This window comes from Vibrio sp. Vb0888 (assembly GCF_033338835.1).
Classification (GTDB): Bacteria; Pseudomonadota; Gammaproteobacteria; order Enterobacterales; family Vibrionaceae; genus Vibrio; species Vibrio alginolyticus.
Genome location: NZ_JAWOTL010000006.1, coordinates 82,623 through 140,293, shown reverse-complemented (window position 1 = coordinate 140,293; position 57,671 = coordinate 82,623). Strand labels below are relative to the sequence as shown.

At 45.0% G+C, this 57,671-nt stretch carries 48 protein-coding genes; 19 read left to right on the top strand and 29 right to left on the bottom strand.

What is annotated here, in order from left to right; all coding sequences use genetic code 11:
- Nucleotides 1-63: 63 nt before the first annotated feature.
- The 5 genes from R7P72_RS11100 to hrpB all read right to left on the bottom strand — a co-directional run bounded on the left by R7P72_RS11100 (nucleotide 64) and on the right by hrpB (nucleotide 10,684).
- A complete protein-coding gene (locus tag R7P72_RS11100; RefSeq protein ID WP_054579081.1) occupies nucleotides 64-432 on the bottom strand; it encodes a YacL family protein in 369 nt (122 codons plus the stop codon).
- Between the two features lie 99 nt (nucleotides 433-531).
- Entirely contained in the window at nucleotides 532-3,129 is a 2,598-nt protein-coding gene (gene acnB, locus R7P72_RS11095; protein WP_047102649.1) for a bifunctional aconitate hydratase 2/2-methylisocitrate dehydratase, read from the bottom strand.
- Between the two features lie 268 nt (nucleotides 3,130-3,397).
- Nucleotides 3,398-5,728, bottom strand: a complete 2,331-nt coding sequence (locus R7P72_RS11090) for a patatin-like phospholipase family protein (RefSeq protein ID WP_213907280.1) — start codon at nucleotides 5,726-5,728, stop codon at nucleotides 3,398-3,400.
- A 122-nt stretch (nucleotides 5,729-5,850) separates the two neighbouring features.
- On the bottom strand, nucleotides 5,851-8,223 hold the full coding sequence (mrcB, locus tag R7P72_RS11085) for a penicillin-binding protein 1B (RefSeq protein WP_005380020.1): 2,373 nt from the start codon (nucleotides 8,221-8,223) through the stop codon (nucleotides 5,851-5,853).
- Nucleotides 8,216-10,684 carry an ATP-dependent helicase HrpB gene (gene hrpB / locus R7P72_RS11080; protein ID WP_005380021.1) on the bottom strand — a complete coding sequence of 823 codons (2,469 nt, stop codon included), beginning with the start codon at nucleotides 10,682-10,684 and terminating at the stop codon, nucleotides 8,216-8,218. The genes mrcB and hrpB overlap by 8 nt, the downstream gene beginning before the upstream one ends.
- A gap of 66 nt (nucleotides 10,685-10,750) precedes the next feature.
- Between hrpB and sfsA the strand changes: the two genes are divergently transcribed.
- The 7 genes from sfsA (at nucleotide 10,751) to panC (ending at nucleotide 16,697) form a co-directional block, all read left to right on the top strand.
- Nucleotides 10,751-11,467, top strand: a complete 717-nt coding sequence (sfsA, locus tag R7P72_RS11075; protein WP_005380023.1) for a DNA/RNA nuclease SfsA — start codon at nucleotides 10,751-10,753, stop codon at nucleotides 11,465-11,467.
- 136 nt (nucleotides 11,468-11,603) lie between these two features.
- Complete coding sequence (dksA, locus tag R7P72_RS11070; protein ID WP_005386584.1) at nucleotides 11,604-12,050, top strand: RNA polymerase-binding protein DksA; 447 nt, start codon at nucleotides 11,604-11,606, stop codon at nucleotides 12,048-12,050.
- A 95-nt stretch (nucleotides 12,051-12,145) separates the two neighbouring features.
- Nucleotides 12,146-13,009 carry a tRNA glutamyl-Q(34) synthetase GluQRS gene (gene gluQRS, locus R7P72_RS11065; protein ID WP_005386586.1) on the top strand — a complete coding sequence of 288 codons (864 nt, stop codon included), beginning with the start codon at nucleotides 12,146-12,148 and terminating at the stop codon, nucleotides 13,007-13,009.
- A 102-nt stretch (nucleotides 13,010-13,111) separates the two neighbouring features.
- The gene (pcnB, locus tag R7P72_RS11060) at nucleotides 13,112-14,479 is read left to right on the top strand and encodes a polynucleotide adenylyltransferase PcnB (RefSeq protein WP_005386589.1); all 1,368 of its coding nucleotides are present in this window, start codon (nucleotides 13,112-13,114) and stop codon (nucleotides 14,477-14,479) included.
- Complete coding sequence (gene folK, locus R7P72_RS11055) at nucleotides 14,476-14,961, top strand: 2-amino-4-hydroxy-6-hydroxymethyldihydropteridine diphosphokinase (RefSeq protein WP_005380007.1); 486 nt, start codon at nucleotides 14,476-14,478, stop codon at nucleotides 14,959-14,961. The genes pcnB and folK overlap by 4 nt, the downstream gene beginning before the upstream one ends.
- Nucleotides 14,962-14,985: 24 nt before the next feature.
- Nucleotides 14,986-15,780: a 3-methyl-2-oxobutanoate hydroxymethyltransferase gene (gene panB / locus R7P72_RS11050; protein WP_005386592.1), complete on the top strand. Its 795-nt coding sequence runs from the start codon at nucleotides 14,986-14,988 to the stop codon at nucleotides 15,778-15,780.
- 11 nt (nucleotides 15,781-15,791) lie between these two features.
- Entirely contained in the window at nucleotides 15,792-16,697 is a 906-nt protein-coding gene (panC, locus tag R7P72_RS11045; RefSeq protein WP_005380005.1) for a pantoate--beta-alanine ligase, read from the top strand.
- Nucleotides 16,698-16,750: 53 nt separating this feature from the next.
- Here the strand turns inward: panC and R7P72_RS11040 are convergent, their stop codons facing one another.
- The 4 genes from R7P72_RS11040 to R7P72_RS11025 all read right to left on the bottom strand — a co-directional run bounded on the left by R7P72_RS11040 (nucleotide 16,751) and on the right by R7P72_RS11025 (nucleotide 21,417).
- Nucleotides 16,751-17,680, bottom strand: a complete 930-nt coding sequence (locus R7P72_RS11040) for a Kdo(2)-lipid IV(A) acyltransferase (protein ID WP_005380004.1) — start codon at nucleotides 17,678-17,680, stop codon at nucleotides 16,751-16,753.
- Nucleotides 17,681-17,807: 127 nt separating this feature from the next.
- The gene (locus R7P72_RS11035) at nucleotides 17,808-18,578 is read right to left on the bottom strand and encodes an ABC transporter permease (RefSeq protein ID WP_005380002.1); all 771 of its coding nucleotides are present in this window, start codon (nucleotides 18,576-18,578) and stop codon (nucleotides 17,808-17,810) included.
- Complete coding sequence (locus R7P72_RS11030) at nucleotides 18,579-19,496, bottom strand: ABC transporter ATP-binding protein (RefSeq protein WP_005380000.1); 918 nt, start codon at nucleotides 19,494-19,496, stop codon at nucleotides 18,579-18,581.
- Between the two features lie 250 nt (nucleotides 19,497-19,746).
- Nucleotides 19,747-21,417: a SulP family inorganic anion transporter gene (locus R7P72_RS11025; protein WP_005379997.1), complete on the bottom strand. Its 1,671-nt coding sequence runs from the start codon at nucleotides 21,415-21,417 to the stop codon at nucleotides 19,747-19,749.
- Between the two features lie 281 nt (nucleotides 21,418-21,698).
- Between R7P72_RS11025 and can the strand changes: the two genes are divergently transcribed.
- Nucleotides 21,699-22,367, top strand: a complete 669-nt coding sequence (gene can, locus R7P72_RS11020) for a carbonate dehydratase (protein WP_213907281.1) — start codon at nucleotides 21,699-21,701, stop codon at nucleotides 22,365-22,367.
- 76 nt (nucleotides 22,368-22,443) lie between these two features.
- On the opposite strand, the gene hpt is transcribed toward can, so the two are convergent.
- Nucleotides 22,444-22,974 (bottom strand): hypoxanthine phosphoribosyltransferase, encoded by a 531-nt coding sequence (gene hpt, locus R7P72_RS11015; protein WP_005379995.1) that lies wholly within the window; start codon nucleotides 22,972-22,974, stop codon nucleotides 22,444-22,446.
- 319 nt (nucleotides 22,975-23,293) lie between these two features.
- On the opposite strand from hpt, the gene opaR reads away from it, so the two are divergent.
- Nucleotides 23,294-23,908, top strand: coding sequence for a transcriptional regulator OpaR (gene opaR, locus R7P72_RS11010; protein ID WP_005379994.1), 615 nt, complete (start codon nucleotides 23,294-23,296; stop codon nucleotides 23,906-23,908).
- A 145-nt stretch (nucleotides 23,909-24,053) separates the two neighbouring features.
- On the opposite strand, the gene lpdA is transcribed toward opaR, so the two are convergent.
- The 5 genes from lpdA to ampD all read right to left on the bottom strand — a co-directional run bounded on the left by lpdA (nucleotide 24,054) and on the right by ampD (nucleotide 32,097).
- On the bottom strand, nucleotides 24,054-25,481 hold the full coding sequence (gene lpdA, locus R7P72_RS11005; protein ID WP_005379993.1) for a dihydrolipoyl dehydrogenase: 1,428 nt from the start codon (nucleotides 25,479-25,481) through the stop codon (nucleotides 24,054-24,056).
- 267 nt (nucleotides 25,482-25,748) lie between these two features.
- Nucleotides 25,749-27,641 carry a pyruvate dehydrogenase complex dihydrolipoyllysine-residue acetyltransferase gene (gene aceF / locus R7P72_RS11000; RefSeq protein ID WP_033905589.1) on the bottom strand — a complete coding sequence of 631 codons (1,893 nt, stop codon included), beginning with the start codon at nucleotides 27,639-27,641 and terminating at the stop codon, nucleotides 25,749-25,751.
- Nucleotides 27,642-27,660: 19 nt separating this feature from the next.
- Nucleotides 27,661-30,324 (bottom strand): pyruvate dehydrogenase (acetyl-transferring), homodimeric type, encoded by a 2,664-nt coding sequence (aceE, locus tag R7P72_RS10995; RefSeq protein ID WP_005386612.1) that lies wholly within the window; start codon nucleotides 30,322-30,324, stop codon nucleotides 27,661-27,663.
- 48 nt (nucleotides 30,325-30,372) lie between these two features.
- The gene (pdhR, locus tag R7P72_RS10990; RefSeq protein ID WP_005379989.1) at nucleotides 30,373-31,140 is read right to left on the bottom strand and encodes a pyruvate dehydrogenase complex transcriptional repressor PdhR; all 768 of its coding nucleotides are present in this window, start codon (nucleotides 31,138-31,140) and stop codon (nucleotides 30,373-30,375) included.
- Between the two features lie 405 nt (nucleotides 31,141-31,545).
- Complete coding sequence (gene ampD, locus R7P72_RS10985) at nucleotides 31,546-32,097, bottom strand: 1,6-anhydro-N-acetylmuramyl-L-alanine amidase AmpD (RefSeq protein WP_005386614.1); 552 nt, start codon at nucleotides 32,095-32,097, stop codon at nucleotides 31,546-31,548.
- Between the two features lie 92 nt (nucleotides 32,098-32,189).
- Here ampD and nadC point away from each other — a divergent pair, with 92 nt between their 5' ends.
- The 8 genes from nadC (at nucleotide 32,190) to yacG (ending at nucleotide 39,399) form a co-directional block, all read left to right on the top strand.
- Entirely contained in the window at nucleotides 32,190-33,077 is an 888-nt protein-coding gene (gene nadC / locus R7P72_RS10980) for a carboxylating nicotinate-nucleotide diphosphorylase (protein ID WP_017820396.1), read from the top strand.
- A 261-nt stretch (nucleotides 33,078-33,338) separates the two neighbouring features.
- Nucleotides 33,339-33,797, top strand: a complete 459-nt coding sequence (locus R7P72_RS10975; protein ID WP_064368760.1) for a prepilin-type N-terminal cleavage/methylation domain-containing protein — start codon at nucleotides 33,339-33,341, stop codon at nucleotides 33,795-33,797.
- Nucleotides 33,797-35,482 carry a type IV-A pilus assembly ATPase PilB gene (pilB, locus tag R7P72_RS10970; protein ID WP_213880946.1) on the top strand — a complete coding sequence of 562 codons (1,686 nt, stop codon included), beginning with the start codon at nucleotides 33,797-33,799 and terminating at the stop codon, nucleotides 35,480-35,482. Before R7P72_RS10975 ends, pilB begins: the two co-directional genes overlap by 1 nt.
- Nucleotides 35,483-35,505: 23 nt before the next feature.
- A complete protein-coding gene (locus R7P72_RS10965; protein ID WP_017635918.1) occupies nucleotides 35,506-36,729 on the top strand; it encodes a type II secretion system F family protein in 1,224 nt (407 codons plus the stop codon).
- A gap of 64 nt (nucleotides 36,730-36,793) precedes the next feature.
- The gene (locus R7P72_RS10960) at nucleotides 36,794-37,663 is read left to right on the top strand and encodes a prepilin peptidase (protein WP_213880944.1); all 870 of its coding nucleotides are present in this window, start codon (nucleotides 36,794-36,796) and stop codon (nucleotides 37,661-37,663) included.
- Complete coding sequence (coaE, locus tag R7P72_RS10955) at nucleotides 37,664-38,278, top strand: dephospho-CoA kinase (protein ID WP_213880942.1); 615 nt, start codon at nucleotides 37,664-37,666, stop codon at nucleotides 38,276-38,278.
- A 27-nt stretch (nucleotides 38,279-38,305) separates the two neighbouring features.
- Complete coding sequence (gene zapD, locus R7P72_RS10950) at nucleotides 38,306-39,046, top strand: cell division protein ZapD (protein WP_005373086.1); 741 nt, start codon at nucleotides 38,306-38,308, stop codon at nucleotides 39,044-39,046.
- Between the two features lie 158 nt (nucleotides 39,047-39,204).
- Entirely contained in the window at nucleotides 39,205-39,399 is a 195-nt protein-coding gene (gene yacG / locus R7P72_RS10945) for a DNA gyrase inhibitor YacG (RefSeq protein ID WP_017635922.1), read from the top strand.
- A 994-nt stretch (nucleotides 39,400-40,393) separates the two neighbouring features.
- Here the strand turns inward: yacG and rplS are convergent.
- The 5 genes from rplS to ffh form a co-directional block, all read right to left on the bottom strand.
- On the bottom strand, nucleotides 40,394-40,747 hold the full coding sequence (gene rplS / locus R7P72_RS10940; RefSeq protein ID WP_005379971.1) for a 50S ribosomal protein L19: 354 nt from the start codon (nucleotides 40,745-40,747) through the stop codon (nucleotides 40,394-40,396).
- Between the two features lie 41 nt (nucleotides 40,748-40,788).
- The gene (gene trmD, locus R7P72_RS10935; RefSeq protein ID WP_033905595.1) at nucleotides 40,789-41,550 is read right to left on the bottom strand and encodes a tRNA (guanosine(37)-N1)-methyltransferase TrmD; all 762 of its coding nucleotides are present in this window, start codon (nucleotides 41,548-41,550) and stop codon (nucleotides 40,789-40,791) included.
- A gap of 27 nt (nucleotides 41,551-41,577) precedes the next feature.
- Nucleotides 41,578-42,126, bottom strand: a complete 549-nt coding sequence (gene rimM / locus R7P72_RS10930; RefSeq protein WP_005379964.1) for a ribosome maturation factor RimM — start codon at nucleotides 42,124-42,126, stop codon at nucleotides 41,578-41,580.
- A gap of 29 nt (nucleotides 42,127-42,155) precedes the next feature.
- Entirely contained in the window at nucleotides 42,156-42,404 is a 249-nt protein-coding gene (gene rpsP / locus R7P72_RS10925) for a 30S ribosomal protein S16 (RefSeq protein WP_005379962.1), read from the bottom strand.
- A 209-nt stretch (nucleotides 42,405-42,613) separates the two neighbouring features.
- A complete protein-coding gene (ffh, locus tag R7P72_RS10920) occupies nucleotides 42,614-43,996 on the bottom strand; it encodes a signal recognition particle protein (RefSeq protein WP_005385423.1) in 1,383 nt (460 codons plus the stop codon).
- Between the two features lie 224 nt (nucleotides 43,997-44,220).
- On the opposite strand from ffh, the gene R7P72_RS10915 reads away from it, so the two are divergent.
- Both R7P72_RS10915 and R7P72_RS10910 read left to right on the top strand, forming a co-directional pair.
- Complete coding sequence (locus R7P72_RS10915) at nucleotides 44,221-45,015, top strand: inner membrane protein YpjD (RefSeq protein WP_005379950.1); 795 nt, start codon at nucleotides 44,221-44,223, stop codon at nucleotides 45,013-45,015.
- A 124-nt stretch (nucleotides 45,016-45,139) separates the two neighbouring features.
- Nucleotides 45,140-46,420: an HlyC/CorC family transporter gene (locus R7P72_RS10910; RefSeq protein WP_005379948.1), complete on the top strand. Its 1,281-nt coding sequence runs from the start codon at nucleotides 45,140-45,142 to the stop codon at nucleotides 46,418-46,420.
- A gap of 70 nt (nucleotides 46,421-46,490) precedes the next feature.
- Here the strand turns inward: R7P72_RS10910 and luxS are convergent, their stop codons facing one another.
- From luxS to R7P72_RS10865, 9 genes are all read right to left on the bottom strand, one after another.
- Nucleotides 46,491-47,009 (bottom strand): S-ribosylhomocysteine lyase, encoded by a 519-nt coding sequence (gene luxS / locus R7P72_RS10905; protein WP_005379945.1) that lies wholly within the window; start codon nucleotides 47,007-47,009, stop codon nucleotides 46,491-46,493.
- Nucleotides 47,010-47,093: 84 nt separating this feature from the next.
- Nucleotides 47,094-47,699 (bottom strand): hypothetical protein, encoded by a 606-nt coding sequence (locus R7P72_RS10900; RefSeq protein ID WP_005379943.1) that lies wholly within the window; start codon nucleotides 47,697-47,699, stop codon nucleotides 47,094-47,096.
- 23 nt (nucleotides 47,700-47,722) lie between these two features.
- Nucleotides 47,723-49,291, bottom strand: coding sequence for a glutamate--cysteine ligase (gene gshA / locus R7P72_RS10895; protein ID WP_025768181.1), 1,569 nt, complete (start codon nucleotides 49,289-49,291; stop codon nucleotides 47,723-47,725).
- Nucleotides 49,292-49,447: 156 nt separating this feature from the next.
- Nucleotides 49,448-52,291, bottom strand: coding sequence for a M16 family metallopeptidase (locus R7P72_RS10890; RefSeq protein WP_054579071.1), 2,844 nt, complete (start codon nucleotides 52,289-52,291; stop codon nucleotides 49,448-49,450).
- 9 nt (nucleotides 52,292-52,300) lie between these two features.
- Nucleotides 52,301-52,762: a YqaA family protein gene (locus R7P72_RS10885; RefSeq protein ID WP_005379938.1), complete on the bottom strand. Its 462-nt coding sequence runs from the start codon at nucleotides 52,760-52,762 to the stop codon at nucleotides 52,301-52,303.
- Complete coding sequence (locus R7P72_RS10880) at nucleotides 52,756-53,706, bottom strand: NADP-dependent oxidoreductase (RefSeq protein WP_005385434.1); 951 nt, start codon at nucleotides 53,704-53,706, stop codon at nucleotides 52,756-52,758. The genes R7P72_RS10885 and R7P72_RS10880 overlap by 7 nt, the downstream gene beginning before the upstream one ends.
- 123 nt (nucleotides 53,707-53,829) lie before the next feature.
- Entirely contained in the window at nucleotides 53,830-54,960 is a 1,131-nt protein-coding gene (locus R7P72_RS10875) for a sodium ion-translocating decarboxylase subunit beta (protein WP_005379935.1), read from the bottom strand.
- Nucleotides 54,961-54,969: 9 nt separating this feature from the next.
- A complete protein-coding gene (gene oadA / locus R7P72_RS10870) occupies nucleotides 54,970-56,754 on the bottom strand; it encodes a sodium-extruding oxaloacetate decarboxylase subunit alpha (RefSeq protein WP_213907282.1) in 1,785 nt (594 codons plus the stop codon).
- Between the two features lie 31 nt (nucleotides 56,755-56,785).
- Nucleotides 56,786-57,043: an oxaloacetate decarboxylase subunit gamma gene (locus R7P72_RS10865; protein WP_005379932.1), complete on the bottom strand. Its 258-nt coding sequence runs from the start codon at nucleotides 57,041-57,043 to the stop codon at nucleotides 56,786-56,788.
- Between the last annotated feature and the right edge of the window lie 628 nt (nucleotides 57,044-57,671).

Sequence of the window (57,671 nt, the reverse complement as noted above, 5' to 3'; positions counted from 1 at the left end):
CATATCGGTGCGCCCTTTTCACAAATTTAAAGCAACGGCAGAGAAGTTACCCAAAACTGTGCATTAAATGTTCAAAAAGTCTTTCCACTGTTCGATAAGTGCCATGAAATCCTCTATCCCACAACTTGCTGTACTTTCTGCATTGTAGAAGTCGAACTCACTTTCCATCTCGACATCATATTCATGGGCTAATGCGTTTTCTTGTACAAGAACTTCGTCGCCCTGAATCATCAAGCTAATTTCCGTGCCTGTTAGGTTATGCTCCTGAGAAGGCGCTAAAAATGACCGCTCAATTAGCTTTTCAACTTGTGCAATCTTCATCGGATCTTTGCCAATTTCTTCTTGCAACCAGCGCCCTACAATCTCATGTCCCATGCTACATTTTACGTAGTACTCGCCCATCAACGTGTTACGAATGAATTCAAATTCCACCGAGATTGCCTATTTCGTATCAATTTGGTGCGAGTATAGCGAATTGCTCCCATAAAAAAAGCACCTCATGTGAGGTGCTTTTGAATTGTGCATTTCTGATTATGCTGGTTCTTGGAAGATCACTTCGTCCGCTTTCTTGGTGTATTGATCCATTTTATGGAAGTTCAAGTAGCGGTACGTATCCGTTGCCGTAGCGTCGATTTGCTTCGCGTATTCTAGGTATTCTTCTTTGGTTGGAATCTTACCTAGGATTGCACCTACTGCAGCTAGCTCAGCTGACGATAGGTAAACATTCGCACCAGTACCCAGACGGTTCGGGAAGTTACGCGTTGAAGTCGACATTACTGTTGATTTATCTGCAACACGTGCTTGGTTACCCATACAAAGTGAACACCCTGGCGTTTCAATACGAACCCCTGCACGTCCGAAGATACCGTAGTAGCCTTCTTCAATCAGTTGGTCTTTATCCATCTTTGTTGGTGGCGCTACCCAAAGGCGCGTTGCTAACTGGCCATTGAACTTATCAAGCAATTTACCTGCTGCGCGGAAGTGACCGATGTTCGTCATACAAGAACCGATGAACACTTCATCAATCGCTGTGCCTTGTACTTCAGACAACAAACGAGCGTCATCTGGGTCATTCGGTGCACATAGTACTGGCTCATTGATTTCAGCCATATCGATTTCAATCACATGTGCGTATTCAGCGTCTTTATCTGCTTGCATCAGCTCAGGGTTTGCTAGCCACTCTTGCATTGCTGTAATGCGGCGCTCGATAGTACGGCGATCACCGTAGCCTTCAGAGATCATCCACTTCAGCATCACGATGTTAGAGTTTAAGTACTCTTCGATCGACTCTTGAGACAATTTCACAGTACAACCTGCCGCCGAACGCTCTGCAGATGCATCAGAAAGCTCAAATGCTTGCTCAACCGTTAGCGTTTCTAAGCCTTCAATCTCAAGGATACGGCCAGAAAATTCGTTGATCTTGCCCGCTTTCTCTACCGTTAGTAGACCTTGCTGAATCGCGTAGTAAGGGATGGCATGAACAAGATCACGCAGTGTAATACCCGGTTGCATTTCACCTTTAAAACGAACCAAGATTGACTCTGGCATGTCTAGCGGCATAACGCCTGTCGCAGCTGCAAAGGCAACCAAGCCCGAGCCTGCTGGGAATGAAATACCCAGAGGGAAACGAGTATGTGAGTCCCCACCCGTACCGACAGTATCCGGTAGTAGCATACGGTTTAGCCATGAGTGGATAATACCGTCACCAGGACGAAGAGATACACCACCGCGGTTCATAATAAAGTCCGGAAGTGTATGGTGAGTGTTAACGTCTACTGGTTTTGGATAAGCCGATGTGTGACAGAAAGACTGCATGACAAGATCAGCAGAGAAGCCGAGACACGCCAAGTCTTTAAGTTCATCACGAGTCATAGGGCCAGTAGTATCTTGCGAACCTACTGTCGTCATTTTCGGCTCACAGTAGGTTCCAGGACGGATGCCTTCTACGCCACATGCTTTACCAACCATTTTCTGTGCAAGCGTGTAGCCTTTACCAGAATCTGCGATTTCACCAGGTTTGCGGAATACGTCCGAAGGCTCAAGACCTAGCGATTGACGCGCTTTGTCTGTCAAACCACGACCGATGATCAATGGGATACGACCACCAGCACGAACTTCATCAATCAGTACTTCTGTTTTTAGCGAGAACTCAGCTAGAACCTCACCAGTTTCGTGGTTGCAAACTTTACCTTCATATGGGTAAACATCGATAACATCGCCCATGTTGAGCTTAGTTACGTCAACTTCGATTGGTAGTGCGCCAGCATCTTCCATTGTGTTAAAGAAGATAGGGGCAATTTTGCCACCAAGCACATACCCACCAGCTCGTTTGTTTGGAACGTAAGGGATATCATCACCCATAAACCAAAGCACTGAGTTGGTTGCAGATTTACGTGAAGAGCCAGTACCAACAACATCACCAACGTAAACCAATTGATGACCTTTGTCTTTTAACTCTTCAATTTGCTTGATCGGACCAATAGTACCCGGTTGATCAGGGTTTATTCCTTCACGCTCGTTTTTAAGCATCGCCAGTGCGTGTACTGGGATATCAGGACGAGACCAAGCGTCAGGTGCAGGTGAAAGGTCATCCGTGTTCGTTTCACCTGTTACTTTAAATACGGTTAGAGTGACTTTTTCTTCAAGCTTAGGCTTAGAAAGGAACCACTCAGCATCAGCCCATGATTGAAGTACTTTCTGTGCATGCGCATTGCCTGCTTTTGCTTTCTCTTCTACGTCATAGAAAGCATCAAACATTAGCAGCGTATGAGACAGCGCTTTTACTGCGATCTCTGCCAGTGCTTCATCATCCAATAGCTCAACTAGCGGTTCGATGTTGTAACCACCTTGCATAGTGCCTAGCAGTTCAGCCGCTTTTTCACGACTCACTAATGGTGATTTAACTTCACCTTTTGCTACTGCTGTTAGGAAACCCGCTTTTACATAAGCAGCTTCATCAACACCTGGAGGGATACGGTTTTCAAGTAGGTCAAGAATGACTTTTTCTTCACCTTGCGGGGGATTTTTCAGAAGTTCTACAAGTCCAGCAACTTGTTCTGCGTCTAGCGGTTTAGGAACAACTCCTTCAGCAGCACGCTCTTCGACGTGTTTACGGTAGGCTTCAAGCACGACTTTTTCCTCTCATTGCGGTTCCTCCTCTATTATTACTATTGTTAAAGTAAAGGAGTGAACATCCTTGGAAACTTGGCTCTCCATTGCCCTTGTTTTCATTCAATTATGATTGAGAAACAGCGCCGTAGAGGCCAAACTGTGGGCAAAATAATAGCAAATTTAACCTTAAATTAAAATCTTATCATTTTGACCAACATAGCAACTTACGACTAAAGTTCTGCTAATTTTGACCAAATATGCCAAGTTTTTGCTTTCTCATACCCGATTAATTAAACGATGTTCCTACGATCAAATACACAGCATCCAAATCTTGCTCGGTACGACCGTATGCCAACATTATTGGTCCTATTGGTGAGTCAACACCAAAGAAGATGGAGCCAGCATTGTAAAGCGGCGCTTCGTTTAGTTTCAGATCATTATCAGACCAAACACCGCCATATTCGACCGATGCGCCCAGGTAGACTGGAGCTTCAAACAATCCGAAATCATTATCAAACCACTTATATCGGTACACCAAACTGCTGAAAAATAAGTTCTGTCCGATCAGGCTATTTCTTGGGATTCCCGATAGGCTTAAGAAGCCGCCCAACTCTCTGGGATCAAGCGGTAAAGATGAGTTTTTACTCTCTACAAAACTATATTCAGCATGTCCGACTAAAGTATGACGCTGATGACTCACTGCACCTTTAAATCGTGCAGAGATTTCATAAACGGTATCTTCAATAATTTTGTCAGTTTCTAAAAGGCTAACGCCTTGAGGACTTTGATCATGAGACACTAAATATTCGAGATCGACTAAAAGCCCACGAGTCGGAAATGCGAAATCATCAAGTGTATCTAGGCGATAATTGGCAAACAGGCCACGACGTTCAAAATCCAATTTACCAGCAGAAGCCAAAGTAGAAAGCTCAATATCTCCGGTTGAGTAGCGAGCGCCAAATCGAAGTTCTTGCCACAATGTGGGTTGGATACCTATCGCTAACTCTGTTGTAAAATCATCGTAAGTGACCGGAAAAAAGTCATTTACTGACTCTAAATCTGGTGCTTGAGGCTCTGTTAAAGGTAAGTTTCGGCTCTCACTACCATAGGAAATTCGCCCCGATACAAAAAGTTCTTGGCTAGATAAAACAGGGGAATACAACTCAGCTTCAATCAGCTTATCCGTGCCCATTTCTACGTTGAACGCCAACTCCGCGCCATGAGAGTTTAAATTGGTAAAGTTGGTCGATATTCCTATGCCGTACTGGCTATCTGTATCGAAGTCATCTTCAAGAAAAAATCGGAAGTTGAGATAATTAGGCCCCCACGACTTCTCGTTAACATCAAAAACCAACAATGTCTCACCATCAACCTCTTCAAAGTGATAAGTGATGAGCTCGAACCGATCTAACGCGTAGAGGTTTTCAACGGCTTTCTCAATTTCGGCCGTTGAAATACGACGTCCGGTTTCTAATTCAATACGATTCGTCAACAACACATCGCTGTAGTGCGTGTTATTAACAATCACTATGTCATCAACCACACGCTGATCGCCATAAATCAAAGTTTTACGAACTTCTTGTTTGCGATCGATGTATTTTTGATAGTCCGCATTGGACAAGCGCAACCCTTTCAGCTTGTCTTTTAACTGCTTGGTAATATTGTACCCAGCTTGAAAAGCCCAAGGCATTTTGTCGAACTCGACAGTTTCCATGGTGCCCACATTGGGACGAATATAGATATCTTGAGGTTCAAGCTCGTCCACTTGCTGTTGTGTACTACGACGAACGAGATAGTTAGAGAGTTGGTCCGCGACAGTAAACAGCCCCGTAAATTCATCTTCGGTTTTGTAGTCGGTGCTAATATCGACGGCAATAACGACATCAGCCCCCATGGCGCGAGCCACATCGACAGGCATGTTATTGACGACACCGCCATCGACAAGCATATGGCCATTGAGCTTATAGGGAGGAAGCGCTCCTGGTACAGACATGCTAGCCATCATGGCGTCCACAAGGTAACCATTGCCCAGTACGACTTCTTCTAGGGCAAGAATATCTGTCGCAACAGAACGATAGGGAATGGCAAGATCATCAAAAGAATCGAATCGCCCTAAGTTCCCTGTAGTCTCACGCAATACTCGCAACATGTTCTGGCCTTGCACCACACCCGTTGGTGCTCGTACCTCACCGAACCTTAAGCCGAGATCGGTATTAATTTGATAGCGGTCTTCATACTCTTTGTCACGAACTCGACGTTGGCTACGGTCAACACGATCTCGATAACCGCTGCCCCAATCGACGGTGTAGATAAAACTCTCAATTTCATCAGCACTCATCCCCGTGGCATAGAGCCCACCCACATAGGCGCCCATACTGGTACCGGTCACAATATCGACAGGGATCTGCATTTCTTCCAATGCTTTTAAAACCCCAATGTGTGCCGCCCCTTTCGCTCCGCCACCAGCGAGCACAACCGCCACCTTTGGTCGAGGTTCCAAGTCATCCGTTTTTGTTAGAGAGTTTGCGAGGGAAACAGAAGGAGTGATCATCAAAAAGGTACTAACCCAAAGCGCAAAGTTGCGAACCGATGGGCTTGATAACAGCTTTTTGAACATTCACTTCTTCCTTTATTGAATATCTGATCAAGTAGGGCGTGCTAGCAGTACTGTACTAACACGCCCTAATATGTACTAAGAATTAATCAGATAAACAAGCTAATGTTGTTGATTTGGCGATGCTACCAATCAAATATGCTATTTAACCAGTTTGATTTCTTCTCACACTGTTGCTTTATCTGACCGGTTTTATCCCAAACCGGCAGTTTGTAATCACTACGGCAGTTCATTTCTAAACCTCCATCAGATGTAGGCTTGAACCCTAATGTGGTGATTTCTCTTGGCCATGGGAGCTCTAAGCGCTCAGGAATACGCTGCTTCAAGTACTCTGCGTACACTCGTAATGCACCACTCGACCCCGTTAGATTCACGGGTTTATTATCGTCGCGGCCTAGCCAAATTGTCGTCACCTCACGACCATCAACACCGACAAACCAACTATCGCGGTTGTCATTACTGGTACCCGTTTTTCCTGCCAATGCAGCCCAACCAAACTGGCTTTGTAAGAAGCGGCCAGTGCCTTGAGCAACCCCTTGTTTCATCGCGTAGGTCGTTAGCCATGCAGCTTGTTCATCCACGGCTCTTGATGAACGAGGCAAGGATTGATACAGCACATTACCTTCCATATCCATGACTGAGCGCAGAGCGGTCAGTTTTGCACGCTTACCTGAATTCGTCAGAGTCTGATACATCTGTGCGACTTCGAATGGCGTCAAAGAAAACGAACCCAAAAACATCGAAGGCACTGGGCGAATTTCGTCTTTGTTCACGCCCAAACGCTCTAAAGTATTGGAGACTTCAGGAATGCCAAGTGCCATACCTAAGCGCACGGTTGGTACGTTAAGTGATTTCGCTAAAGCAATGTAAAGTGGCACATCACCACGATATTTTCTATCGTAGTTGCGCGGCGTCCATACGTTACCTTTACTGCTCTTCAGACTTAACGGCGTGTCGTGTAGCGTCGTGCCTAGGTTGTATTTATCCGGTTGTTCTAGAGCCGTTAAGTAAATCGCTGGTTTCACTAAAGAACCAATTGGACGACTGGCATTGAGCGCGCGGTTAAAGCCTTCATAACCGACACGTTTACCACCAACCATCGCACGGATTTCACCACTATGGCGATCAACGGCCACAGCAGCGGCTTCTAACTCTTTACCACCCCGTTTAGCTAGTTCTGGGATCTTTTTCGCGATAGCTTGTTCCATTTTGCTTTGCGATACTGGGTCCAGAGACGTAAACACGCGCAGTCCGGTCTCTGCTTTAAATCGCTCCCCAACTTTTTCTTTTAATTCAATGCTCAATTGTTGGAAATAAGCTGGCTGACGGCTCGCAATACGTGGCTTGCTTTGCGTATCGAGTGGACGACTTACAGCTTGTTCATACTGCTCTGAAGTCAACATGTTTTGCTGCATTAACAGGCGCAGAACGAGATCACGACGCTCTTTCGTTCTCTCAGGGTAACGAATTGGGTTGTAGTAAGACGGTCCTTTTACCATCCCAACTAACATCGCCAATTGATCGATTCGCAACTCCTGAATTGGCTGCCCAAAATAGTAACGCGACGCCAAGCCAAACCCGTGGATCGCTTCACCTCCACTTTGACCTAGGTACACTTCGTTTAGGTAGGCTTCTAAGATACGATCTTTGCTGTAACGGTAATCCAAAATTAGCGCGATATACGCTTCTCGAACTTTACGCCACAGTGTTTTATCACGAGTCAAAAACAGGTTTTTTGCCAATTGCTGAGTCAGCGTACTACCACCTTGAACAGTACGACCCGCCTTAATGTTCGCAACCAATGCACGTGCAATCGCGAGCGGTGACACCCCGTCATGTTGATAAAAATCCCGGTCTTCGGTCGCAAGCAGTGCATCCACCAAAATTTCAGGGAACTGATCACGACGTAAGAAAAGGCGCTGTTCATCACGGTCTTTCTCCAGCATGCCCAACATCTTCGGTTCTAGGCGCAAGTAACCAAGGTCTCCTCGAGATTCTAAAGACTGAATACGTTGCAAGCCGGAATCAGAGAAATGCAGCATAATGTGACGATCCGGCTCGGGACCATCGGCAAACTCGAATGGACGACGAATCAATTCAATCCGAGTGGAAGAAGAGGAATATTCGCCTGGGTAACGAGGTTGACTCACTTTACGGTAATTCAAAACATCTAGCTCGTTGCGCAGTTCTTGGATGGTGATATTCTCACCAGGGCTTAGATTCAAGATACGGGCATAAACCACCGTTGGCAGCTCAAACAGCTGACCTTCAAAGCGTTCTTTCACCACACTATCTAAGTAAATCCCAACAAACAGCAAAACAGCGGCAAGTGCAACGCCAGCTTTCCAGCTAAACGACCACAGAACTTTCAACCACGAACGTTTCTCGTTAGTCGGCTTTTTACTCGGCGTACGTCGAGTCTGTTTTGCGGTTCCTTTATTGGTTGTACTTTTCTTCGCTGGCGCTTTTTTCGCGCTAGGCTTCTTGCTGTCAGTCATTATTCAATTGTCTTTTTGTTTTCGTTGTTGCTACATGATTGGCAGGATCATCTGGCCAAACGTGTTTTGGGTAGCGCCCTTTCATCTCTTTTTGAACGTCTTTGTAGCTTCCGTTCCAGAAAGCCGCCAAGTCCGACGTTACTTGCAATGGACGTTGTGCCGGTGAAAGCAGTTCAAGCACCAAACGCTTGCGGCCAAGAGCCACCGTTGGGGAACCACTCTCCCCAAATACTTCTTGCATACGCACCGATAATATCGGCTCGTGGCCATATTGGTAACGGATACGCTTCTTTGAACCTGTGGGTAGTTGGTAATGCTCAGGTAACCATTCATCCAGTTGTTGATTGAGTGGCCAACCTAATAGAGCATTAAGCGCTTCGACCAAGTTTATCTTGCTCAGGTCTTTAACCGAGCTGACAGACGTCATGTATGGTTCTAACCACTCCTCTAATGAATCCAGCAAACTGGCTTCATCAAACACTGGCCATGACTGCTCAGGTAACCATTCCACCGCACAACGAATCCGAGCCAACAAGCTCTCCGCTGCCGGTGTCCAGTTTAGACTCTGTAAGCCCTGGCGGCGGACATACGTGAGTAAAGCTTGTGTCATTTTTTCTTTGCCCGGGCTTGGCAACGGCTCGCGTTCAACGACCAGCAGACCGAGTTTTGTTTGTCGCTCAGCTATTAGACGGCCTCTTTTTTCATCCCAGTCCACTACTTCTTCAGACGAAAATAGCGTATCAAAGGTCGTTCGCAATATATTGACATCCAATTCACATGCCGAATGAATTTGACTTGAGTTAGAATGAGAACGCATTAAGTCAACGGCAACCAAATACTCACAGCCACCTAGCATGTCTTCCTGACGACATTCTGCACCATGACCATTAGCCAAAGTAAATCGCCCAAATTGATTTGTGCGCTGCTGCGCAATGCGATCTGGAAATGCCAAACTTAACACCAGCGGTAATGCATCTTCATCCACGCCTTTCAGGTCAAATACCGTATCCAATTTGTACGCTAGAGATTGAGCACGCTTGAACAACATCGACTTTTTTGGATGAGTACCAACAAGCCAACGATGCAAGCTATGAGCGATATTGGTAACACTCCTCTCTGGCTCTTCAATCAGTGCGACCGCCGCCAAAGCAGCATTTAACATCTTATCACTGTAAGATTGCGCTTTAATTAGCATCGCAGCCGCACGAGGCTCAACGCCTAGTTCATGCGCCTGTTTTCCTTCGGACGTTAATTGCCCTTTTTCCGTCAGTAGTCCCAATGACACCAATAGCTGCTTCGCTTGTTCCAATGACGCATTAGCTGGAACATCAAGCCACTTTAGATCGTGGATATCACTCGCTCCCCAAAAGGCAAGCTCCATAACTAAACTAGCCAAATCGGAATGCAAAATTTCGGGTTGGGGAACCAGCGGTTGCTGCTTGAACTGGCTTTCAGAATAAAGACGAACACAAATGCCCTCTTCTATTCGTCCCGCTCGTCCTGCACGCTGAATCGCTGAAGACTGTGCAATGCGTGTTTGCTCTAAGCGTGTTAAACCGTTTTTCAAATCAAAGCGGGCAACACGCTCTAACCCAGAATCAACGACGAGGCGAATGCCTTCAATCGTTAGTGAAGTTTCTGCAATGTTGGTCGCTAGAACGACTTTACGCTTACCTTGTTCTGCTGGCGTAATCGCTTTTTGTTGATCTGCAAAACTCAGTTGACCATAAAGTGGGCATACGTCGATATCATCCGCTAAATGAGACAACCGCTCTTCAACTTGTTTTATGGCACCAACACCCGGTAGGAAAGCTAACAAAGATCCAGACTCTTTGTTCATAAGACTTTCTATTGTTTTTGCCATACTCGTAGGTAAATGCTCGTTCACACCTAACGGCTGGTAGCGCATTGCCACATCAAAGCTCCGCCCTTCAGATTCAATGTAACTGGCTTCCGGCAACAACGATTGTAATGCTTGTTGGTCAAGCGTTGCCGACATTACCACCAGCTTGAGATCGTCTCGCAATGCCTCTTGAACTTCTAAACTGAATGCCAAAGCGGTATCGGCATGAATGCTGCGTTCATGAAACTCATCAAAGATCAGTAGATCAACCCCATCCAGTTCAGGGTCAGTTTGGATCATCCTGGTCATGATCCCTTCGGTCACGATCTCCAGCTGCGTTGCAGAACTTACCTTTGCCTCGCCACGAACTCGATAACCCACGCGTTGACCAACTTGTTCTCCCAATTGCTCAGCAAGATAACGGGCAATGTTACGCGCCGCGAGTCGTCTTGGCTCAAGCATGATGATTTTTCCAGCAACCGAATGATTTAAGAGTAACTGCAAAGGGAAGTAAGTCGACTTACCGGCACCAGGCGCCGCTTTTAAGATCACTTGATGTTGATTTTTGACCGCCGTCAGCAACTCAGGCATCACGGCTTCAATCGGCAATTGTGACAAAGGAAATACCTTATGGTGTAATGGTGGCAACATTGTACATAAAAAATTTTTTGTCTAAATAAGCAAATGCATTTCACACCCGCTTTAGAGTCCGCCACTCTACTCAAACGTTATAAACGCTTTCTTGCCGATATCGAGCTCGATACTGGTGAAATCCGTACAATCCACTGCGCAAATACAGGTGCAATGACGGGTTGTGCAACGCCCGGAAACAAAGTTTGGTTTTCTACTTCCGACAACCCGAAACGAAAATACCCCAATAGTTGGGAGTTGAGTGAGACCGAACAAGGCCACCGTATTTGTATCAACACCGCGCGCGCCAATCAATTAGCCGTAGAGGCTATTGAAAATAATGTCATTTCAGAGCTTTATGGTTATGACACACTTCAAACTGAGGTGAAATACGGCAATGAAAATAGCCGAATTGATATCTTGCTCAGCGCAGACGACAAGCCAAAGTGCTATATAGAAGTGAAAAGCGTCACTCTTCTTGATGAGACCGACTCTACTGGACAAGGATACTTCCCAGATGCGGTCACGACTCGGGGACAAAAACACCTGAGAGAGCTCACAGAAATGGCACAAAATGGAAGTAGAGCCATACTTTTATTCACTGTTTTACATTCAGGTATTGAAAAAGTATCCGCGGCGCACCATATAGACGCGAAATATTCACTATTACTCAAACAAGCACAAGACGCTGGAGTGGAAGTTCTCTGCTACAAAGCTGAACTGAGCGATACTGGAATGAAGCTGATTTCCGCTATTGATTTTATCAATTAAGAGAAAAAATGATGTCGTCTTCACATTGACGATAACTTTGCGATTCAGTATTTGCTTGCACCGCCTCTTTTTGCTATAGATACCCGCCTTAAATTGACTGCGTAGCAGTTGACTAGGTGTAAGTAGGAGATGCTGTATGCCAGAATCAAAGAAGAAAACGATAGGCATCCTAGCCATTGCCGGCGTGGAGCCATATCAGGAAAAACCTGGTGAAGAGTACATGTCACCAGAGCAGGTTGAACACTTTACGAAAATCTTAACAGCTTGGCGCGACCAGCTAAGAGCTGAAGTGGATCGTACTGTTCACCACATGCAGGACGAAGCAGCAAACTTCCCAGATCCAGTTGACCGCGCCTCTCAAGAGGAAGAGTTCAGCCTAGAACTGCGTAACCGTGACCGCGAACGCCGTTTGATCAAGAAGATTGAAAAGACTTTGGATAAAATCAAAGAAGACGATTTTGGCTTCTGTGAGTCTTGTGGCGTAGAGATTGGCGTTCGCCGTCTTGAAGCACGTCCAACCGCTGACCTTTGTATTGACTGTAAAACACTTGCAGAAATCAAAGAGAAGCAAATGCAAGGTTAATCACCCAGCATTATGATTGTTGAAGGGAGCTCAGGCTCCCTTTTTGTTTTGGCTATCTTCGCACCCTATTTGTTTACTAAATTCGAGATACACGCATGACACGCTATGTAGGTCGATTCGCCCCATCTCCTTCTGGTCCACTGCATTTTGGTTCACTGATTGCCGCTCTTGGCAGTTATTTTCAAGCGAAAGCACAAAACGGAGCTTGGTTAGTACGTATTGAGGACTTAGACCCACCAAGAGAAATGCCAGGTGCAGCGCAACTTATCCTAGAGGCACTCAAGGCCTATCAGCTGCATTGGGATGGAGAAGTGGTATACCAGAGCGAACGTCACGACCTTTACCAAGCTCAAATAAACAAATGGCTCGAAAATGGGGAAGCCTATTATTGCCAATGTACTCGTAAGCAAATTAAAGAGCATGGCGGTTTTTATCCTGGCACTTGCCGCGATAAAAACTTGAAAGACGGCGCGATTCGCCTAAAAATGACCAAGCCTGTCGCTCATTTCCTCGACCAAAAGCGGGGAACCATTACTATTCCAGAGCAACTCGTTAATGAAGATTTCATTATTAAACGTCGAGATGGATTATTTGCTTATAATCTTGCGGTAGTATTGGACGACATCGACCAAGGCGTCACAGAAGTAGTGCGAGGTGCAGACTTAATCGAGCCGACAGGGCGTCAAATTAGCCTGTACCAAATACTTGGTCAGCCTGAAGTTAGCTACTTGCATTTACCATTGGCGATGGACAACAACGGCAATAAATTGTCGAAACAAAATCACGCGACGGCTATTGATATAGATACACCAAAACCTACTCTATTGCGCGCCATGACATTTTTAGGTTTCGAGATACCTGAAACCGTAAGGGCGGCCAACATAGAAGATATTCTTCGTTGGGGCTGCGAAAACTGGCGCTTGGAACAGCTTCCAGCAGAGATCGAGATCACACCGTGATTCTCAAATGGCATTGTGTAGGCTATCATTAGCCGCAAATTAGGCCCTAGAGGCGTATAAAACTAACCAAAGCAAGATTGGATTAAACCCAGTTATTGCCAGATGCACATGAATACAAACGACTATACACCAAGCGAACCTGCCACAATTCCAGAGCTCGCTCTCAATGTAATAACTCGTGAAGAGCACAACATTTCGCGTAAGCAGATCAGTGATAATGCGCTGAAGGTACTGTACCGCCTAAATGGTGCTGGTTTCGATGCTTTTCTTGTGGGTGGCGGGGTTCGAGACTTACTGCTTGGACAAAAACCAAAAGATTTTGACATTGCGACCAACGCAACGCCGGAACAGATCAAACAGCTATTTCGTAACTGCCGTTTGATTGGTCGCCGCTTCCGCTTGGCTCATATTATGTTTGGCCGAGACATCATTGAGGTTGCGACATTCCGTGGTCACCACCAAGAGCAAAAGAATAAGAGCATTTCTCAGCAATCAAAAGAGGGTATGCTGCTGCGTGACAACGTCTACGGCACCATCGATGAAGATGCTGAGCGCCGTGATTTCACGATTAACTCGATGTACTACAACATCGCAGATTACTCGATTCACGACTACGCACGTGGTATTGAAGATTTAGAAGATCGCCTAATTCGACTGATTGGTGATCCAGAAACACGCTACCGTGAAGACCCTGTGCGCATGCTGCGTGCGGTTCGTTTCGCGGTAAAACTAGACTTTGATATTGAAGAAGACACCGCAGCGCCAATCGAACACATGGCACCGTTGCTCGGTGACATTCCGTCAGCGCGTCTTTTTGAAGAGTCACTCAAATTATTGCAATCCGGTCATGGCTTAGAAACCTACCACCTACTGCGTGAGTACAACCTATTCCAGCAACTATTCCCGACGATTGCAGCGCACTTTACAGAAGATTACTCCTCTCACACTGAGCAGATGTTGGATCTTGTCCTAGATTCTACCGACATGCGCATCGAAGATGGGAAACGCATCAATCCAGCATTTATGTTTGCTGCAATGCTGTGGTACCCACTGTGTGCGAAAGCCGATGAACTGATGGAAGAGCGCAACTTAGGCCATTACGACGCCATTATGGAAGCGAGCAACATCATTCTTGACGAGCAAGTTCGCACAATTGCCATTCCAAGACGCCACACCGCAACCATTCGCGAGATTTGGCAGTTACAGCTTCGTCTTCCACGACGTAACGGTAAACGTGCATTCCGTCTTATGGAGCTCAATAAATTTAGAGCTGGCTTTGATTTTCTTGAAATGCGCGGTGAAATTGAAGGTGGTGACACTCAGAAGCTTGCCAAGTGGTGGGAAACTTTTCAAAATGCAGGCCGAGAAATGCGTCAAGCAATGGCTGCCGACTTAGACGGTCAATCACCGAAAACAGGCCAGCGCCGCCGTAAAACTTATCGCAAGAAAAAGAGTAAGCCCAAATCATGATTACAGCGTACATTGCGGTAGGCAGTAACTTGGCTGATCCTGTCAGCCAAGCGAAGCAAGCGATTGAAGCATTAAAAACGCTGCCTAAATCAGAGTTTGTTCAAGCTTCTTCGCTATACAGCAGCACGCCAATGGGGCCACAAAACCAACCGGATTACATCAATGCGGTTGTGTCTATTAACACCAGTTTGACGCCTATTGAATTGCTCAATTGCACACAAGCTATAGAGCAAGAACAAGGGCGTGTCCGTAAAGACGAACGCTGGGGACCAAGAACCTTGGACCTCGACATTGTGCTTTATGGCAATGAGGTGATTAATTCCGAGAGGCTGATCGTTCCTCATTATGGAATGAAAGAGCGTGAATTCGTACTCTACCCTCTTGCGGAAATTGCACCAAGTTTACAACTCCCTGATGGGACCGAGGTCTCTAAACTACTGGAACAAGTAGATAGAAACGGCCTCAGTATCTGGCAGTCATAGCCAACTCCTAGTAAGGATAAAACCATGAAAAAAATGACCATCAACGACCTAATCAAGTGGAAGCAAGAAGGTCGTAAATTTGCTACTTCAACCGCTTATGATGCGAGCTTTGCCCAACTGTTTGAAAGCCAAGAAATGCCAGTACTTCTTGTCGGTGATTCTCTAGGTATGGTTTTGCAAGGTCACAACGATACTCTACCAGTAACGGTCGATGATATCGCTTACCATACTCGTTGCGTACGCGCTGGTAGCCCAAATTGTTTGTTGATGGCAGACATGCCATTCATGAGCTACACCACCCCAGAGCAAGCTTGCGAAAATGCGGCTAAACTGATGCGTGCTGGTGCCAATATGGTAAAAATTGAAGGTGGTGACTGGCTTGTCGACACGGTGAAAATGCTCACTGAACGATCAGTTCCAGTTTGTGCTCATCTTGGTTTAACTCCTCAAGCTGTTAATATTTTTGGTGGTTACAAAATCCAAGGTCGCGATCAAGAAAAAGCAGACCGCATGGTAAAAGACGCATTAGCACTGCAAGAAGCAGGCGCTCAAATCGTCTTACTAGAATGCGTACCAGCTGAGCTTGCTGAACGTATTACGCAAGTGCTTGACGTTCCTGTTATCGGTATTGGTGCAGGTAACGTAACAGATGGTCAAATTCTCGTAATGCATGATATGTTTGGTATTTCTGCCAACTACATGCCGAAATTCTCCAAAAACTTTCTTGCTGAAACAGGTGATATGCGCAAAGCCGTTACTAAATACATTGAAGATGTAGCCAACGGTGTATTCCCAGACGACGCTCATACCATTGCCTAGAGGATAAATGCATGCAAACTTTTGCGGAAATCTCAGCAGTTCGTGAACACCTTAAAACCTTTAAACGTGAAGGTCGTAAAGTGGCGTTTGTCCCTACCATGGGCAACCTTCACGAAGGCCACTTAACTTTAGTGCGTAAAGCACGCGAATACGCTGATATCGTTGTCGTAAGCATCTTTGTTAATCCGATGCAGTTTGATCGTGCAGACGATTTAAATAATTACCCACGCACGCTAGAGGAAGACTTAAGCAAGTTAACCTCTGAAGGGGTCGATGTGGTATTTACGCCAACACCAGAAGTTATCTACCCTGAAGGTCTGGATAAGCAAACCTTCGTCGATGTCCCTGGCCTATCAACAATTCTTGAAGGCGCGTCTCGACCAGGTCATTTCCGTGGCGTGACGACGATAGTGAATAAGCTGTTTAACATCGTACAACCGGATGTCGCGTGCTTCGGCGAGAAGGACTTCCAACAACTTGCTGTTATCCGCAAGATGGTTGATGACCTAGCAATGGACATTGAAATCATCGGTGTACCAACCGTACGTGAAATGGACGGTTTAGCAATGAGTTCACGCAATGGCTTGCTTACGCTGGACGAGCGTCAACGTGCGCCTGTACTTGCTCGTACAATGCGTTGGATCAGCAGTGCCATTCGCGGTGGCCGCGATGACTACGCATCGATCATCGAAGATGCAAGCGACCAACTTCGAGCTGCAGGTCTGCACCCTGATGAGATCTTCATTCGTGATGCTCGTACATTACAAGTGATCACACCAGAAACGACACAAGCTGTCATTCTGATGTCTGCGTTCCTAGGCAAAGCTCGCCTTATCGATAACCAAACGGTAGATATGGTTGTCGAAGCGAAGGAAGAAGCTGAATCTAACAATACAAACTCAGAGAGCGCAGAGTAAGCTCTGAGTCATAAAAGTAAAAAGGTCGACTCTTAGTCGACCTTTTTTATACTCTACGTATAGACGCAATCTAACCCTTCAGGGCGAGTTTTAAACCGCTTGTGCAGCCACATCCACGCTGGAATATCACGTTTTATCATTTTCTCAAGCTCTTGGTTCAAGATGCTTGCCGCTTTAACCGCATTACGTCTCTCGAAACGCTCGCTAATATCTTTTCCAATGTACAGCGTGTAATGGTGATTTTTACTCACTGTAACGCCAGATATAACCGCGCACTTTGTTGCATCAATGAGAACACTAGACCCAACGGTACTCGCCGCTTGTTCAACAGCAAAAAACGGCGCAAAAACAGAATGGCTAACGCCATAATCATGGTCGGGCAAATACCAAAGTCGATGACCATTCTTCAGAACTTTGAGCATTGATTTCACGTCTTTTCGATCAATCATTTGATGTCCAAAACGAGTTCGACCTCGATGTTGAATAAACTCATAAGCAGGATTCGAATTTGGGCGATAAACGCCATAACCTTGGGCAAACTGGCTAAAAATACGAGCGGTTATCTCCAAGTTTAAATGGTGACTGCACACCACCAACACACCACGTCCATTCTTTTCCTCAGCGAGTAAACGATCTTTTCCAACAATAGAGGTTATCCGACGTATCCGCCAATCTGGCCAAAACCAAGCGATACCGGTTTCGATGATCGCCATTCCAGTATATTGAAAGTTTTTTCGTACTACGTCCTTACATTGCCAATCCGTAAAATCAGGGAAACACAGCTGGAGATTACGCAGAGCGATCTTGTATCGGCGCTTCATTACATGCATCGCAATACAGCCGATGCTTCTACCTAAGATTCGCAATACTACGTATGGCAGTACATTAACAAGAATCGCTAAAGATCCAAATGCCAGCCATACAGACCAATATTTGGGCTTAAGTAACTGATAGGAGAAAGGCGGCGGCGGGACAATATTCATAGGATCACTCATTTATTACAAATGATTGAAACCTACCATGATAAAAACCGAAAAATTGTATGGGTATGTATTGTTATGCATGCGAAAGAGCAGCGTGAATCGCCGCTCTTTGCTTTATGAGAATGGCTTAGCTTCTTAGCCCAATCCCTTTGGTTACTAGATAATGCGCAATGGCATACAGTGCAACAACAAACACTGCAAGTACACTAAATGAAGTGATAATGCCTACATCCGAGACACCTAAAAAGCCGTAACGGAACGCATTCACCATGTAGACGATTGGGTTGATCTTAGAAACGCCTTGCCAAAATTCAGGCAGAAGACTAATCGAATAAAAGACACCTCCCAAGTAAGTTAGAGGAGTCAATACAAACGTAGGGATGATCGAAATATCATCAAATGTTTTTGCGTAAACCGCATTGATCAAGCCACCGAGAGCAAATACCACCGACGTCATGAAGACAGTCGCGACAATAATGCCCCAGTGCTCCACTTGCAAATCAACGAACAAAAGTGACACACAAGTAACAATTGCACCGACCAACAAACCTCGAGTCACGCCGCCCATCACATAGCCAGCAATAATCACATAGTTTGGTACCGGTGCCACCAGCAGTTCTTCAATATTCTTCTGTAGCTTTGCACTAAAGAATGAAGACGCAACATTCGAGTATGAGTTGGTGATCACCGACATCATGATCAAACCTGGAACAATGTACTCCATGTAACTAAAGCCGCTCATCTCACCAATTCGAGAGCCAATAAGATTGCCGAAAATGATGAAGTACAACGTCATCGTAATGGCTGGCGGCACTAAGGTTTGCACCCAAATACGTGTAAAACGAGTGACTTCTTTGCTCAGCAAGCTGCGAAATGCCGTCCAATATAAACCGTACATTTAATTACTCCCCTCTCTTACAATGCTGACAAACAACTCTTCAAGTCGGTTGGCTTTGTTACGCATTGAGAGAACTTTAATGCCATGCTCTGTTAACTGACTGAATACCGAATTCAATCCTTGGCTTTTATCTAGTTCTATCTCTAAAGAGCCATCAACAATACTTTGTCGATTAACACCTTCAAGCTCAGGCACCTCGACTTCTGACTCAATATCCAAGATAAATGTCTCGACGCTTAGCTTACCTAGTAACGCCTTCATGGTGGTATTTTCAATCAGCTCACCACGATTAATAATGCCGATATTTCGACACAGCATCTCCGCTTCTTCTAGGTAGTGTGTCGTTAAAATAATCGTAATTCCTTGCTCTTGGTTGATCTCTTTCAGAAACCCCCACATTGAGCGGCGTAGTTCAATATCCACTCCAGCCGTTGGTTCATCTAAAATGAGTAATTGCGGCTCGTGCATCAAAGCTCTTGCGATCATTAAACGACGCTTCATCCCACCGGATAGGTTACGAGCACGCTCTTGGCGTTTTTCCCATAAATCCAATTTTTTCAGGTATTTTTCTGCTCTTTCTTTGGCTAACACTTTAGACACACCGTAATAGCCAGCTTGCTGCATCACAATTTGCTCAACGGTTTCAAACTGGTTGAAGTTGAACTCTTGTGGCACCAAGCCTAAATTCTGCTTGGCCAATTCGAGGTCGGTATCAATGTCATAACCGAAAACTTTCGTCGTTCCGGAGGTTTTATTCACTAAGGAGGAAATGATGCCAATCGTGGTCGATTTTCCTGCACCATTGGGACCCAGAAGCGCGTAGAAGTCACCCTTTTTCACTTGGAGACTTATACCTTTTAACGCCTCAAAGCCACCTGCATACGTCTTGCGCAGTTGTTCAATTTCTAATGCGTACATAAGGTCTTGATTGCCGTTTGTTTGTGATTACTAATACCGACTCATATTTAGCAGCGGTTTACTACAAAATCGCCTTGGGTATCGTATTGGAGGTCCATCAGTTTATCGTTGAATAACGATGATTACAAATAAACCTTTCGATAATATTGGAAATATACCCCTTACCTCGTAAAGGTTATCTCTAAGTAAGACAAAATAGAGCATAAAAAAACGCAACAGGAAACTGTTGCGTTTTTAACTGTCAGAATGATTACGCCGTTATGCGCTGATACTGGTCTGCCTCAACATGTGCCACCGCCGCATTCAATGCTTCGTAACGGAATTGGTACATATTTTCATCCGGGACAAGGTCAATCACATGGAATTTCTCTAGCTGTTCGCGTGTTCGCTCATTCGGGCATAATAAATACACGGCACAATTGGCATCGAGAGCATCCTTAATCGCATTCTCTAACGCCAAACCGACGGTTACATCAATCATTGGTACATCCGTAAGATCGAGAATCATCACGTCATAGTCCGAAATACTAGAGTGCTGACGTGAAATGGCTTTAGAAACACTAAAGATCATCGGACCGGAAAGATAAAAGAACAGCACTTTACCATTAGCACGATCCAACAAACCACGCTCGCTGTCAGTCAGCGGCACATCATCTTCATCCGCGTCGCTGATCGCTTTTACTTGTCGCGCCTGCTCTCGGCTCAAACGCTCGATGATGATAATGTTCGAGATAAAGACGCCTAAACCCACCGCAACGATAAGATCAACGAATACTGTAAGCAACATAACGCCATACATCACCGCCATTCCGGAAAAGCTTACCTTATGTGCCCTCTGAATAAAGCTCCAGTCTAGGATGTTAAAGCCAACATACACCGCAATGCCTGCTAACACAGCCATCGGGATTGGCTCTGTTAATCCGCCAGCAACCAGTACAACCAACGCCAACATTAGTGCACGAATCACACCAGATAATGGCGAACGAGCCCCAACTTGGATATTCGTTACCGTCCCCATGGTAGCCCCCGCCCCCGGCAGCGCACCAAACAAGCCTGAGATCATGTTAGCTAACCCTTGACCTCGCAGCTCTTTATCTGAGTCGTGTTCTTTACGAGTTAATGAGTCACCGATAACCGCCGTTAACAAAGTATCAATACAACCTAATGTGCCGAGCACTAATGCATCAATGACCATCTCGACAAACATATCTGTGTCAATATAAGGGGCGACGAGAGAAGGTAACCCAGCAGGAATTTCACCGATACGACGAATATCTTCTGTATCAAAGAGAATCACAGACAATAAAGTCACCGCGACCAATGCCACGAGCTGTGCAGGAACGTATTTACGATATTGCTTAGGGAAGAAAAAAAGAATCCCCAAAGTCAGTAGTCCCAAAAACAACTCACTGAACTTAAGGTTAGAAATGGTCTCCGGCAAAGCAGATAACGTTCCGAGTACTCCCCCTGAAGGCGCAGCATGCCCCATCAAAGGCGATAACTGCAGAATGATAAGAATCACACCTATGCCAGACATAAAACCGGAAATAACGCTGTAAGGCATCAAGGTAACGTATTTACCCAGTTTTAATGTCCCCAATAGGATTTGGAACGCGCCAGCCATCATGACAACCGTGAAAGTCATAGCCATGCCCGTTTCTGGGTATTTCGCCATCATACTGGTTAATACTGCGGTCATGATTACCGTCATTGGCCCTGTCGGTTCTGATATTAACGTATTAGAACCACCAAATAACGAGGCAAACAAACCGACCATTATTGCCCCCCAAAGGCCGGCCTCAGCCCCGGCTCCGGATGCAACACCAAACGCTAACGCCAGAGGGAGAGAGATAATCGCCGTGGTTACCCCGCCAAATACATCCCCTTTGAAATTGATATCTTCAAAACGACTACCGAACACTGCTGATTTTCCCTGCATTCAATTTTAAAAAGTAAAATATCACTACTTTAACGAGCTAGGCGAAAATTTAAACCATAAATAGATTAAGGCTAAATTCACACCACAAATAGTTTCACCAGATTTTACTTTTTTCTTAATGAAAACTAGTCAGATGAGTCCTATCTGACGAATATTTAACGAGATCGAAATTGTAACATTGTGTATAGTTACAACACTGATCGCTTGCATGTGCACACAAACAGCGGCAGCGATTTTGTCTTTTAAGGGAAGTAGTTTGCAAAATGCCGGAAATAAAACAGTTATTTGAAAACAATTCGAAATGGTCTCAAGAGATCAAATCTGATCGACCTGAATACTTCGCAAAACTCGCTGAGGGGCAAAAGCCTGATTTTCTTTGGATTGGCTGCTCTGATAGCCGCGTTCCTGCCGAGCGACTAACCGGGCTATACTCAGGTGAACTCTTTGTTCATCGGAATGTTGCAAACCAAGTTATCCATACTGATCTCAACTGTCTATCTGTCGTCCAGTACGCCGTAGACGTTCTTAAGGTTAAACACATCATTGTCTGTGGACACTATGGATGTGGTGGCGTAAATGCAGCCATTGATAACCCTAAGCTAGGTCTTATTAATAATTGGCTGTTACATATCAGAGATATCTATTTCAAATACCGCACATACCTAGATCAAATGCCGCAACAAGATCGAGCGGATAAACTAGGCGAGCTTAATGTTGCAGAGCAAGTGTACAACTTGGGTAACTCAACCATCCTGCAAAACGCTTGGGAGCGTGGGCAAGATGTTGAAATTCATGGTGTGGTATACGGAATTGAAGATGGTCGCTTAGAGTACTTAGGCATTCGTTCTAACTCTAAGGAAACCGTAGAAGCGTCTTACCAGAAAGCTCTTTCGACGATTCTAAATACAGACAACAAGCTCCTTTGTCGCTAAGTCATATCTAAAAGTTGAACGAAAAACGCCCATCTTAGATGGGCGTTTTTTATATTTTTAATGCTGAACTCAATGATTATTCTTGAGGTACAACTTTACCGATGTATGGTAAGTGGCGGTATTTCTGCGCGTAATCAATACCCACCCCAACGACAAATTCATCTGGAATTTCGAAACCAATCCAATCCACAGGAACATTCACTTCACGACGAGATGGCTTATCTAGGAGCGTACAAATAGCGATAGACTTCGGCTCACGTAGCGAAAGAATCTCACGGATTTTATTTAGTGTGTTACCAGTGTCAATGATGTCTTCAACAAGCAGAATGTCTTTACCTTTGATGTCATCATCCAAATCTTTCAAGATACGAACGTCACGTGAGCTTTCCATCGTATTGCCGTAGCTTGACGCAGTCATAAAATCAACTTGGTGAGTCAGTTCGATAGCACGTGCCAAGTCTGCCATAAATACAAATGAGCCACGCAATAAGCCTACCAACACAAGATCTTCACTACCTTGATAACGCTCTGTAATTTGTTTGCCTAATTCACGAACTCGCTCCTGAACTTCTTGCTCAGAAATCATGACTTCTATTGTATGTTTCATACTGTGCTCAATCTAAATTTGTGGGTTGAGGTAAGTCGCACGCAAACGATCACCTAATCTTACGGCGTGTAGTGTATCACCACGTTCATTGGGTTGAAAGTCGCATCCTGTTGCCAAAAAATCTTGGAAGAAGGTCTTAGTTTTATAAAGTTCATAGCTAAATTTATCAATAATAATGACATTACTGTATATAAATTGTTCTACAGATGTTGACCTTGTGCATATGCACCATTACACTCATCACTGCTTTAAGCAACTATTAAAATAATCAATTAGGGGGTTACCCCCAATATCAACTCAAATGGCAAGGAAAATGGATATGGACTCAATTGCAAAGAGACCTAGAACTAGGCTTTCTCCAATTAAGCGTAAGCAACAGTTAATGGAAATCGCATTGGAAGTATTTGCGCGCCGCGGCATCGGTCGTGGTGGTCACGCAGATATCGCAGAAATTGCTCAAGTTTCTGTAGCGACTGTTTTTAACTACTTCCCTACACGCGAAGACTTGGTGGATGAAGTTCTCAATCACGTCGTACGTCAGTTCTCAAACTTCCTATCGGATAACATAGACCTAGACTTACATGCACGTGAAAACATCGCCAATATTACTAATGCGATGATCGAGCTTGTCAGCCAAGATTGTCACTGGCTAAAAGTATGGTTCGAGTGGAGTGCTTCAACACGTGACGAAGTATGGCCATTGTTTGTTTCAACTAACCGTACTAACCAGTTGCTGGTACAAAACATGTTCATTAAAGCAATTGAACGTGGCGAAGTGTGTGACCAGCACGATTCAGAACACTTGGCAAACCTGTTCCACGGTATTTGTTACTCACTGTTTGTCCAAGCGAACCGCGCTAAAGGTGAAGCGGAGCTGAAACATCTAGTGAATTCATACTTAGATATGCTTTGCATTTACAACCGTGAACACTAAAGCTTAGCTCGTAATATATGTCAGCCCACCGTTTGGTGGGCTTTTTATTGTCTGCTGTCAGCTAAGCACACATTTATATTTCTATATAACAAGCATAAAAAAACCGCTGCAATGCAGCGGCTTCTATCATTCAGTCAGAAAAAGCTTACTTCTTCTTAACTGCTTTTTTGTTTGGCAGGTCAGTGATTGAACCTTCAAATACTTCAGCAGCCAGACCTACAGACTCGTGTAGAGTTGGGTGAGCGTGGATAGTCAGAGCGATATCTTCTGCATCACAGCCCATCTCAATTGCAAGGCCGATTTCACCAAGTAGTTCACCACCGTTAGTACCAACGATAGCACCACCGATTACGCGGTGAGTTTCTTTGTCGAAGATTAGCTTAGTCATACCGTCTGCACAGTCAGATGCGATTGCACGACCTGATGCTGCCCATGGGAATGTTGCTACTTCGTACTTGATGCCTTCTTCTTTCGCTTCTTTTTCAGTCTTACCAACCCAAGCCACTTCTGGCTCAGTGTACGCAATTGAAGGGATAACTTTAGGGTCGAAGTAGTGCTTCTTACCAGAGATAACTTCAGCAGCTACGTGACCTTCATGCACACCTTTGTGAGCAAGCATTGGTTGACCAACGATATCACCGATCGCGAAGATGTGAGGAACGTTAGTACGCATTTGCTTATCAACGTTGATGAAGCCGCGCTCGTCAATTTCTAGACCCGCTTTTTCACCGTCGATTAGCTTACCATTTGGTACACGACCGATAGCAACTAGAACCGCATCGTAACGCTCAGCTTCAGCTGGCGCTTTCTTGCCTTCCATTGAAACGTAGATACCGTCTTCTTTTGCTTCAACTGCTGTTACTTTCGTTTCTAGCATTAGCTTGAACTTGTCTTTGATACGCTTAGTAAATACTTTCACGATATCTTTGTCTGCTGCAGGAATTACCTGGTCAAACATTTCAACAACTTCAACTTTAGAACCTAGAGAGTGGTAAACCGTACCCATTTCTAGACCGATGATACCACCGCCCATGATAAGCAGTTTTTCTGGCACTTCTTTTAGTTCTAGAGCGTCAGTAGAGTCCCAAATACGTGGGTCTTCATGCGGGATAAATGGCAGTTTGATTGGACGAGAACCAGCCGCAACGATTGCGTTGTCAAAGTTAACAACTGTTGGCTCACCTTCACCTTCTACAAGGATAGAGTTAGGGCCAGTGAACTTACCGTAACCGTTAACTACTGTTACGTTACGCATCTTAGCCATACCGCTTAGGCCGCCAGTTAGTTGGTTAACAACTTTTTCTTTCCAGATGCGGATTTTGCTGATGTCTGTTTGAGGCTCACCGAACACAACGCCGTGGTCAGCCATCGCTTTCGCTTCTTCAATTACTTTAGAAACGTGAAGCAGTGCTTTAGATGGGATACAACCCACGTTCAGACATACACCGCCAAGCGTGCTGTAACGTTCAACTAGTACAGTTTCAAGACCTAAGTCCGCACAACGGAATGCAGCGGAGTAACCAGCAGGACCAGAACCAAGTACAACAACTTGGGCTTTAATTTCTTTGCTCATTTTGACCTCTTGTAGTCATTATCCCTAACAGGCTGAGTGGGTATCGATTTTTTATGTTTAAGAGAGATTTGTTTTAAACAGTTATTTTCAGACCGCTAACAGTTTACAGAGATGTTAATGGTGTGAAAAGTAAATCAATTTAGCCTGTGAGCTAGACAACAATTCGATTGTGAAAACCCTGAACGAAGCAAGGCTGATAACCAAATTGTCGGTAATTATGATTAGCAGAGGCGGCTAAGTTGCCGCCTCTCATTCATCTAATTTCTATTACAGAACTAGACGACGAATGTCAGATAGACATGAGTTTAGGTAAGTGATGAAGCGCGCACCTTCAGCACCATCGATCACACGGTGGTCGTATGATAGAGACAGTGGAAGTTGTAGACGCGGTTCGAACTCTTTACCGTTCCATACCGGTTTCATTTCTGACTTAGACACACCTAGGATACCAACTTCTGGTGCGTTTACGATTGGAGTAAACGCTGTACCGCCGATACCGCCTAGGCTAGAGATAGTGAAACAGCCACCTTGCATGTCAGCCGCAGTTAGCTTACCAGCACGTGCTTTCTTAGAAACCGCCATTAGCTCTTCAGATAGCTCGTAGATGCCTTTCTTGTTCACGTCTTTAAATACAGGAACAACTAGACCGTTTGGTGTATCTACCGCGATACCAACATTCACGTATTTCTTCAGAATTAGGCTCTCACCGTCTTCTGATAGAGAAGAGTTGAACGCTGGGAACGCTTCAAGCGCTTTAGCTACCGCTTTCATGATGAACACAAGTGGTGTGATCTTCATGCCAGTGTCTTTCTTCGCTTCAATCGCGTTTTGCTCTTTACGGAATGCTTCAAGAGCCGTGATGTCTGCGTTATCCCACTGTGTAACGTGCGGGATCATTACCCAGTTACGGTGTAGGTTTGCGCCAGAGATCTTCTTAATGCGAGATAGCGGTTGAACTTCTGTCTCACCAAACTTGCTGAAGTCCACTTTTGGCCATGGTAGTAGACCAAGAGCCGCGCCGTCGCCTTTGCCAGATGCTGCTGCACCTGCGCCAGACTCAAGACGCTTAAGTGCATCTTTCACGTAAGCTTGAACGTCTTCTTTTAGGATACGGCTCTTACGACCAGAACCTTTAACCTTAGAAAGATTAACGCCAAATTCACGCGCTAGACGACGAACAACTGGAGACGCGTGAGCGTACTCATCGTTTTCTTTGAAATCGCCAGTCGCTGCTGGAGCTGCTGCCGCTGGAGCTTCTGCTTTAGGAGCTGGAGCTGCAGGTGCTGCCGCTTGAGCTGGAGCTGCTGCAGGAGCAGGTGCTGCGCCCGCCACTTCGAATACCATGATTAGTGAGCCAGTAGACACTTTGTCGCCAGCTGCAATCTTGATTTCTTTAACTGTGCCAGCGAATGGTGCAGGAACTTCCATAGAAGCTTTGTCACCTTCAACAGTGATTAGAGATTGCTCTTCTTCCACTGTGTCGCCAACCGCAACCATGATCTCAGTAACTTCAACTTCGTCGCCGCCGATATCTGGAACGTTCACTTCTTTTGCCGCAGACGCTGCTGGAGCTGCTGCCGCAGGAGCTTCAGCTGCCGCTGGTGCTGCTGGAGCGCCTGAACCTGCTGTTTCGAATACCATGATAAGTGAGCCAGTCGATACTTTATCGCCTGTTGCAACTTTGATCTCTTTTAGAGTACCTGCGAATGGCGCTGGAACTTCCATAGAAGCTTTGTCGCCTTCAACAGTTAGAAGAGATTGCTCTTCTTCGATGCTGTCGCCAACGGCAACCATGATTTCAGTAACTTCTACTTCATCACCACCGATGTCTGGTACGTGAACTTCTTTTAGTTCTGCCGCTGCTGCTGGAGCTGGAGCCGCTGCTGGAGCCGCTTCTGCCGCAGGAGCAGGTGCAGCGTCAGCTGCACCCTCGGCTTCGAAAATCATGATTAGAGAACCAGTAGAAACCTTGTCGCCTTCTGCAACTTTGATTTCTTTAACGATACCCGCTTGAGAAGCAGGAACTTCCATAGAAGCTTTATCGCCTTCAACTGTGATCAGAGATTGCTCTTCTTCAACCTTGTCGCCAACGCTTACAAGAATCTCAGTAACTTCAACCTCATCCGCACCGATGTCTGGTACATTAATTTCGATTGCCATTTCTTATCTACCTTCTTAATTAAGCGTATAGCGGGTTTGTTTTCTCTGTGTCGATGTCGAATTTCTTAATTGCTTCTGCAACTACAGATTTCTCAACTTCGCCACGTTTCGCTAGTTCAGTTAGCGCTGCTACTACTACGTAACCTGCGTTCACTTCGAAGTGACGACGTAGGTTTTCACGACTGTCTGAACGACCGAAGCCATCAGTACCAAGAACTTTGAAAGACTCAGCAGGAATGTATGCACGAACCTGCTCTGCGTAGTTCTTCATGTAGTCAGTTGCTGCGATAGCAGGTTCAGTACCCATTACTGTTTGGATGTAAGGTACTTTCGCTTCCGCTTCTGGGTGAAGCATGTTGAAACGCTCTGCATCTTGGCCATCGCGAGTTAGTTCGTTGAATGACGTTACCGAGTAAACATCAGAAGCAACACCGTAATCTTCGCTTAGGATTTGAGCTGCTTTACGTACTTCATTCATGATAGTACCAGAGCTCATTAGCTGAACTTTCGCTTTGTCGCCCGTGTAAGTTTCTAGCTTGTAGATACCTTTACGGATGCCTTCTTCAGCGCCTTCTGGCATTGCTGGCATTGCGTAGTTTTCGTTCATTAGCGTTAGGTAGTAGAACACGTTTTCTTGTTCTGGACCGTACATGCGACGGATACCGTCTTGCATGATTACTGCTACTTCGTACGCGAATGTTGGGTCGTAAGAAATACAGTTAGGAACCGTACCCGCCAAAATGTGCGAGTGGCCGTCTTCGTGCTGTAGACCTTCACCGTTCAACGTTGTACGACCCGCAGTTGCACCTAGTAGGAAACCACGTGCTTGTTGGTCACCAGCCATCCACGCCATGTCGCCAACACGTTGGAAGCCGAACATTGAGTAGTAGATGTAGAACGGGATCATTGGTAGGTCGTTTGTCGAGTATGAAGTCGCAGCAGCAACCCATGAAGACATAGCACCTAGCTCGTTGATACCTTCTTGTAGAACCTGACCTGAAGTCGCTTCTTTGTAGTAAGAAACAACGCCACGGTCTTCTGGTGTGTAAGTTTGGCCGTGCGGGTTGTAGATACCGATTTGACGGAACAGACCTTCCATACCGAATGTACGTGCTTCGTCAGCAATGATAGGAACGATGTTCTTACCAATGTTCTTGTTCTTAAGTAGAACGTTTAGCGCACGTACGAATGCCATAGTAGAAGAGATATCACGCTTCTGTTCTTCTAGTAGTGGCTTGAATTCTTCTAGCTCAGGAACGATGAATTCTTGAGTGAATTTTGGTAGACGCTGTGGCGTGTAGCCGTGTAGCGCTTTACGACGAGCGTGTAGGTATTCGTACTCTTTTGAACCTTCTTCAAGTTTCAGGTACGGAAGTTCTTTCACTGCTTCGTCAGTTAGGATGTCTTGAAGACCTAGACGGTCACGTAGGTGTAGTACGTGAGTCATGTCCATCTTCTTAACTTGGTGCGCGATGTTCTTACCTTCAGCCGCTTCACCCATGCCGTAACCTTTAACAGTCTTAGCTAGGATTACTGTTGGACGACCTTTAGTTTCTGCCGCGTTTTTGTATGCCGCGTATAGCTTAGAAGACTCGTGACCACCACGCTTAAGTGCGAAGATTTCGTCATCAGTCATGTCAGCAACAAGTGCAGCTGTCTCTGGGTACTTACCAAAGAAGTGCTCACGTACGTACGCGCCATCTTTTGATTTGAATGTTTGGTAGTCGCCGTCGATCGTTTCATTCATAAGCTGTAGAAGCTTACCAGTCGTATCTTTAGCTAGTAGTGAATCCCAGTTGTTACCCCAGATTACCTTCACTACGTTCCAACCAGCACCTTTGAACAGACCTTCAAGTTCTTGAATGATCTTACCGTTACCCATTACAGGGCCATCTAGACGCTGTAGGTTACAGTTGATTAGGAAGCATAGGTTGTCTAGTTTCTCACGCGCAGCGAAAGAGATAGCACCACGTGATTCTGGCTCATCCATCTCACCGTCACCTAGGAACGCGTAAACGCGCTGTTCTGAAGTATCTTTAAGACCACGGCCTTCTAGGTACTTAAGGAAACGAGCTTGGTAGATAGAAGCGATTGGACCTAGGCCCATCGATACTGTCGGGAACTGCCAGAATTCAGGCATCAGTTTAGGGTGCGGGTATGAAGGAATACCTTTGCCGTCTACTTCTTGACGGAAGTTGTCTAGCTGCTCTTCAGTTAGACGACCTTCAACGAATGCACGTGAGTAGATACCTGGTGAAATGTGACCTTGGTAGTAAACTAGGTCGCCACCATCCTTCTCGTTTGGTGCACGGAAGAAGTGGTTGAAACATGTCTCGTAGAACGCAGCAGAAGACTGGAAAGACGCCATGTGGCCGCCTAGCTCTAGGTCTTTCTTAGATGCACGTAGAACGATCATGATAGCGTTCCAACGAATAATTGAGCGAATACGACGCTCAAGTGTTGTGTCACCTGGGTATGCTGGTTCTTGGTCTGCAGGAATCGTGTTGATGTAGTTAGTTGTGATACCTGTTGGCATATCAACACCGTCTAGACGTGCTTTATCTAGAACTTGCTCTAATAGGAACTGAGCACGCTCTAGACCTTCTTCACGTACAACTGACTCAAGCGCTTGTAGCCATTCTTGAGTTTCCAGTGCATCTACGTCATGCTTCATATCAGACATGGCGATCTATCCTTCTGTTGGTTGGATCTACTTATTTAAGTAACGCTCTTACGAGTCATTACCCTGCTGAATTCGACGTAGAGAACGCTCTCGTCGAGACTCTTCTCGAGTCAAATCCAACAATGTTTCTTCGATGTAAGCCAAGTGCGAGTGGGACATTTCTCGCGCCTTTTCAGGCTGACCAGAAACAATCGCATCCACGATATTGGCTCGGTGTTTACTGACTTTCTCGACCGCTTCTGGGCGGCGACGTAGTAATTTAAAATTTTGTAGAATATTTTGCTCAAGCAAAGGTGCTAAGCTTCGAACAATGTGCAACAAAACCACGTTGTGCGCGGCCTCTGTCAAAGCGATCAAAAATTGCATTACTTCCGCAGATTCAGCTTCGATATCGTTGTTTGCTTGCTCTTGACTAATGCGCTCAAGGCAACCTTGAATACGCGCAAAATCTTCTTCGGTACCACGTAAAGCTGCAAAGTAGGCTGAAATTCCTTCCATCGCATGACGAGACTCAAGCACATCAAGCTGGGTTTCAGAATGACTAGACAACAAATTCAACAAGGGATCTGAAAAGCTCTTCCAGATATTCTCACTTACGAATGTTCCGCCACCTTGGCGACGAGTCAACAAACGCTTCGCTTCCAAGCGTTGAATGGCTTCTCGGACTGAAGGACGAGACACATCGAACTGTTTTGCCAGTTCACGCTCTGGAGGCAGTTGTTGCCCCGGAGACAATGTTCCTTCCACTATCAACCTTTCTAACTCTTGTTCTATAACATCAGAGAGTTTTGGCTGACGAATCCTTTGATAAGCCATAATTTATTGTTCTTCTACTCTTGCAGGTAATTGGTAATACCAATTTTAAGTTGGTGCAGAAATTAACATAATTAAAACGCCACTGTCCAGCCGAAAATTGACCTAAATCATAGAACGAGCTTACTTCCAACACTCTGATAACAATCGACTGTTAAAACAGCAATAGAATTGGTATGACCAATTACATAAAGCATACAAATGGGAAGTCGACGTGCTAGCAGTTTTGGAAAAGAAATACAGAAAATGACAAAATTATCAGTCTATTTATTCACCAAAACGGCATGTGCGAGCGTAAAAATGTAGTTAACTTTTAACAATCATTAATATTTCTGGTATCAAAAAAAGGCATACCTGATCGTATGCCTTATTTATTTCGCTTTTTTGAATTTACACTTTCGCTACAAATCAACGCTGTATAAGCAGTCTATATTTCACCCAATCAAAGCTTAGACCAGGATCGCTTTTTCTCAAGGGCGCAATATATTGATGACCGGTAATTCGTGGCGGGGTGATTTGAGGATAAGACTGCATAATCACCTCAGTGATCTCTGCAAGTGATTGATATTGCGCTTCTGTGTAGGCAGTAAATTCTGTCCCTTCAAGCTCGATACCAATGGAATAGTCATTACAACGCTCCCTGCCTGCGAAACTGGATTGACCGGCATGCCATGCTCTATCAAGAAAAGAAACAAATTGAACAACCTCGCCGTTTCTTTTAATCAAGCAATGTGCAGAAACGCCCATTTTGTGAATGACTTCAAAAAATGGATGTTCATTTGGGTCTAGCTTGCCAGTGAAGAAGTCCTCTATATATGGTCCACCAAACTGCCCAGGAGGCAAACTGATATTGTGTACCACCAGCAGAGAGATGTCGTTTACATCAGAGCGGGCATCAAAAAATGGTGACGGAACATGCTTTGCTTGTGTCAGCCAGCCATTCTCGATAATTGGGCGCATATCAACCTCTCTACTTTGCAAATTAACTGCTGAAATTATTGACACCGGAGAGTATCATTCGTTGCCATCTCCCTTTCAAGACAAGATTTGCGATGAAGAACACACACAACATTCAAGAACGCCTAGAATACCTTAAACAACAACTCCCTTTAGAGATCACTCGCTCTGTCGCTGATACCTTAAAAGAAGATCTAGGTGGCAGTGTCGACGCAGATAATGACATTACTGCATCTTTGATCCCTGCCGATGCGGTTAATACCGCAACGATTATTACTCGTGAGCATGGTGTGTTCTGTGGTCAAGCATGGGCTGATGAAGTTTTTAAACAGCTCGGTGGCAAGGTCAGCATTGAATGGCACGTAAAGGACGGCGATAAGGTCAAACCTAACCAAACCCTTTGCACGCTGACAGGCCCTGCTCGTGACCTGTTGACTGGTGAGCGTAACGCAATGAATTTCATCCAAACGCTGTCTGGCTGCGCAACAGTTACCGCAGAGTACGCTGAAAAAATCGCGCATACTGAGTGCCGTCTACTAGACACACGCAAAACCATTCCTGGTCTGCGTAGCGCACTAAAATACGCCGTGACCTGCGGTGGTGGCTTTAACCATCGCATCGGTGTGTTCGACGCTTACCTTATTAAAGAAAATCACATTATTGCTTGTGGTGGCATCACTCAAGCTATCCAAAAAGCGAAAGAGCTCAACCCAGGCAAACCGGTAGAAGTCGAAACGGAAAGCTTAGAAGAGTTGAAACAAGCGATAGAGGCTGGTGCCGACATCATCATGCTCGATAACTTCACAAAAGAAATGATGCGTGAAGCCGTAGCGATTAACGCAGGTCGTGCCGCTTTAGAAAACTCCGGCAACATTACGCTAGAGACCATCGCAGAATACGCAGAAACCGGTGTCGATTACATTTCGGTAGGCGCGTTGACTAAGCATTTAAAAGCGATGGATCTTTCGATGCGCTTCAAATAATAAAAGCAACAAATCTAAATTACTTCAACTAACTCAGTGAGTTGTGAGTAACTCATCATTTAAAAGGGCCAATTGGCCCTTTCTTTTTATCCACTAAAAAAATAGTACTACTCGCAAAACTCTGCATGCGATATGCAACTTTTTACCAAAGAGTTTTATCTCACTCGAGAGCCCATCTCTTCCCCATTTTCAACCCACCTTAACTCTCCATAATCTTTCGCTAATGCAAGAGCATTATTAATTTTTAAGAAAGGGTTAAAAATGAAAAACAGTAAACATAAAAAACAACAGGGTTTTACTCTGATTGAATTGATGATTGTGGTGGCGATTATCGGTATTTTGGCTGCATTTGCCGTGCCTGCCTACTCAGACTACACACAACGAACTCGTGTTGCGGGTGCAGCAGCAGGGATCAGTGGCTTTAAAACAGCCATTGCCATGTGTGCTCAAGAGCGTGGCCAGCTTAACGGTTGCAACAACGCCGCCAATGACATCCCAGCAGCAATTGCAGCAAATAACGCTGGTGCGACCATTGCTTATGTGGACGAGTTAGCGGTTACAAATGGCATTATCACCATGACCACTACCGGTGTTGATGATCAAGGTGCTAACCTGACTTTAACATTGACCCCTCAGATTGGTAATGGTGTTGTACAATGGGACCTAACAGGTACTGGCTGTACAACCGCTGGACGTAGCATAGATTGTTCTGGTAACTAATGCTAACCAACCTCTCAACAGTTCTTCGCCAAGCAGGGATACTGACTTTTTCCCAAGAAGAACTGTTACTTGAGCAAGCTAAAGCTTCTGGTATATCAATGCCGGAGGCTTTGCTCAATTCTGGCTTTTTTCAATCTCATGAATTAACGGAGCACCTAAGCTCTGTTTTCGGGCTTTCTTGCGCTTCTCTCAATCAATACGAATACGCTTCGTTATGCCAAACACTAGGTTTGCGAGATTTGATCACTCGGCACAACGCTCTGCCGCTTAATCGCACCTCATCAACTTTGATTCTCGCGGTTGCCGATCCAACCAATCTTCAAGCCGAAGACGACTTTCGTTTTGCAACAGGCTTGCAAGTCGAACTTGTTCTGGCTGATTTTCGCGAACTGACCGCTGCGATTCGGCGCTTATATGGTCGTTCATTGAGTCATGAGAAGTCCGGGTTAAAAGAGATCAACCAAGAAGAGTTAGCCAATCTGGTTGACGTGGGCGCAGATGAAATCGACAACATTGAAGACTTGAGCCAAGATGAGTCTCCTGTTAGCCGTTACATAAACCAAATTCTGCTGGACGCTGTGCGCAAAGGCGCATCCGATATCCACTTTGAACCTTATGAAAAGATGTACCGTGTTCGCCTACGCTGTGATGGCATCTTAATTGAAACACAGCAGCCACCAAGCCACTTGAGTCGCCGCTTATCCGCTCGTATCAAAATCCTCTCTAAGCTTGATATTGCAGAGCGACGTTTACCACAAGATGGGCGTATTAAGCTCAAGTTGAATCAAGACACCGCGATTGATATGCGTGTATCCACGCTACCGACTCTATTCGGAGAGAAAATTGTACTACGACTGCTCGACAGCAGCTCTGCGTCATTGGATATCGACAAGCTTGGTTATAGCAAACAACAAAAACAATTGTACTTGGATGCGCTGCGTCGCCCACAAGGCATGATTCTGATGACAGGGCCAACCGGGAGCGGAAAAACCGTTTCTCTGTACACTGGATTGAGTATTCTCAACAAGCCAGAAATCAACATTTCCACAGCAGAAGACCCGGTAGAAATTAACTTATCGGGCATTAACCAAGTTCAAGTTCAGCCTAAGATTGGTTTTGGTTTTGCCGAAGCACTGCGCTCTTTCTTACGTCAAGACCCCGATGTGGTAATGGTCGGTGAGATTCGTGACTTAGACACTGCGGAAATCGCCATAAAAGCATCGCAAACCGGTCACTTAGTACTTTCAACCTTGCATACCAATTCTGCGGCTGAAACGGTTATTCGTTTATCAAACATGGGCGTAGAAAGCTTTAACTTGGCCTCATCTCTTAGTTTGATTATTGCCCAGCGCTTAGCCCGTAAACTGTGCTCGCACTGCAAACAATCACAAGAGCTTACCGTTCAGCTACAACATCTTGGAATTCAAGCAAGCGACAACATTTTTAAAGCCAATCCCGATGGATGCAATGAGTGTACCCATGGTTATTCCGGTCGAACGGGGATTTATGAAGTGATGCGCTTTGATGAATTTCTTTCCGAAGCGCTTATTAAAGGCGCCTCAGTACATGAACTAGAAAAACTCGCCATCGCAAATGGTATGAGCACGTTACAAATGTCGGGCATAGAAAAACTCAAACAAGGGATCACAAGTTTTAGTGAACTACAGCGCGTACTTTATTTTTAATCCTTTAATCAGCAGTCACCTCCATGAAAAGCACTACACCACAACTTAAAAACTTCCGCTGGAAAGGCATCAACAGTTCAGGCAAAAAGACGTCTGGACAAACCCTCGCGATGACGGAAATTGAAGTACGCGAGCGTCTAGACGCACAGCACATCAAGATCAAGAAGTTAAAGAAAAGCAGTATTTCGTTTCTCACTAAACTCAGCCATCGCGTGAAAGGCAGAGACATCACGGTGTTTACCCGCCAAATTTCGACGATGTTGATAACCGGTGTACCCTTAGTTCAGGCTTTAAAATTGGTCTCAGAAAATCATAAAAAAGCAGAGATGAAATCCATTTTGATGAGCGTGACACGCGCCGTTGAAGCGGGGACGCCCATGTCAAAAGCCATGCGCACTGCAAGTGAACACTTTGACCCACTCTATACCGATCTTATCGCCACAGGTGAGCAATCCGGTAACTTAGCAGAAGTATTCGAGCGCTTAGCCACCTACCGAGAAAAAAATGAACAACTCCGTGCGAAAGTGATCAAAGCACTGATCTACCCAGCTATGGTAGTGCTAGTAGCGTTAGGCGTGTCGTTTATCATGCTCACCAAAGTCATTCCCGAGTTTGAAAAAATGTTTGTTGGTTTTGGTGCTGACTTACCGTGGTTTACCAGGCAAGTGTTAGATCTTTCCGCATGGACACAAAACTGGAGCCCATTTATAGCACTAGGCTCTATCAGTCTATTCATCTCAGCGAGAATCCTCTCTAAGCGTTCAGATTCTTTTCGCTTAATGCTCAATCGCTCTGTGCTTAAATTTCCTGTCCTCGGGCCCGTATTATCAAAAGCCGCTATCGCCAAATTTAGTCGAACACTCGCCACGAGCTTTACAGCGGGCATTCCAATTCTAACCAGTTTAAAAACCACATCAAAAACCTCAGGAAACTTACACTATCAACTCGCTATAGAAGAAGTTTACCGTGATACCGCCGCAGGTATGCCAATGTATGTTGCCATGCGCAACTGTAATGTGTTCCCTGAATTGGTGTTACAAATGGTTATGATCGGTGAAGAGTCTGGTCGACTTGACGATATGCTCAATAAAGTTGCAACAATCTACGAGTTTGAAGTCGACAACACCGTCGACAACCTTAGTAAAATTCTAGAGCCACTAATTATCGTTTTTTTAGGTATCGTTGTTGGCGGATTAGTGACAGCAATGTACTTGCCAATCTTTAACTTAATGAGTGTATTGGGCTAGAATGAGCTGTTAACTCCTTTAAAACAGCATCTTGCTGATTTCACTCATCGCTCAAGAGACAAATATGGAAGTATTCCAGTACTACCCTTGGCTATTCGTTGTGTTTGCCACCATCTTCGGTCTGATCGTGGGTAGCTTCCTCAATGTGGTTATTTATCGACTACCTAAAATCATGGAACTAGAATGGCGACGCGAATGTGCCGAGTCATTTCCTGAATACAAAATAGAACCTCCTAAAGAAGTGCTGACCTTGAGCGTCCCACGCTCCTCCTGTCAGAAGTGCGCAACGCCGATACGTATTCGAGACAACATCCCTGTGATTAGCTGGCTGCTTTTAAAAGGCAAATGCCACAACTGTCAGACAGCCATTAGCGCACGCTATCCACTGATTGAACTGGTCACTGCGTTCTGCTCAGGCTTTGTCGCTTACCACTTTGGTTTTAGTTACTTTACCGTTGCCCTACTCTTTTTCACTTTTATCTTAATCACCGCAACATTTATCGATCTCGATACTATGTTGTTACCTGACCAATTAACATTACCATTAACTTGGGCTGGCATTGCCTTAGCATTAGTCGAAATAAGTCCTGTTACTCTACAAGATTCTGTCATTGGTGCTATTGCTGGTTACCTATGTCTCTGGTCCGTTTACTGGGGCTTTAAGTTACTTACCGGTAAAGAAGGAATGGGGTATGGTGATTTTAAACTACTAGCGGCACTAGGAGCTTGGCTAGGTTGGCAGTCACTGCCGATGATCATTCTACTTTCTTCTGTGGTTGGCATCGTATTTGGCATCATTCAACTACGCTTGCAAAAGCAGGGAATTGAAAAAGCTTTCCCTTTCGGTCCTTACTTAGCAATTGCTGGTTGGATAAGCTTAATTTGGGGCGACCAGATTTTAAACTGGTACTTTACTTCAGTTCTAGGAGTGTAAATGGCTTTGGTTATTGGTTTAACAGGTGGTATCGCTAGTGGAAAAACAACCGTCGCGAATCTGTTCAAACAACAATTTAAAATCGATATCGTCGATGCCGACATTGTAGCAAGAGAAGTTGTCGAGCCAGGTACTCCCGGCCTAAACGCGATTATTGAACACTTTGGTCACGATATCGTTCGTGAAGACCAAACTTTAGATCGCGCAAAGCTGAGAGAAAAAATCTTTTCGAATTCAGATGAAAAAGCATGGCTCAACGCACTGTTGCACCCGATAATTCGTGAAAAGATGATCGAAGATTTGCAGCAAGTCACTTCAGAGTATGCGTTACTTGTGGTGCCGTTGCTCGTAGAAAACAAGCTAGATAGTTTGTGTGATCGCGTTCTTATCGTCGATGTAGAACCGAATACACAGATATCTCGCACGATGAAACGAGACAATGTGAGTGAAGATCAAGTTCGCGCCATCCTTGCCTCTCAAGCATCAAGAGAGCAAAGGCTCGCGCTTGCAGACGATGTGGTTAAGAATAATCCAAGTGACCCTGATCTTTTGCTTCAAATCACAGATTTGCACGAAAAGTACCTAGCCATGTGTAAGAAAAATCTGCGAAAATAGGAACGAAACTCACAAAGGCTTATGTCGATGACCACGCACAAATTTGAACATCCGTTAAATGAGAAAACTCGTATTTATCTAAGAGTGGAGTCTCTGCTGCGTCAGGCTCACTTGGCCTCTGGGTTTAGCGAAAATCATCAGTATCAACTGTTTTTCCGTGCGTTATTCGATATGGTTGAGATCTTCGAACAAATCCAACTGAAAAGTGAACTGGCTAAAGATCTTGAGAAGCAGCGGCTGTCGTACCGCCATTGGCTCAATGTTGATGGTGTCGATCAAGACGCATTAAATACCCTACTACAAGAGATAGATGTCGTTCATAGCCAACTAATGGGTGCTGAACGTTTTGGCCAAGCATTAAAAGAAGATCGCTTCCTAAGCTCTATCCGTCAACGCTTTAATCTACCGGGTGGTTCATGCTGTTTTGATCTGCCAGCATTACACTACTGGCTTCATCTACCTATTGAACGTAAAAAGCGTGATGCACAACAGTGGCAAGCAAGCTTAAAGCCCTTATCTGATGCGCTTTCGTTATGGTTAAAGCTCACTAGAGAGACCGGACATTTCAAAGCTCAAATCGGTCGTGCAGGTTTCTTCCAAAGCGACGCTGATGAAGCCAACATTCTAAGACTTCACATCCCAATGGAATATGGCGTGTATCCTATGATTTCAGGCCATAAAAACCGCTTTGCGATCAAGTTCATGTCGTTTGAAAACGGTCAAGCGTGCACACAAGATATTGAATTTGAACTTGCTGTGTGCAGCTAAGACGACACTACGCCTCGCCTCCATAATCTAAAATTCAACGCTTTATTGCGCGTATATTGGATAAAATTTCGTAGCAGCAATAGCGCGTTGAATAAGCCATCTTGAATTCATTTAGGTATACTACCCTTTAACACCAATTAGTAATGAGACGCTCAACTATGTCTAAAGTTACCATCGTTCAATGCCCACAATGTGGCGCCGACGTAGAATGGGGAGAACAAAGCCCTCATCGCCCTTTCTGCAGTAAACAATGCCAAATGATTGATTTTGGTGAATGGGCAGATGAAGAAAACACCATCCCGGGCGCACCCGATATGTCCGATAGTGATGGCTGGTCTGAAGATCAGTACTAAATTGAGACCTAGGGTAAAGGAAGATCCTAGGTTCCTTCTTGGGGAATCTGAATCACGCTCCTTCGTCGCTGTCCAGAATGACGAATTTTAACCGCGGTACCCTGTAATCTTTGGCTATCAATTCCCATCATTCAGAGGAGCTATAGCGACATTAAGGATCTACTAACAGCAAAGATGAAGCTAACAACTTAAACAATTGCATTCTCGACTAGTAGATTCAGAATCACGCTCCTCGTCGCCTTCAAAATGACGAATTTTAACCACGGTACTCTATAATCTTTGACCATCATTTCCTGTCATTCCGAGGAGCCATAGCGGCATCAGAAATCTACTCATAGCAAGGATGAAGCTAACAACTTAAACACTTACATTCTCAACTAGTAGATTCTGAATCACGCTCCTTCGTCGCTACCCAGAATGACGAATTTTAACCACGGTACTCTGTAATCTTTGACCATCATTTACTGTCATTCCGAGGAGCCATAGCGACATTAAGAATCTACTAACAGCAAGGATGAAGCTAACAACTTAAACACTTACATTCTCAACTAGTAGATTCTGAATCACGCTCCTTCGTCGCTATCCAGAATGACGAATTTTAACCACAGTACCCAGTAATATTTGATCATCATTTCCCGTCATTCCGAGGAGCCATAGCGACATCAGGAATCTACTCATAGCAAGGATGAAGCTAACAACGTAAACACTTGCATGCTCGACTAGTAGACTCTGAATCACGGTCCTCCGTCGCTATTCAAAATGACGAATTTTAACCGCGGTACCCTGTAATCTTTGGCCATCATTTCCCGTCATTCCGAGGAGCCATAGCGACATCAGGAATCTATTCACAGCAAGGCAGAGGCGTGGAGTGTACATCAGTGCATGAGCATCGACAGTTCAGGTCGGGTGAAAAGAAACGAGCAAGCTAATTACACAAATAAAAAAACGGAGCCCTAAAAGGACTCCGTTTAAGATGAGAACGCTAGTTATAGCATTACTTCTTAGCAAGTTTCTCTTTGATACGAGCAGACTTACCAGAACGCTCACGTAGGTAGTACAACTTGGCACGACGTACTGCACCACGGCGTTTAACTTCGATGCTATCAACGATTGGAGAGTGTGTTTGGAACGTACGCTCAACACCTTCACCGTTAGAGATCTTACGTACAGTGAAAGCAGAGTGTAGACCACGGTTACGGATTGCGATTACAACGCCTTCGAAAGCCTGTAGACGCTCACGGTCACCTTCTTTTACCTTAACTTGAACTACAACAGTGTCACCTGGTGCAAATTTAGGTAGGTCTGATTTCATTTGCTCTTCTTCAAGAGCTTTGATGATGTTACTCATTTTTTAAATTCCTAGAATAAACTGATACTAAATAAATTAGGTTACTTTGCGTTATGTTCTTTAATGGCTTTATGCTCATTAACAAACTCAGCAAGTAATTGTTCCTGTTCGTCAGTCAGAGCTAGGTTTTCCAGGAGCTCTGGTCTTCTTAGCCAAGTACGGCCCAACGACTGCTTGAGTCGCCATTGACGAATGTCCTTGTGATTGCCTGACATCAGTACCGCTGGTACCTCTTTGTCATCCAATACTTCTGGACGCGTATAGTGAGGGCAATCTAACAAGCCATTTGCAAAAGAGTCTTCTTCTGCTGACGCGAAATCCCCTAGTACACCCGGAACAAACCGAGAGACAGCGTCGATTAACGTCATGGCTGGTATCTCACCACCCGTCATCACAAAATCACCAATCGACCATTCTTCGTCGACTTCAGATTGAATGATGCGCTCATCTACCCCTTCATAACGACCACAAATCAGAAGCAAGTTCTCATTCGTTGCCAGTTCTTCCACTCCTTTCTGGTCGAGCTTGCGACCTTGAGGAGAAAGGTAGATGACTTTCGTCTTGCCCGGTGAGGCTGCTTTCGCGGTATAAATGGCATCGCGCAAAGGCTGAACCATCATTAACATACCAGGGCCACCACCGTAAGGTCGGTCATCGACTGTGCGATGTTTGTCGTGAGTGAAATCTCTAGGATTCCAAGTCTCAATCGACAAAAGACCTTTTTTAACCGCTTGACCTGTTACTCCAAAATCAGTAACAGAACGGAACATTTCTGGAAAAAGGCTAATAACGCCAACCCACATGTTTATCTCGCTCTGTAATTTTGGAGATTAGAATCCAGGATCCCAGTCAACTTCGATCCGTTGAGCTTCGCGATCAACATTAATGATCACTTGCTCTTCAAGGAACGGGATTAATCGTTCCTTCTGCCCGAAAGCATCTTTAAGATTTGCTTTAACAACCAGAACATCGTTTGAGCCAGTTTCTAGCATGTCAGTAACAACACCTAGATCGTAACCTTTAGTGGTTACAACTTGCATCCCAAACAATTCGCGCCAGTAGAACTCATCTTCTGACAATTCAGGAAGTACCGCAGGGTCAATAGCAATTTCAAAGTTCGTCATTAGATGCGCGTCTTCACGAACATCCATGCCTTCCAGCTTAGCCACCATACCTTTGTTATGACGCTTCCAGCTTTCTACTTTGTACTCAACCCACTTGCCCTTTTGGTTAATGTACCAAGGGCTGTAATCGAAAATGCTTTCAGCATTGTCTGTGTAGGAAAAAACCTTAAGCCAACCACGAATGCCGTAAGTAGCACCAAACTTGCCTACAACAATCTTTTCGTTGCTCATTGTTTCTTTACCTTTCATCGACATAAACTAGTTTCTACTTTTCAAGTAAAAAATTAAGCCGCTTTTTGAGCGTCTTTAACTAGCTTAGCAACACGGTCAGATACTGACGCGCCTTGACCAACCCAGTGGTTAACGCGGTCTAGGTCTAGACGTAGACCTTCTTCTTGACCTTTAGCAGTTGGGTTGAAGAAACCAACTTTCTCGATGAAACGGCCAGTTGCAGCGTTGCGGCTGTCCGCTACTACGATTTGATAAAATGGACGCTTTTTAGCGCCGTGACGTGCCAAACGAATGGTTACCATGTCGTCCTCTTTGCTTTCTCAAAAATAAAATTAACCCCAAAAACCATTCAAGAAATTAAACAGTTTGGGGTCTCGTGCCAAAATAAAGCTCCGGAATTTTACTCTTCTCCCGGAGCAATGCAAGGAGTTTAGTTACTTTTTCACCAACATAAATTGAATTTAAAGTTTGTGACGTACCTAACACCCTGAATCTATGCGTGATCGATTAATTAACGACCAAATGGATTGAAGCCACCGCCACCACCCATGCCGCCCATCATGCCTTGCATGTTGCGCATCATGCCTTTCATGCCACCTTTTTGCATCTTTTTCATCATTTTCTGCATTTGGGTGAACTGTTTTAGTAAGCGGTTTACATCTTGAACCTGCACACCAGAACCAGCCGCGATACGCTTCTTGCGCGAGCCCTTGATAATTTCTGGGCGTTGACGTTCTTTCATTGTCATGGAGCTGATGATCGCTTCCATCTGTTTGAACATCTTGTCATCGACTTTATCTTTCACATTGTCTGGTAGCTGGGACATTCCTGGAAGCTTATCCATCATCCCCATCATGCCGCCCATGTTTTGCATCTGGCCTAGCTGTTCACGGAAATCTTCAAGGTCGAAACCTTTCTTCTCTTTGAACTTCTTCGCTAACTTTTCTGCCTTTTCTTGGTCAACGTTGCGTTGTAGGTCTTCAATCAAAGACAGAACGTCACCCATGCCAAGAATACGTGAAGCAACTCGATCTGGGTGGAACGGTTCTAGCGCGTCAGTTTTTTCACCGACACCCAAGAATTTGATTGGTTTGCCCGTGACATGGCGTACTGAAAGTGCCGCACCACCACGAGCATCACCATCAACCTTAGTTAGAACTACACCGGTAAGAGGTAGCGCATCGCCAAAGGCTTTTGCTGTATTTGCTGCATCTTGACCCGTCATGGCGTCAACAACAAATAGCGTTTCTACTGGGTTGATAGCTGCGTGAAGATCTTTGATCTCCCCCATCATCTCTTCATCAATTGCCAAACGACCTGCGGTATCGACAATCAATACGTCGTAGAATTTTTTCTTCGCATGGTCAATCGCTGCATTGGCGATATCAATAGGCTTTTGGTCTGGTGATGATGGGAAGAAGTCAACACCGATGTCTGATGCCAGCGTTTCAAGCTGCTTGATTGCCGCAGGACGGTAAACGTCGGCAGACACAACCAAAACTTTCTTCTTGTCACGTTCTTTTAGAAGCTTAGATAACTTACCTACCGATGTGGTTTTACCCGCACCTTGTAGACCTGCCATAAGAAGCACAGCAGGTGGTTGAGCGGCAAGGTTTAGCGCCTCATTCGACTCACCCATTACGGCTTCAAGTTCTGTTTGAACGATCTTGATAAATTCCTGACCTGGAGTCAGAGATTTAGAAACTTCTACGCCCACCGCTTTTTCTTTAACGCGGTTCACAAATTCACGAACGACCGGAAGCGCAACGTCAGCTTCAAGTAGAGCCATTCGGACTTCACGTAGGGTTTCTTTAATGTTGTCTTCGGTCAGACGACCTTTACCACTGATATTTTTCAGCGTTTTGGATAATCGATCCGTTAAATTCTCAAACATCTTTGTCTCTTCGCTAAAATGGCGATTAATTAGTGTGAGTATACATTAGCCAAGGTCTGAGTCATACCCGTACCGCTGTCCTATTCTTGTCTCTATTTATATATGGTGCGGTAACTTATTAATTTCAATATCTCATCTCTCACGATTGATGTCGGATATAACGTAGCCCCAAAGTGTAATGCAAGGTATAATTTCTCCATCGTGCACAATAATATTTAGGATTCATGGATAGCTTAATAGCCATCGCGGCCGCCATACTTTATGTTTTGGCGATTGCGACCATCATACCCGGACTCTCACAACAGTCAGGAATCAAAGCAAAAACAGTGTTTGCTAGTGCTGCCTGTGCGCTTGTTTTTCATGCGTGGATTTTGAGTGATCTGATTTTTGATGGTTCAGGTCAAAACCTGAGTATTCTCAACGTGGCTTCTTTGATCAGTTTTATTATTTCTCTGGTCATGAGCCTTGCTATGTTGAAAAACCGACTGTGGTTTTTATTGCCTGTCGTTTATAGCTTTGCTGCCATCAATTTATCTGCTGCCACATTTTTGCCAAGCACGTTTATAAAGCACCTAGAGAATGACCCTAAGCTACTCATTCATATTTCATTTGCGCTCTTCTCATACGCGACTTTAACTATCGGGGCACTCTATGCGCTTCAGTTGGCTTGGCTGGATCACAAACTGAAAGCAAAAAAATCTTTGGCGATTAACCCAAACCTGCCGCCTCTATTAATGGTGGAGCGTCAACTCTTCAAAATTATTTTGATCGGTAACTTATTGTTAACTGCCACGCTCATTACTGGCTTTGTCTTTGTGCAGGATATGTTTGCCCAAGGTAAGGCACATAAGGGCATTCTTTCTTTCATCGCTTGGGTGGTGTACTCAATACTGCTTTGGGGTCACTATCAAAAAGGCTGGCGTGGTAGAAAAGTCACATGGTTCGCTGTTGCAGGAGCAACACTGTTGACTCTGGCATATTTTGGCAGTCGCTTTGTAAAAGAAATCATCTTGAATTAAGGAGCTCTAGGGCTCCTATCCTTTATATTTTAGGCTAGATAAAATACAGTACGCCTTAACTCTTTGACTTAACGGACTTACTCAACCGTTATATAACCCAATACTTACAAGGAACAGCAACGTTTTGGACGACATCTCTACGGGTATCTTGTTTGCGCTACTCGCGTGTCTTATCGTCATATCAGGTTACTTTTCCGGTTCAGAAACAGGGATGATGTCTCTGAATCGTTATCGCTTAAAACACTTAGCCAAAAACGGGCATAAGGGTGCTAAGCGAGTCGAAAGACTATTAGACCGTCCAGATCGTTTGATTGGTCTTATTCTTATCGGCAACAACCTCGTTAATATTCTCGCGTCTGCTATCGCGACCATTATTGGTATGCGTTTGTATGGTGATTTAGGTGTCGCTATCGCAACCGGTGCACTAACTATGGTTGTATTGGTTTTTGCCGAGGTTACCCCTAAAACAATTGCAGCGCTTTACCCTGAACGTGTGTCCTACGCGAGCAGTATATTATTGACCATACTGATGAAGTTACTGTCGCCTTTAGTGATGCTTGTTAACTTTATTACGAATGGCTTTATCCGCTTACTTGGCGTAAGAGCGGATCACTCAGCAGAAGATCATCTTAGCTCCGATGAGCTGCGTACGGTGGTAAATGAAGCTGGCGGTTTGATCCCTCGCCGACACCAAGACATGCTAGTGTCTATTTTGGATCTTGAGCACGTCACCGTGAACGACATTATGGTCCCACGCAATGAAATTACCGGTATTGATATTAACGACGACTGGAAATCCATTGTTCGCCAGCTAACACACTCACCACATGGACGCATAGTTTTCTATCGTGACCAAATTGATGAAGTGGTTGGCATGCTGCGCTTGCGTGAAGCTTATCGTCTGATGTTGGAAAAGAACGAATTCAACAAAGAAACGCTATTACGTGCTGCTGATGAGGTCTATTACATCCCAGAAGGCACACCACTGAACGTGCAAATGTTGAAATTCCAACGCAACAAGCAACGTATCGGTCTGATCGTGGATGAGTACGGTGATATCATCGGTCTAATCACTCTTGAAGATATTCTGGAAGAGATCATTGGTGAGTTCACGACGTCAATTTCTCCAAGCCTCTCTGATGAAATCAGTCCTCAAGGTGACGGAAGCTTTCTTATTGAAGGCAGCACCAATATTCGAGATATTAACAAAGGCCTGAAATGGGATTTACCAACGGATGGCCCAAGAACGTTAAACGGTCTTATTTTGGAGCACCTGGAAGATATTCCAGAGAGCCATTTAAGCGTGAGAGTAGCGGGTCACCCAATGGAACTTGTTGAGATTGAAGAGAACCGAATCAAGCTCGTTCGTGTTTATCCGAAGAAGAAAAAATCGACATCCAAATAACCAAAAGAAAAGCCTGACTCATGTCAGGCTTTTTTACTTATTGGGGCAATATGCTTCTCTTAATGAGCACCTAGTCGATGCGCAACTCTTTTAACATCGACTCAGGCAAAGCAAGTTCATCATTTTTGTTCACCGAAACACCAGCATCCAAAATGTTCTTTGCGATCTGTTGTGCTTCTTTTAAAGAGTGCATTGCTGCCGTGCCGCATTGGTATTCGTTAAGTTCAGGGATCTTATTCTGACTTTCTACCTTCAGCACATCTTCCATTGCTGCAATCCAAGCATCTGCGACTTGCTGCTCTGATGGTGTGCCAATCAGGCTCATGTAAAAACCTGTGCGGCAACCCATAGGCGAAATATCGATGATCTCAACAGAATCATCGTTTAGGTGATTACGCATAAAGCCTGCATAAAGGTGCTCTAGGGTGTGAATACCTTTTTCAGAAAGAATGTCTTTGTTTGGCGCAGTAAAGCGTAAGTCGAAAACAGTAATCGTATCCCCTTTTGGGGTCTGCATGGTTTTCGCCACTCGTACAGCGGGTGCATTCATACGAGTGTGGTCCACGGTAAAACTATCGAGTAAAGGCATTACATCTCTCCTGATTGTAACTCCAGTACCTTTCGGTAATGGATAAATGTCATTCATCCCTACAGCACATGAACTGACTGTGGGCTAAAAGAACCAGCTGCTGTTGTCTTCTAATTCCTGACGACATTGCTTCAGCTGCCAGCCATAAGTTTTCGCTGTTTGTTCAACACGTCGAGCGACTTTGATTAAACTAGGCTTTCGATTATAAGTACCTCGCTTATACCCACCTCGCCCTTCATGATAAGCCAGATACTGGTTATAGGGATCCCATAATGAAATCCCTAGCTGACGCCGTGTTTCATGAGTATACCAACCGACAAACATCATAGAATCATCGAAGTTGGTACGAGAGCCACCCTGACCTGTGGCATCTTGGAAGTCTTCCCAAGCAGGGTCTTGAGCTTGAGCATAACCATACGCACTGCTGACTCGTCCCCAAGGAATAAACCCTAGCAAATAATCTTTAGGTGGTTTTGCATCGTGCCGAAAGCTGCTTTCTTGTTTAATGATGGCCATAGCGACATGAATAGGGGTACCCCATTCATCTTCCATATCTTTGGCATCATCGTACCAACCGGATTTCTCTCGGAATATCTCGCATAAGTTATTCTGCTGCTTTGGCGGTGCCGTAGCACAACCTGCAAGTAACACGCTTCCAAGTACCGCTACTACTGACGACTTAATGTTCAACCGCACCAATCCTTAGTTAGTCATTACTGCTTCAGGTAAGCAAAGTAATCTTCCAAAAAATCATCAAAAGAAAGCGTGTCACTCTGCTCTGCTTGCTTTTGTTTTTCCACGGACGACGCTACTTCCGTTTCCATCGTATCTTGTGAGTAGTACTGATAACCGTGAGCTAGGTTTTCATCACGGTACTTCATACCAAGAGTACAACCAACTTTACCTAGCCCACCCAGCTCTTTCGTTAGCTCTAATAGTTGACCAGAGATCGTTAGTTCTGGGTTATCAATCCATGTCTCGAGTTGATTACACACATCTTGGTATGCACTGCCACCAGCGGTCATATCCATTTGCTGTGCTATTTGACGTAACTCGACGAAAACTCGGTGTGCCCAATCTTGTAGAGATAGACGTTCACCTTGACAACCAATTTGCAGCATTAGACCTTTTTCACGGCCAGAAACAATGACTTTATTCCAGTTATCGCGCCAACACTCTAATTCACAGTTATCCATAGGGTCTGAGTCTGACAAGGCCGCCCAGGTAAGGAAGAGATCCAAGAATCGTACTTGATCTTCATTTAAGCCCACTGCGCTGAATGGGTTAACGTCTAGAGAACGAACTTCAATGTATTCGACACCACCGCGTCGTAACGCATCTGAAGGCTTCTCACCACTTTTCGATACACGTTTTGGACGAATCGGAGCGTACAGTTCATTCTCAATTTGTAAGATATTGGAATTAAGCTGGCGGTATTCACCATCCACTTTTACCCCAATTTTCGCAAACTCTTCTGATGGGTGGCGAATCGCATCACTCAAACCATCGAGGTATTGGTCAATGCTGTTAAAACCAATTTTCAGCACACTTTGAGCACTATTGGTATAGCCAAGATCGCTCAAACGCAAAGACGTCGACTTCGGCAAATATAATGTCCCGCCAATCTTCTCGAATGGCAGATCGGTTTCACGACCTTGAATAAAAGAGCCACATAACGCTGGTGATGCACCAAAGAAGTAGGGAATCATCCAGCCAAAGCGGTAGTAATTACGGATCAACGCAAAGTACGCATCAGACTTAGCATCTTGGCGGGCTTGTTCATCTTGCTCGCCATAGAGCGCATCCCAAAATGTTTCAGGAAACGAGAAGTTAAAGTGGACACCTGAAATAATTTGCATCAGGCTGCCATAACGACGCTTTAGGCCTTCTCGGTACAACGTTTTCATTTTCGCTGCATTCGAAGAGCCATACTGGGCTAACTGAATATCATCCTCTGAGCCTACGTAGCAAGGCATTGATAGTGGCCACATTTTCTCTTCACCCATTTTGGTTTGAGTGAAATGATGGATATCTTTCAGCTGTGCCATCAGTTCTGGAATTTCATGTGACACAGGCGTAATGAACTCTAACAATGATTCCGAAAAATCCGTTGTGATCCATTGATTTGTGAACGCAGAGCCTAACCCTTCAGGATGAGGAGTTGTAGCTAGATGTCCATCCTGACGATAGCGCAAAGTTTCTCGCTCAACACCGCGTCCAAACTGCTTAAATACTTCGGGGTTTGATGCAACTTTTTTTAGTCGCGCAGCAAAATCAGTCAAAATGAGGTTCGCTTATATTGGGAGCAGGACACTTGTTACATAACACAAGTGTAAGCTAAGTTATTGATAGTTAATGCATCTAGATAAATAACCCACGAAAAGTTGCTTATCTAGATGAATAGCGGAGAAACGTTTCTCCGCTATTAAATGTGTACTCTATCGAATGATTTCAAGCTCTTCTACGTCTTTCCCCAACTTTTCTAATTGAGGACGCAACGATTTAGCATCACCAACGACGATAATTTGATAGTCATTTGGATCAAACCATTTCTGAGCCAGCGCATTCAACGTCTGCTTATCGACTTTTTCTACGATAGCGTTTCTTTGCTGCAAGTAATCATGATCGAGGTTGTACTTAAGAATATCACTGATGAGCTCCGCTTTTTGTGTTGGTGTTTCATATTTCAGTGCATCTTTTTGACCGACCGCTTGACGCATAAATTTCATCTCTTCATCAGTAATACCTGACTGCGAGTATTCATTTAGCTCATTTTCCATCTCAATGATCGAAGCAACCGTTGCATCCGCTCGTACTTGCGCGGTGAAAACCACCGAGCCTGTTTCTGGATTACCAGAGAAGTAGCCGTAAGCACCGTATGTGTAACCCTTGTCTTCACGTAGATTTTGGTTAATGCGGCTATTGAAGTTCCCAGCTAAGTTGAAGTTTGCCAGTTGGCTTAGGTAAAAATCGCCCGTTGCGTCGTAAGGCATACCTTGACGAACCATCATGACCACACTTTGCGGCGCTCCTGGTTTATCAACAAGATGGATCTTTTGCTCACCTAATGCAGCAATGCTTTGCGGTGCATACAATGGCGCAGCTTCATCTTGCCAGTTTTTCCAGAACGTCAGTTGCTGCTCAATTTCCTGTTTATTGATGTCACCAACAACGACGATTTGCGCACTTTGTGGCGTGTAATGCTTCGAGTAGAATTCACGGACATCATCCAACGTTAATGCACTGACACCTGCTTGCGTGCCGTCTTTTGGTCGAGCAAAAACCGAATCCCCATAGAGCACCTGGCGACTCGCTTGTGACGCCATCCAACTTGGATTTTGGTGCTCATATACCAGGCCTTCTAGCGCTTGCATTTTTACACGCTCGAAATCATCTTGATTAAATGCAGGAGACAGCAACATCTCTTCGACAATTTTTAACGTCGGCTCTAAGTTCTTTTCTAGAGCAGAAACACTGATGTTTGTTGTATAACCTGTGGCATTAACAGAGATAACACTACCTAGTTTATCAAGCTCAGCTTGAATCTCTTCGACACTGCGTTTCGTTGTACCTTCTTGCAACATCGCAGCGGTCAATTGGGCAAGACCTTCTTTACCCTTTTCAACAAAACGTGTCCCTGCAGGTAAACTAAATTGCATCATCACCGTCGGCGTTTCATCGCTAACTGCACCAAGCAGCTCTGAGCCATTCTTGAAATGTAACTCGTACAGCTCTGGCATCGTCGCTTTCACTGGTTCTCCTACTGGAGGTTGCACTGAGCGATCGAAGTTATCGGTCGCACGACGATACGCCAATTGGTCATCGGAAATCTTCTCATATTCTGGCAGCGTACGCTTTGGTGTCACAAAGGTCGCAGGTTTTACGACAAGGTCTGTTTTTCCTTTTGGGACCACGCTTAGGGTCACTTTGTTCTTACCTTGGATAAAGTCCGTATACGCTTTTTCTACCGAAGTCGGCGTAACTGCACGGATTTGTTCAAGCTGTTGCTCAAGACGATCAGGATCGCCGAAAAATGTTTCGTTGGAAGCCAACTGAGTCACTTTACCTTTAACGCTTTCTAGCGCAAAAATAGCATCCGCTTCCGCTTTACCCTTCAACTGCTCAAGGCGATCTTTTGTCACGCCTTTTTCCGCAAACTGATTAAGTGATTGTAAAAGCTCGTCGTACAGTTTTGATAGGTCGCCTTTGTCTCCAGAATCACCCATTGCGTAAACGTAAAAGTTACACGCCAGTTCAGCACAGTCATGGAATGAACCAGCATCGACCGCTTTTTGAGTCTTCACTAGGTCTTGGTAGAGCACGCTGTTGGTACCGCCACCCAATACTTCTGATAACGTGTCGAGAGACGCTTGGCTTTCTTCGCCGTTGTAGGTTGTTGGCCACGCGATCATCACCATAGGTTGTTGAATACGATCTTCTAGCGTGATGTATTTGTCTTCTTGCAGTTTTGCAGGTTGTTTCGGCGCATTTTCAACCTCAGGACCACGAGGAATCGAACCGAAGTACTTATTTACCCACTCTAGAGTTTGTTCAACGTCTAAGTCACCACCGATCGTGATAGTCGCATTGTTTGGGCCATACCAACGCAAGAAAAACGCTTTGAGGTCGTTCACATCAACACGATCAAGATCTTCAACATAACCAATGGTTTGCCACGAATACGGATGACCTTCAGGATATAGCGCTTCGGACATGCGCTCCCAAATTAAGCCATAAGGACGATTATCGTAACGCTGAGCTCGCTCATTTTTTACAGTCGAACGCTGAATTTCAAATTTGCGTTGAGAAACCGCATCCAACAAAAAGCCCATACGGTCAGACTCTAACCACAGCATTTTCTCGAGCTGGTTAGCAGGGACAGTTTCAAAGTAGTTAGTACGATCGCGGTTTGTAGTACCATTTAATGTGCCGCCAGCCTCCGTGATGATTTTGAAGTGCTCTTGGTCACCAACGTTCTCTGAACCTTGGAACATCATGTGCTCAAAGAAATGCGCAAAACCAGACTTACCCACTTCTTCACGAGCTGAACCAACATGGTAAGTCACATCCACATGGACCAATGGGTCAGAATCTTCAGGAGCTAAGATCACCGTTAAACCATTATCGAGTTTATACTTTTGGTATGGAATCTTAACTTTGCCTTCTTCAGCTTTCGATGACTCAACGAAAGTTACCCCTTTCGGCAGTGATGAAACTGGCGTATTTGATGCACAGCCCGTGATCACCAACAGTGAACACGCGCCAACCCAAAACATCTTCATGTACTTTCCTTAAAATAATCCGAGATAGATGGCCGCAAGTAAGCTATACCTAGCAGCCTTTCCTAAAAATATTAAAATCACGCAAGGCAGAAACTTCATTCTTAGCCACCCTGCGGCTAAACACAGCGGGTCTCCTATTACAGGTAACCAGCTAAAAAATAACCCCCAATAGCCATACTTAGAGAGCCACTTTAATGCGGTATGACCGTGCTTTTCCTCTTGTGCTTTGTTGGGAATCCACAAGCCAAGCCAATAATTTGTTAAGCCACCAAGCGTATTACCGATAGTAGCGACCATAACAATTGAAGAAACGGAGTATTGATTTAATGAGAGAGTGGCAACTAAGCCCGCCTCAGAACCACCAGGCAACAACGTGGCACTGAGAAAACCGGTCATGAAAAGCACCCATAATGCTGAATCTGAAAACCAAAGCGCTAAACTTTCAAAACTCGTGTTAAATGCTTCTAGCATGTCATATCAAGCAACACCTTGCCTCTGGTTCTTCCTGATTCGACCTGCTGGTGAGCACCAATGACATCACTCATAGGATAAACCTGTTGAATTTCAGTCTTCAGTAAGCCAACGCCGACCATGTACAACAAGGTATCTAACTGCGCAGGGTCTGGTTCAACCAACATGCCACTAGCCTCAAAGCCTAGGAGTTTGGCTTTTTCACAAATCAGCTCAGCTGTGATGGTTGGAACGGTGATGACTCTCGCATTGTCTTTCAGGCATTTAAGCGCATCTAACGCAGCATCTCCGCCTACTAAATCAATCAAAACATCAACATCTTCAACACGTTCTGACACTGGTGCAAATTGATAGTTCACTGCATGAGCACCGAGCGTCGCAAGGTAATCTAAATTTCGTTCACTGCAGGTTGTAAAGACTTCCGCTTTCGTCGCGATCGCAATTTGTACCGCGAGGTGTCCAACACCACCGGCTCCAGCGAGGATAAGTACGCGATCGTTTTCCGTCACATTAGCCTTACTGAGAGCTTGTGCCGCAGTTTGTCCCGCCAACGGTAATGCAGCAGCTGCCTCCAAAGTTACGGAGCTAGGAACATGACTTAACTCAGTTTCTGGAACACATATGTATTGGCTGTAACCACCGCCTCGAACTGGGAAACCAATAAATCCAGCCACCTCATCACCTTCATTAAAACGTGATGCCCCCTCTCCACAAGACATCACTTTTCCTGAGATGTCGTAACCTGGCACCCAAGGTAAATTATCCTTATTCTGCGCTGCCGCCCAACCGAGCCCAGCTCGAGTTTTGACATCAATAGGATTTACGCCTGAAAAAGCGACTTTTACTAAGACTTCACCAGGCTGTGGTGATGGTGTAGAAGCATGTTGAATCGCGAGTACGTTGGCATCACCAAACTCAGTGATAACGATCTGTTTGTGTTCCATAAACCATTCCCTGCAAGAAAACAAAAAGGGATGCGAAAGCATCCCTTTGACTATAAACCATTTTGTTAACCTAAGTTAATCGTGATTTTGTAAATTGGTTGATCATTCCATTTTCAATAATGTCTAACCAACAAGTGCTAACAATATACCAGCCGCAACGGCTGAACCCAGCACACCAGCAACGTTTGGTCCCATCGCATGCATTAACAAAAAGTTTTGCGGGTTAGCTTGTAAACCAACTTTGTTTACGACTCGCGCGGCCATTGGTACCGCAGAAACGCCAGCCGCACCAATAAGTGGGTTGATGTCTTCTTTCGAGAACTTGTTAAGCAGTTTCGCCATCAGGACGCCCGCACCAGTACCGATACTAAATGCAACTGCGCCTAACCCCAAGATACCTAACGTTTCTAGGTTCAAGAACTGCTCAGCTTGCAGCTTAGAACCAACACCAAGACCTAAAAAGATAGTCACTATGTTGATCAATTCATTTTGAGCAGTTTTCGATAAACGATCGACCACACCAGCTTCACGCATCAAGTTACCCAAACAGAACATACCAACCAATGGCGTAGCTGAAGGTAAGAACAGAATCGTCATCAGTAATACAGCAAGCGGGAAGATGACTTTCTCCCATTTACCAACATGACGAAGCTGAGCCATCTTAATTTGACGTTCTTCCTTGGTTGTCAGTGCTTTCATGATTGGTGGCTGGATGATCGGCACCAATGCCATATAGCTGTATGCCGCGACTGCAATCGCACCTAGCAGATCTGGAGAGAGCTTACTCGCTAAGAAAATCGCTGTTGGCCCATCAGCACCACCGATGATCGCGATAGACGATGCATCCGCCATGGAAAACTCCATGCCAGGTACATAGTTGAGTAAAATAGCGCCAAACAGTGTTGCAAAAATACCAAACTGCGCAGCCGCACCTAACCACAACGTTTTTGGGTTTGCGATCAAAGCACCAAAGTCGGTCATCGCGCCCACACCCATGAAGATCAATAGCGGGAACACACCCGATTCAATCCCAATGTAGTAAACGTAGTAGAGCAAGCCACCAGGCTCAGTAAAGCCAGCATTTGGAATATTCGCCAAAATAGCACCGAAACCAATCGGCAATAACAGTAAAGGTTCAAATCCTTTTTTAATTGCCAAAAACAGCAAGGTACAACCAACCAGCATCATACAGATTTGGCCGAACTCGAAGTTAGCGATCCCTGTTTCTGCCCAAAGGGTTAACAATCCGTCCATGATACTCCCTTACGCCAGGCTCAACAGAGGCGCACCTACTGTGACAGCATCGCCTTCTTTAACGTTCAGCTCTTGAACCACACCACCACGCGCCGCTCGTACTTCAGTTTCCATTTTCATCGCTTCAAGGATGAGCAATACATCGCCTTCAGCTACCTCAGCACCAGGTTGAACATTCACTTTGAAGATGTTACCTGCAAGAGGAGCAGGTACCGCTTCTGCTGAAGCATTAGAAGGTGCGCTAGGTGTAGCCGATTTTGCCGGTGCATTAGAAGGAGCAACAGATGTCAGTTCACCTTGAGGGCCAACTTCCACCTCATACACCTGCCCGTCAACACGTACACTATAAGTTTCTACACCACCAGTTGCTGGTTGAGCTACAGGTACAGCAGGCTTCGCAGCTTCTAGCGTTGGTGCAGGCTCAAATGCTTCTGGGTTTTCACGATTCTTAAGGAACTTAAGCCCAACTTGAGGGAAAAGTGCATAAGTGAGTACGTCATCAACACGCTCACTTGCTAGCTTAATGCCTTCTGATTTCGCTTTCTCCATCAGATCAACCGTAAGCGTCTCCATTTCAGGCTCAAGTAAATCGGCAGGACGACAGCTAATTGGCTCTTTACCATCAAGCACTTTCGCTTGCAGTTCTGCATTTAACTCGGCTGGCGCTTGACCGTACTCACCTTTCAATAGGCCAGCGGTTTCCTTGGTAATACTCTTATAGCGCTCGCCAGTAAGAACGTTAATCACCGCTTGCGTACCGACGATCTGTGAAGTTGGAGTCACCAATGGAATGAAACCAAGATCTTTACGTACACGAGGGATCTCTTCTAATACTTCATCAATGCGATCCGCAGCGCCCTGCTCTTTCAACTGGCCTTCCATATTGGTCAACATACCACCAGGCACTTGGGCAATCAGGATGCGTGAATCGACTCCTTTTAACTGGCCTTCCCACTTCGCATACTTCTTACGTACCTCACGGAAATATGCGGCGATAGGTTCCAGTTGCTCGAGTTTCAAATTGGTATCTCGCTCGGTGCCTTCTAGCATAGCGACTACCGTTTCAGTCGGTGTATGGCCGTAGGTACAACTCATTGAAGAAATCGCAGTATCAAGAATATCAATACCGGCTTCTACTGCTTTTACCGCTGTTGCTGTAGACAGCCCCGTTGTTGCATGACAATGAAGTGCCAATGGCACATCACAAGACGCTTTGATACGCGTGATAAGCTCTTCCGCTTCATAAGGCTTAAGTAAGCCAGACATATCTTTAATACACAGCGAATGACAACCTAAATCCTCTAGGCGTTTTGCCAAGTCAACCCAAGTGTCTGCGTTATGCACTGGGCTCGTTGTGTAAGACAACGTACCTTGAGCATGCGCACCAACATCAACCGTTGCTTTCACGGCTTTCTGGAAGTTTCGCACGTCATTCATTGCATCAAAAATACGGAATACATCCATGCCGTTAGCATGCGCGCGTTCAACAAACTTTTCTACTACGTCGTCGGCATAATGGCGGTACCCTAAAAGGTTTTGACCACGCAGTAGCATTTGCATTGGTGTATTAGGCATCGCTTTTTTTAGTTCACGTAAACGCTCCCAAGGGTCTTCCCCTAAGAATCGAATACAAGAATCAAATGTTGCACCACCCCAAGTCTCTAGAGACCAGTAACCAACCTTATCCAACTCAGCTGCGATAGGCAGCATATCCTCAATACGCATACGCGTAGCAAATAGTGATTGATGGGCATCACGAAGGACCACATCAGTAATAGCTAGTGGTTTAGACATGCTCTTAAACTCCTTTTTAATCCTAGTTCGGCTACTTCGCGAATGAGGCGCGATGTTTATGAATCGCAGCCGAGATCGCCGCCACTACTTGTGGACTAACAGCTGAAGAGGTTGATTGAATATTAGTGTTTGTTTTTGGTGCTGCGATCGGCTCTGGTACTTCTTCTGGTACCAATTTCGACATTAACCGAACGAGATAAACAAGAATAGTGAGGAAAATAAATACGACCGCCATCCCCGTTAGCATCAGGGTGGCCGCATCTACTAGCAGGCTTCCTATATTAGTCATGTTGCTTCCTTTCTTTGTCATCCTGACAACGTGCAGGACTTTAATAGTGTCAAATCCCGACCCATGGATTATCTCGATTGGTTAAATTTTGTCAATTTTGTTTAAGGAAGGTTTGTAGTAATCCTGATAAATGATTATTTATTCACTACCCAGATCACAGTTCATGACAAAATAATCACTTCAAATCGCTATCACCTTACGAACAGAGTAAAGGAGGACATAAATAAAAACTGCGATTTAGATTTCAAAATCAAATCGGGACTCACGCAGTAAAAACCAACAAAAACAAAAAGATGAACAAGATTAACAATAAATAAACAAATAACAAACAAAGTGACTACATGAGAGTGATTGAAATGAAAAATGGAAGTCAGTGTATAGGAGGGATAATCAGGATGATTTCACACGATGCGACAGAAGCTTGATAGCAAATTGCTTAGATACGCACATATTCGCTTTTAAAAAAGAGGAACATAGGCTCTAGTGATCCTACGCCATATTTCAGATGTCTAGATACAAAAAAGCCTCGCAATTGCGAGGCTGTTTCAATGAGTGGCGCGTCCTGGAGGATTCGAACCTCCGACCGCCTGGTTCGTAGCCAGGTACTCTATCCAGCTGAGCTAAGGAC

Bases quoted from the DNA above. Each gene is read 5' to 3' on its own strand.
- yacG (WP_017635922.1), top strand. From the start codon at position 39,205: ATGTCTAAAGTTACCATCGTTCAATGCCCACAATGTGGCGCCGACGTA.
- coaE (WP_213880942.1), top strand. From the start codon at position 37,664: ATGGCTTTGGTTATTGGTTTAACAGGTGGTATCGCTAGTGGAAAAACA.
- R7P72_RS10880 (WP_005385434.1), bottom strand. From the start codon at position 53,706: ATGGAACACAAACAGATCGTTATCACTGAGTTTGGTGATGCCAACGTA.
- ampD (WP_005386614.1), bottom strand. From the start codon at position 32,097: ATGCGCCCAATTATCGAGAATGGCTGGCTGACACAAGCAAAGCATGTT.
- trmD (WP_033905595.1), bottom strand. From the start codon at position 41,550: ATGTGGGTTGGCGTTATTAGCCTTTTTCCAGAAATGTTCCGTTCTGTT.
- R7P72_RS10875 (WP_005379935.1), bottom strand. From the start codon at position 54,960: ATGGACGGATTGTTAACCCTTTGGGCAGAAACAGGGATCGCTAACTTC.
- lpdA (WP_005379993.1), bottom strand. From the start codon at position 25,481: ATGAGCAAAGAAATTAAAGCCCAAGTTGTTGTACTTGGTTCTGGTCCT.
- rpsP (WP_005379962.1), bottom strand. From the start codon at position 42,404: ATGGTAACCATTCGTTTGGCACGTCACGGCGCTAAAAAGCGTCCATTT.
- aceE (WP_005386612.1), bottom strand. From the start codon at position 30,324: ATGTCTGATATGAAGCATGACGTAGATGCACTGGAAACTCAAGAATGG.
- ffh (WP_005385423.1), bottom strand. From the start codon at position 43,996: ATGTTTGAGAATTTAACGGATCGATTATCCAAAACGCTGAAAAATATC.
- pdhR (WP_005379989.1), bottom strand. From the start codon at position 31,140: ATGGCTTATCAAAGGATTCGTCAGCCAAAACTCTCTGATGTTATAGAA.
- R7P72_RS11035 (WP_005380002.1), bottom strand. From the start codon at position 18,578: ATGTACGGTTTATATTGGACGGCATTTCGCAGCTTGCTGAGCAAAGAA.
- hpt (WP_005379995.1), bottom strand. From the start codon at position 22,974: ATGAAACATACAATAGAAGTCATGATTTCTGAGCAAGAAGTTCAGGAG.
- folK (WP_005380007.1), top strand. From the start codon at position 14,476: ATGATTACAGCGTACATTGCGGTAGGCAGTAACTTGGCTGATCCTGTC.
- R7P72_RS10865 (WP_005379932.1), bottom strand. From the start codon at position 57,043: ATGACTAATATAGGAAGCCTGCTAGTAGATGCGGCCACCCTGATGCTA.
- R7P72_RS10885 (WP_005379938.1), bottom strand. From the start codon at position 52,762: ATGCTAGAAGCATTTAACACGAGTTTTGAAAGTTTAGCGCTTTGGTTT.
- oadA (WP_213907282.1), bottom strand. From the start codon at position 56,754: ATGTCTAAACCACTAGCTATTACTGATGTGGTCCTTCGTGATGCCCAT.
- R7P72_RS11030 (WP_005380000.1), bottom strand. From the start codon at position 19,496: ATGTACGCATTAGAAATTGAACAACTGCGCAAGACGTATGCAGGTGGC.
- pilB (WP_213880946.1), top strand. From the start codon at position 33,797: ATGCTAACCAACCTCTCAACAGTTCTTCGCCAAGCAGGGATACTGACT.
- panC (WP_005380005.1), top strand. From the start codon at position 15,792: ATGCAAACTTTTGCGGAAATCTCAGCAGTTCGTGAACACCTTAAAACC.
- rimM (WP_005379964.1), bottom strand. From the start codon at position 42,126: ATGTCGATGAAAGGTAAAGAAACAATGAGCAACGAAAAGATTGTTGTA.
- gluQRS (WP_005386586.1), top strand. From the start codon at position 12,146: ATGACACGCTATGTAGGTCGATTCGCCCCATCTCCTTCTGGTCCACTG.
- can (WP_213907281.1), top strand. From the start codon at position 21,699: ATGCCGGAAATAAAACAGTTATTTGAAAACAATTCGAAATGGTCTCAA.
- sfsA (WP_005380023.1), top strand. From the start codon at position 10,751: ATGCATTTCACACCCGCTTTAGAGTCCGCCACTCTACTCAAACGTTAT.
- nadC (WP_017820396.1), top strand. From the start codon at position 32,190: ATGAAGAACACACACAACATTCAAGAACGCCTAGAATACCTTAAACAA.
- R7P72_RS10975 (WP_064368760.1), top strand. From the start codon at position 33,339: ATGAAAAACAGTAAACATAAAAAACAACAGGGTTTTACTCTGATTGAA.
- R7P72_RS10915 (WP_005379950.1), top strand. From the start codon at position 44,221: ATGGATAGCTTAATAGCCATCGCGGCCGCCATACTTTATGTTTTGGCG.
- opaR (WP_005379994.1), top strand. From the start codon at position 23,294: ATGGACTCAATTGCAAAGAGACCTAGAACTAGGCTTTCTCCAATTAAG.
- R7P72_RS10965 (WP_017635918.1), top strand. From the start codon at position 35,506: ATGAAAAGCACTACACCACAACTTAAAAACTTCCGCTGGAAAGGCATC.
- R7P72_RS11090 (WP_213907280.1), bottom strand. From the start codon at position 5,728: ATGTTCAAAAAGCTGTTATCAAGCCCATCGGTTCGCAACTTTGCGCTT.
- rplS (WP_005379971.1), bottom strand. From the start codon at position 40,747: ATGAGTAACATCATCAAAGCTCTTGAAGAAGAGCAAATGAAATCAGAC.
- aceF (WP_033905589.1), bottom strand. From the start codon at position 27,641: ATGGCAATCGAAATTAATGTACCAGACATCGGTGCGGATGAGGTTGAA.
- panB (WP_005386592.1), top strand. From the start codon at position 14,986: ATGAAAAAAATGACCATCAACGACCTAATCAAGTGGAAGCAAGAAGGT.
- dksA (WP_005386584.1), top strand. From the start codon at position 11,604: ATGCCAGAATCAAAGAAGAAAACGATAGGCATCCTAGCCATTGCCGGC.
- mrcB (WP_005380020.1), bottom strand. From the start codon at position 8,223: ATGACTGACAGCAAGAAGCCTAGCGCGAAAAAAGCGCCAGCGAAGAAA.
- luxS (WP_005379945.1), bottom strand. From the start codon at position 47,009: ATGCCTTTACTCGATAGTTTTACCGTGGACCACACTCGTATGAATGCA.
- pcnB (WP_005386589.1), top strand. From the start codon at position 13,112: ATGCACATGAATACAAACGACTATACACCAAGCGAACCTGCCACAATT.
- R7P72_RS10890 (WP_054579071.1), bottom strand. From the start codon at position 52,291: ATGAAGATGTTTTGGGTTGGCGCGTGTTCACTGTTGGTGATCACGGGC.
- R7P72_RS10960 (WP_213880944.1), top strand. From the start codon at position 36,794: ATGGAAGTATTCCAGTACTACCCTTGGCTATTCGTTGTGTTTGCCACC.
- R7P72_RS11040 (WP_005380004.1), bottom strand. From the start codon at position 17,680: ATGAATATTGTCCCGCCGCCGCCTTTCTCCTATCAGTTACTTAAGCCC.
- zapD (WP_005373086.1), top strand. From the start codon at position 38,306: ATGACCACGCACAAATTTGAACATCCGTTAAATGAGAAAACTCGTATT.